This window comes from Mammaliicoccus vitulinus, from assembly GCF_029024305.1.
GTDB classification, from domain to species: Bacteria; Bacillota; Bacilli; order Staphylococcales; family Staphylococcaceae; genus Mammaliicoccus; species Mammaliicoccus vitulinus.
Genome location: NZ_CP118974.1, coordinates 980,412 through 1,038,082, shown reverse-complemented (window position 1 = coordinate 1,038,082; position 57,671 = coordinate 980,412). Strand labels below are relative to the sequence as shown.

54 protein-coding genes, 1 riboswitch and 1 other annotated feature (2 of these 56 cut by a window edge) are annotated in these 57,671 nt (G+C 32.2%); of the genes, 15 read left to right on the top strand and 39 right to left on the bottom strand.

The features are described 5' to 3' along the window. A protein-coding gene (locus PYW35_RS05270; protein WP_016912195.1) for a LemA family protein crosses the window boundary here: on the bottom strand, positions 1-507 show its 5' portion. It extends 72 nt beyond the left edge of the window; only the first 507 of its 579 coding nucleotides appear in the window; the start codon lies at positions 505-507; its stop codon lies beyond the left edge, outside the window. 128 nt (positions 508-635) lie between these two features. Then, positions 636-1,898, bottom strand: coding sequence for a tyrosine--tRNA ligase (tyrS, locus tag PYW35_RS05265; RefSeq protein ID WP_103322700.1), 1,263 nt, complete (start codon positions 1,896-1,898; stop codon positions 636-638). Positions 1,899-1,950: 52 nt separating this feature from the next. Further along, positions 1,951-2,138, bottom strand: a binding site (T-box leader). 100 nt (positions 2,139-2,238) lie between these two features. Here tyrS and PYW35_RS05260 point away from each other — a divergent pair. After that, positions 2,239-4,683, top strand: a complete 2,445-nt coding sequence (locus PYW35_RS05260; protein WP_103322701.1) for a transglycosylase domain-containing protein — start codon at positions 2,239-2,241, stop codon at positions 4,681-4,683. Between the two features lie 73 nt (positions 4,684-4,756). On the opposite strand, the gene PYW35_RS05255 is transcribed toward PYW35_RS05260, so the two are convergent. Beyond that, entirely contained in the window at positions 4,757-6,424 is a 1,668-nt protein-coding gene (locus PYW35_RS05255) for a formate--tetrahydrofolate ligase (RefSeq protein ID WP_103322702.1), read from the bottom strand. 175 nt (positions 6,425-6,599) lie between these two features. Beyond that, positions 6,600-8,312, bottom strand: coding sequence for an acetate--CoA ligase (gene acsA / locus PYW35_RS05250; protein ID WP_103322703.1), 1,713 nt, complete (start codon positions 8,310-8,312; stop codon positions 6,600-6,602). Between the two features lie 148 nt (positions 8,313-8,460). On the opposite strand from acsA, the gene PYW35_RS05245 reads away from it, so the two are divergent. From PYW35_RS05245 to PYW35_RS05235, 3 genes are read left to right on the top strand one after another with little or no spacing between them, the layout of a single operon-like run. Further along, on the top strand, positions 8,461-9,096 hold the full coding sequence (locus PYW35_RS05245; protein WP_016912534.1) for a GNAT family N-acetyltransferase: 636 nt from the start codon (positions 8,461-8,463) through the stop codon (positions 9,094-9,096). Positions 9,097-9,109: 13 nt separating this feature from the next. After that, positions 9,110-9,754, top strand: coding sequence for a CBS and ACT domain-containing protein (locus tag PYW35_RS05240; protein ID WP_103322704.1), 645 nt, complete (start codon positions 9,110-9,112; stop codon positions 9,752-9,754). After that, positions 9,747-10,895: an acetoin utilization protein AcuC gene (locus PYW35_RS05235; protein ID WP_103322705.1), complete on the top strand. Its 1,149-nt coding sequence runs from the start codon at positions 9,747-9,749 to the stop codon at positions 10,893-10,895. The genes PYW35_RS05240 and PYW35_RS05235 overlap by 8 nt, the downstream gene beginning before the upstream one ends. 282 nt (positions 10,896-11,177) lie before the next feature. On the opposite strand, the gene ccpA is transcribed toward PYW35_RS05235, so the two are convergent. The 14 genes from ccpA to PYW35_RS05165 form a co-directional block, all read right to left on the bottom strand. After that, the gene (gene ccpA / locus PYW35_RS05230) at positions 11,178-12,167 is read right to left on the bottom strand and encodes a catabolite control protein A (protein ID WP_103322706.1); all 990 of its coding nucleotides are present in this window, start codon (positions 12,165-12,167) and stop codon (positions 11,178-11,180) included. A gap of 328 nt (positions 12,168-12,495) precedes the next feature. After that, positions 12,496-13,575, bottom strand: a complete 1,080-nt coding sequence (locus PYW35_RS05225; RefSeq protein ID WP_016912080.1) for a bifunctional 3-deoxy-7-phosphoheptulonate synthase/chorismate mutase — start codon at positions 13,573-13,575, stop codon at positions 12,496-12,498. A gap of 289 nt (positions 13,576-13,864) precedes the next feature. Then, on the bottom strand, positions 13,865-14,440 hold the full coding sequence (locus PYW35_RS05220) for a YtxH domain-containing protein (protein WP_103322707.1): 576 nt from the start codon (positions 14,438-14,440) through the stop codon (positions 13,865-13,867). Between the two features lie 64 nt (positions 14,441-14,504). Beyond that, positions 14,505-15,056 (bottom strand): DUF948 domain-containing protein, encoded by a 552-nt coding sequence (locus tag PYW35_RS05215; protein ID WP_016912078.1) that lies wholly within the window; start codon positions 15,054-15,056, stop codon positions 14,505-14,507. A gap of 90 nt (positions 15,057-15,146) precedes the next feature. After that, positions 15,147-16,454, bottom strand: a complete 1,308-nt coding sequence (murC, locus tag PYW35_RS05210) for a UDP-N-acetylmuramate--L-alanine ligase (RefSeq protein ID WP_103322708.1) — start codon at positions 16,452-16,454, stop codon at positions 15,147-15,149. Between the two features lie 22 nt (positions 16,455-16,476). Beyond that, positions 16,477-19,788 (bottom strand): DNA translocase FtsK, encoded by a 3,312-nt coding sequence (locus PYW35_RS05205; protein ID WP_142381057.1) that lies wholly within the window; start codon positions 19,786-19,788, stop codon positions 16,477-16,479. A gap of 7 nt (positions 19,789-19,795) precedes the next feature. Further along, the gene (ytpR, locus tag PYW35_RS05200) at positions 19,796-20,401 is read right to left on the bottom strand and encodes a YtpR family tRNA-binding protein (protein WP_103322710.1); all 606 of its coding nucleotides are present in this window, start codon (positions 20,399-20,401) and stop codon (positions 19,796-19,798) included. 29 nt (positions 20,402-20,430) lie between these two features. Then, positions 20,431-21,303 carry a DUF1444 domain-containing protein gene (locus PYW35_RS05195; protein WP_103322711.1) on the bottom strand — a complete coding sequence of 291 codons (873 nt, stop codon included), beginning with the start codon at positions 21,301-21,303 and terminating at the stop codon, positions 20,431-20,433. Positions 21,304-21,459: 156 nt separating this feature from the next. Then, a complete protein-coding gene (locus PYW35_RS05190) occupies positions 21,460-21,774 on the bottom strand; it encodes a thioredoxin family protein (RefSeq protein ID WP_016912073.1) in 315 nt (104 codons plus the stop codon). After that, positions 21,771-22,787, bottom strand: a complete 1,017-nt coding sequence (locus tag PYW35_RS05185) for a PTS sugar transporter subunit IIC (RefSeq protein ID WP_016912072.1) — start codon at positions 22,785-22,787, stop codon at positions 21,771-21,773. Before PYW35_RS05185 ends, PYW35_RS05190 begins: the two co-directional genes overlap by 4 nt. Positions 22,788-22,877: 90 nt before the next feature. Continuing rightward, positions 22,878-23,606, bottom strand: a complete 729-nt coding sequence (locus PYW35_RS05180; protein WP_103322712.1) for an amino acid ABC transporter ATP-binding protein — start codon at positions 23,604-23,606, stop codon at positions 22,878-22,880. Further along, positions 23,603-24,322 (bottom strand): amino acid ABC transporter permease, encoded by a 720-nt coding sequence (locus tag PYW35_RS05175; RefSeq protein ID WP_016912070.1) that lies wholly within the window; start codon positions 24,320-24,322, stop codon positions 23,603-23,605. The genes PYW35_RS05180 and PYW35_RS05175 overlap by 4 nt, the downstream gene beginning before the upstream one ends. Next, entirely contained in the window at positions 24,303-25,085 is a 783-nt protein-coding gene (locus tag PYW35_RS05170; RefSeq protein ID WP_016912069.1) for an amino acid ABC transporter substrate-binding protein, read from the bottom strand. The genes PYW35_RS05175 and PYW35_RS05170 overlap by 20 nt, the downstream gene beginning before the upstream one ends. An 87-nt stretch (positions 25,086-25,172) precedes the next feature. Continuing rightward, complete coding sequence (locus PYW35_RS05165; RefSeq protein ID WP_016912068.1) at positions 25,173-26,249, bottom strand: M42 family metallopeptidase; 1,077 nt, start codon at positions 26,247-26,249, stop codon at positions 25,173-25,175. A 79-nt stretch (positions 26,250-26,328) separates the two neighbouring features. Between PYW35_RS05165 and PYW35_RS05160 the strand changes: the two genes are divergently transcribed. After that, entirely contained in the window at positions 26,329-26,643 is a 315-nt protein-coding gene (locus PYW35_RS05160) for a hypothetical protein (RefSeq protein ID WP_016912067.1), read from the top strand. Between the two features lie 45 nt (positions 26,644-26,688). Here PYW35_RS05160 and PYW35_RS05155 read toward each other — a convergent pair whose 3' ends face one another. The 9 genes from PYW35_RS05155 to PYW35_RS05115 all read right to left on the bottom strand — a co-directional run bounded on the left by PYW35_RS05155 (position 26,689) and on the right by PYW35_RS05115 (position 36,022). Beyond that, on the bottom strand, positions 26,689-27,885 hold the full coding sequence (locus PYW35_RS05155; protein ID WP_103322713.1) for a MalY/PatB family protein: 1,197 nt from the start codon (positions 27,883-27,885) through the stop codon (positions 26,689-26,691). Next, positions 27,875-28,717 carry a YtnP family quorum-quenching lactonase gene (locus PYW35_RS05150; protein WP_103322714.1) on the bottom strand — a complete coding sequence of 281 codons (843 nt, stop codon included), beginning with the start codon at positions 28,715-28,717 and terminating at the stop codon, positions 27,875-27,877. The genes PYW35_RS05155 and PYW35_RS05150 overlap by 11 nt, the downstream gene beginning before the upstream one ends. Before the next feature lie 175 nt (positions 28,718-28,892). Continuing rightward, positions 28,893-29,528: a tRNA (guanosine(46)-N7)-methyltransferase TrmB gene (trmB, locus tag PYW35_RS05145; RefSeq protein WP_016911985.1), complete on the bottom strand. Its 636-nt coding sequence runs from the start codon at positions 29,526-29,528 to the stop codon at positions 28,893-28,895. 13 nt (positions 29,529-29,541) lie between these two features. Beyond that, the gene (locus PYW35_RS05140; RefSeq protein ID WP_016911984.1) at positions 29,542-30,333 is read right to left on the bottom strand and encodes a phosphotransferase family protein; all 792 of its coding nucleotides are present in this window, start codon (positions 30,331-30,333) and stop codon (positions 29,542-29,544) included. A 256-nt stretch (positions 30,334-30,589) separates the two neighbouring features. Further along, complete coding sequence (gene dat, locus PYW35_RS05135) at positions 30,590-31,438, bottom strand: D-amino-acid transaminase (RefSeq protein ID WP_103322715.1); 849 nt, start codon at positions 31,436-31,438, stop codon at positions 30,590-30,592. Continuing rightward, positions 31,438-32,853 carry a dipeptidase PepV gene (gene pepV / locus PYW35_RS05130; protein ID WP_103322716.1) on the bottom strand — a complete coding sequence of 472 codons (1,416 nt, stop codon included), beginning with the start codon at positions 32,851-32,853 and terminating at the stop codon, positions 31,438-31,440. Before pepV ends, dat begins: the two co-directional genes overlap by 1 nt. A 334-nt stretch (positions 32,854-33,187) precedes the next feature. Beyond that, positions 33,188-33,613, bottom strand: coding sequence for a YtxH domain-containing protein (locus PYW35_RS05125; protein ID WP_016911981.1), 426 nt, complete (start codon positions 33,611-33,613; stop codon positions 33,188-33,190). Positions 33,614-33,682: 69 nt separating this feature from the next. Beyond that, on the bottom strand, positions 33,683-34,384 hold the full coding sequence (locus PYW35_RS05120; protein WP_169925684.1) for a pseudouridine synthase: 702 nt from the start codon (positions 34,382-34,384) through the stop codon (positions 33,683-33,685). A gap of 3 nt (positions 34,385-34,387) precedes the next feature. Continuing rightward, positions 34,388-36,022: a putative polysaccharide biosynthesis protein gene (locus tag PYW35_RS05115; RefSeq protein ID WP_103322718.1), complete on the bottom strand. Its 1,635-nt coding sequence runs from the start codon at positions 36,020-36,022 to the stop codon at positions 34,388-34,390. 122 nt (positions 36,023-36,144) lie between these two features. On the opposite strand from PYW35_RS05115, the gene PYW35_RS05110 reads away from it, so the two are divergent. After that, a complete protein-coding gene (locus tag PYW35_RS05110) occupies positions 36,145-37,401 on the top strand; it encodes a BaiN/RdsA family NAD(P)/FAD-dependent oxidoreductase (protein ID WP_103322719.1) in 1,257 nt (418 codons plus the stop codon). A 66-nt stretch (positions 37,402-37,467) separates the two neighbouring features. Here PYW35_RS05110 and PYW35_RS05105 read toward each other — a convergent pair whose 3' ends face one another. From PYW35_RS05105 to PYW35_RS05095, 3 genes are all read right to left on the bottom strand, one after another. After that, entirely contained in the window at positions 37,468-37,779 is a 312-nt protein-coding gene (locus PYW35_RS05105; RefSeq protein WP_103322720.1) for a rhodanese-like domain-containing protein, read from the bottom strand. A gap of 21 nt (positions 37,780-37,800) precedes the next feature. Beyond that, positions 37,801-40,185 carry a leucine--tRNA ligase gene (leuS, locus tag PYW35_RS05100; RefSeq protein ID WP_103322721.1) on the bottom strand — a complete coding sequence of 795 codons (2,385 nt, stop codon included), beginning with the start codon at positions 40,183-40,185 and terminating at the stop codon, positions 37,801-37,803. A 288-nt stretch (positions 40,186-40,473) separates the two neighbouring features. Further along, a complete protein-coding gene (locus tag PYW35_RS05095) occupies positions 40,474-41,652 on the bottom strand; it encodes an MDR family MFS transporter (RefSeq protein WP_103322722.1) in 1,179 nt (392 codons plus the stop codon). 120 nt (positions 41,653-41,772) lie between these two features. Between PYW35_RS05095 and mnmL the strand changes: the two genes are divergently transcribed. Next, positions 41,773-42,732 (top strand): tRNA modification radical SAM protein MnmL/YtqA, encoded by a 960-nt coding sequence (mnmL, locus tag PYW35_RS05090; protein WP_103322723.1) that lies wholly within the window; start codon positions 41,773-41,775, stop codon positions 42,730-42,732. Then, positions 42,729-43,286: a tRNA 5-(aminomethyl)-2-thiouridylate-methyltransferase MnmM gene (gene mnmM, locus PYW35_RS05085; RefSeq protein WP_103322724.1), complete on the top strand. Its 558-nt coding sequence runs from the start codon at positions 42,729-42,731 to the stop codon at positions 43,284-43,286. The genes mnmL and mnmM overlap by 4 nt, the downstream gene beginning before the upstream one ends. Positions 43,287-43,340: 54 nt before the next feature. On the opposite strand, the gene PYW35_RS05080 is transcribed toward mnmM, so the two are convergent. Both PYW35_RS05080 and PYW35_RS05075 read right to left on the bottom strand, forming a co-directional pair. Further along, positions 43,341-43,748 carry a transcriptional regulator, SarA/Rot family gene (locus PYW35_RS05080; protein ID WP_016911972.1) on the bottom strand — a complete coding sequence of 136 codons (408 nt, stop codon included), beginning with the start codon at positions 43,746-43,748 and terminating at the stop codon, positions 43,341-43,343. An 81-nt stretch (positions 43,749-43,829) separates the two neighbouring features. Beyond that, complete coding sequence (locus tag PYW35_RS05075) at positions 43,830-44,645, bottom strand: alpha/beta fold hydrolase (protein WP_016911971.1); 816 nt, start codon at positions 44,643-44,645, stop codon at positions 43,830-43,832. 84 nt (positions 44,646-44,729) lie between these two features. On the opposite strand from PYW35_RS05075, the gene PYW35_RS05070 reads away from it, so the two are divergent. Continuing rightward, positions 44,730-45,236, top strand: coding sequence for a gamma carbonic anhydrase (locus PYW35_RS05070; protein WP_103322725.1), 507 nt, complete (start codon positions 44,730-44,732; stop codon positions 45,234-45,236). A 58-nt stretch (positions 45,237-45,294) separates the two neighbouring features. On the opposite strand, the gene PYW35_RS05065 is transcribed toward PYW35_RS05070, so the two are convergent. Beyond that, positions 45,295-45,630, bottom strand: a complete 336-nt coding sequence (locus PYW35_RS05065) for a hypothetical protein (RefSeq protein ID WP_103322726.1) — start codon at positions 45,628-45,630, stop codon at positions 45,295-45,297. A 471-nt stretch (positions 45,631-46,101) separates the two neighbouring features. Between PYW35_RS05065 and PYW35_RS05060 the strand changes: the two genes are divergently transcribed. Next, positions 46,102-47,106 carry a proline dehydrogenase family protein gene (locus PYW35_RS05060; protein ID WP_016911967.1) on the top strand — a complete coding sequence of 335 codons (1,005 nt, stop codon included), beginning with the start codon at positions 46,102-46,104 and terminating at the stop codon, positions 47,104-47,106. 40 nt (positions 47,107-47,146) lie between these two features. On the opposite strand, the gene ribH is transcribed toward PYW35_RS05060, so the two are convergent. From ribH to PYW35_RS05035, 5 genes are all read right to left on the bottom strand, one after another. After that, entirely contained in the window at positions 47,147-47,617 is a 471-nt protein-coding gene (gene ribH, locus PYW35_RS05055; protein ID WP_103323315.1) for a 6,7-dimethyl-8-ribityllumazine synthase, read from the bottom strand. A 20-nt stretch (positions 47,618-47,637) separates the two neighbouring features. Next, on the bottom strand, positions 47,638-48,813 hold the full coding sequence (ribB, locus tag PYW35_RS05050; protein ID WP_275068759.1) for a 3,4-dihydroxy-2-butanone-4-phosphate synthase: 1,176 nt from the start codon (positions 48,811-48,813) through the stop codon (positions 47,638-47,640). 8 nt (positions 48,814-48,821) lie between these two features. Continuing rightward, positions 48,822-49,454, bottom strand: a complete 633-nt coding sequence (locus tag PYW35_RS05045) for a riboflavin synthase (protein WP_103323317.1) — start codon at positions 49,452-49,454, stop codon at positions 48,822-48,824. Positions 49,455-49,458: 4 nt separating this feature from the next. Next, positions 49,459-50,505, bottom strand: coding sequence for a bifunctional diaminohydroxyphosphoribosylaminopyrimidine deaminase/5-amino-6-(5-phosphoribosylamino)uracil reductase RibD (gene ribD / locus PYW35_RS05040; protein ID WP_103323318.1), 1,047 nt, complete (start codon positions 50,503-50,505; stop codon positions 49,459-49,461). 147 nt (positions 50,506-50,652) lie between these two features. Further along, a riboswitch (FMN riboswitch) is annotated at positions 50,653-50,785 on the bottom strand. Between the two features lie 86 nt (positions 50,786-50,871). Continuing rightward, positions 50,872-52,386 (bottom strand): FAD/NAD(P)-binding protein, encoded by a 1,515-nt coding sequence (locus PYW35_RS05035; RefSeq protein WP_204107808.1) that lies wholly within the window; start codon positions 52,384-52,386, stop codon positions 50,872-50,874. Positions 52,387-52,644: 258 nt separating this feature from the next. Between PYW35_RS05035 and PYW35_RS05030 the strand changes: the two genes are divergently transcribed. The 5 genes from PYW35_RS05030 to PYW35_RS05010 all read left to right on the top strand — a co-directional run bounded on the left by PYW35_RS05030 (position 52,645) and on the right by PYW35_RS05010 (position 57,088). Then, a complete protein-coding gene (locus tag PYW35_RS05030; RefSeq protein ID WP_103323203.1) occupies positions 52,645-53,793 on the top strand; it encodes a betaine/proline/choline family ABC transporter ATP-binding protein in 1,149 nt (382 codons plus the stop codon). 13 nt (positions 53,794-53,806) lie between these two features. Next, positions 53,807-54,442, top strand: a complete 636-nt coding sequence (locus PYW35_RS05025; RefSeq protein ID WP_103323202.1) for an ABC transporter permease — start codon at positions 53,807-53,809, stop codon at positions 54,440-54,442. 15 nt (positions 54,443-54,457) lie between these two features. Next, positions 54,458-55,411 (top strand): osmoprotectant ABC transporter substrate-binding protein, encoded by a 954-nt coding sequence (locus PYW35_RS05020; protein ID WP_103323201.1) that lies wholly within the window; start codon positions 54,458-54,460, stop codon positions 55,409-55,411. Continuing rightward, entirely contained in the window at positions 55,411-56,100 is a 690-nt protein-coding gene (locus PYW35_RS05015) for an ABC transporter permease (protein ID WP_016912409.1), read from the top strand. The genes PYW35_RS05020 and PYW35_RS05015 overlap by 1 nt, the downstream gene beginning before the upstream one ends. Before the next feature lie 169 nt (positions 56,101-56,269). Further along, positions 56,270-57,088, top strand: coding sequence for a DUF6612 family protein (locus PYW35_RS05010; protein ID WP_103323200.1), 819 nt, complete (start codon positions 56,270-56,272; stop codon positions 57,086-57,088). A gap of 67 nt (positions 57,089-57,155) precedes the next feature. Here PYW35_RS05010 and sagB read toward each other — a convergent pair whose 3' ends face one another. Beyond that, positions 57,156-57,671, bottom strand: the 3' portion of a protein-coding gene (gene sagB, locus PYW35_RS05005) for a peptidoglycan release complex glucosaminidase SagB (RefSeq protein ID WP_016912411.1). Its footprint extends 423 nt past the window's final position; 516 of the gene's 939 nt are visible here — the last part of the coding sequence; the start codon falls outside the window, past its right edge — the gene reads right to left on this strand; it ends in the stop codon at positions 57,156-57,158.

Sequence of the window (57,671 nt, the reverse complement as noted above, 5' to 3'; positions counted from 1 at the left end):
TTTATCAAAATTAAACAATCCTGCAACGATACTAGATGGGAATCTACGAGTAGCTTGATTATATTCATTGATTGATTCATTATAATCTTTTCTAGCTACTGCAATTCTATTTTCAGTTCCAGCTAGTTCGTCTCTTAAACCAGTAAATTGCTTATCTGCTTTTAAATCAGGGTAATTTTCACTAATCGCAATTAAACGACTTAACGCACTATTCACTTCATCATTAGCTTGTGCTTTATCTTCTGGTGAGTTCGCTCCAGCTAATTTACTACGTGCATCAGATACGTCTTTAAACACTTTCTCTTCGTGTTTAGTATAACCTTTAACAGTATCAACTAAATTAGGTATTAAATCGACACGTCTTTGCAATTGGTTATCAATATTAGACAAAGATTTATCTGCTTCTTCTTCTAAACCTACCAATCTATTATATGGTCCGATCATTATCAAACCTACAATTACGATTACTGCTACTACAGCAATAATGGGTCCTAAATATTTTTTCATTTAATTTTCTCCCTTTCTCTATAAATATATCTCTATTTAATTATACAATAAATGTCATACTAATACTGGTCAATGAATAAAAGAAAAAGCACAATAAATGATTTCTTTATTGTGCTTTTAATCTCAAATTAGCTAAATTTAACCATCGTATATTTCTTCTTACCTCTTCTTACAATTGTAAACTCATCTTCAATTTTATCTTCACTTGTTATTTCATGATTAACATCTTGTATACGTTCACCATTAATATAAATAGCACCATTATTAATATCTTCACGAGCTTGTCGTTTAGAAGGTGATATGCCAGCTTCAATGATGAAATCAACAAATTGTACTGTTTCTGGACTTACTTGAACTGTTGGTACATCTTTGAAACCTTCTTCTATTTCAGCTTTTGTTAATGATTTAATATCACCTTTAAATAGCGCATCAGTAATTCTTTTTGCCTCTTCTACTGCTTCACTACCGTGTATGAATCCAACCATTTCTTCTGCTAATACTTTTTGTGCTTCTCTTAAATGTGGTGCTTCTTCAACTGTTTTTTCTAATCTATCAATTTCTTCTCGATCTAAAAATGTAAAGTATTTTAAGTATTTCACAACATCTGCGTCTTGAGCGTTAATCCAGAATTGGTATAACTCATAAGCTGAAGTTTTACTTCTATCTAACCAAATTGTACCTGATTCAGACTTACCGAATTTTTTCCCATCTGCTTTTGTCACTAATGGAATTGTAAAACCGTATGCTTCAGTATCTCCATACATTCTTCTCATTAATTCTAATCCTGTTGTGATGTTACCCCATTGATCAGAGCCACCGATTTGCATTTTACAATTATAGTTTTGATTTAAGTAACCGAAATCAATCGCTTGTAAAATCATATACGTAAATTCAGTGTATGAAATACCCATTTCTAATCTTGTCTTTACTGAATCTTTAGCTAGCATGTAGTTTACGCCAACATGTTTAGCATAATCTCTTAAGAATGAAATTAAATCAATTTCTTTTAACCAATCTTTATTGTTTACTAATATCGCAGAATCTTCACCTTCAAAATCAAATATTTTATGCATTTGATTCATAATTCCACGTACATTCTCTTCAACTTGTTCATCAGTTTGTAATTGTCTCTCTTCTGATCGACCAGAAGGATCACCAATCATACCAGTACCGCCACCCACTAATACAATAGGTGTATGTCCATGATTTTGAAATCTTCTTAAAGTTAAATATGGTAGTAAATGCCCTATATGCAAACTATCTGCAGTTGGATCTGCTCCACAATATATTTTGACAGACTCTTTATTTAATAATTCTTCAATTCCGCTTTCATCTGTTTGTTGATAAATTAGACCTCTCCATTTTAAATCTTCTAAAAGTGCGTTTGCCATTATTAAGTCCTCCTCATAAAATATAATATAAAAAAGCACCCTTACAATAAAATGTAAGGGTGCTTGAGTACACGGTACCACCATACTTATAATGTATAATACATTATCGCTTATTAATGTTACGTACATTAAAACGTTGAACTTTTTTTGAAAGGTGTATTCACCGTTATCGCTTTATCAGTTCCCAGCACCACTGACTCTCTTTAAAAGAATATAACAATTACTTCTCCTTTAGTTCATTACCTTATGTAATTAATTACAAAGTATATACGTTACTTTTTTAAAAGTCAACACTATGTATATATGTTATAATAATAATGATTAGATTGGAGGTAAAAATTTGAGTTCAAATCAGTCTAAAAACAAATTCAAAGATCAATTTAATCGTTCAAGTAAGAAATATAAAGATACTTTTAAAGAAACAAAATGGTCTCCAAAGTTAATATTCCATACGACTTACAATGTTATAAGCAATTTATTTTTCATCATCGCATTTATAAGTTGTCTATTGTTAGCATTAGGATTGGGTATTGGTGGCGGATACTTTGCAGGACTTGTCAAAGATGAAAAAGTGATGTCAAAGAAAGAAATTAAGCAACAACTTTATTCAATGACCGAAAGTACATCTGTTTATTTTGGTTCTGGAGAGTCACTTGGTCGATTAAAAAGTGATGTCCAAAGGGATGTTATTAAAGGAAATGAAATAAGTGAAAACGTTAAAAACGCCCTTATTTCAACAGAAGACGAAGATTTTTATAACCATAACGGTATTGTACCTAAAGCTTTTTTAAGAGCTTCAGTTCAAGAAGTTTTGGGTAGTGCTAATTCTTCAGGTGGTAGTACGTTAACGCAACAACTTGTTAAGAATCAACTTTTAACGAATGAAACATCATTTGAACGTAAAGCTAAAGAAATGTTGCTTTCAATGAATGTTGAGAAGAATTTATCAAAAGATGAAATTATTGATAGTTATTTAAACGTTGTTTCATTTGGCCGTAATTCTAATGGTTCGAATATAGCAGGTATTGAATCTGCAGCTCAAGGTGTATTTGGTAAGTCAGCTAAAAATTTAAACATAGCGCAATCTGCATATCTAGCAGGATTACCACAGAATCCATATACTTACACACCTTTCTTACCAAATGGTGATTTAAAAGATGATGAATCTTTACAATACGGTATAAACCGACAACACTATGTACTTAAAAGAATGTATCAAGAAGAAAAAATCACTAAAAAAGAATACGATGAAGCTTTAAAATTCGACATCAAAAAATCTTTTGTTGATAAAGTTGAAGAACCGAATCAAAAATATCCGTTCTTAACTGAGGAAGTGGAAAGTCGTACAATTGATATACTTAAGTATCATTTAGCTAAAAAGGACAACATCTCTAAAAAAGAATTAGATCAAACACCTGTCCTTATGACAAAATATACCGAAAAAGCAAATACAGCTATGCGTAATGAAGGTTACCGTGTCGATACAACAATTGAAAAAGATATGTATGACAAACTTCAAGACGTTAAAAACAATTCGGGAAGATATTCTTGGGATAGAGAAGCAGATTACACTAATAGTGAAGGTAAAAAAGCTTCTAAAGAATTCCAACATGAAGTTGGTGCCCTTCTGAAAGAAAATCAATCTGGTAAAATATTAGCATTTGTTGGTGGTAGAGATTATGAAAAATCACAAATCAATCATGCTACTAGAGCTAAACGTTCACCAGGTTCAACGATGAAACCATTATTAACTTATGCACCTGCATTTGAAAATGGTTTAATCACACCAAATACTGCACTATTGGACAAAAAATTCGATTATCTAGGGTATTCACCTGATAACTACGATAGAAGAGAATTCGGTCCAGTAACAGTAGACTATGCATTAAGAAATTCATTGAACTTAAGTACATTGAGGTTATATAGTAACGTACAAGACTATAAACCTTGGGAAAACTTAAATAAAATGGGTATGACAGTACCTGAAGATGTGCAAGATGGATTAGCTCTTACACTTGGTACAGCTGATTTCACGCTAGAACAAGATGTAAATGGGTATAGCTCATTAGCTAATAAAGGTGAATATAATGACAGTTACATGATTGAATCTATTAAATCACGTGACGGTGAAGTCATTTATCAGCATAAGAAAGATCCTAAACGTATATTTAGTGAATCTACAACATATTTAACGACAAACATCTTAGAAGGTGTCCTTGACGACGGTTCTGGTTATCAAATTAAAGATACATTTGATGGTAATTGGGCTGGTAAAACAGGTACATCACAAGACGCTAAAGATAGTTTATTTGTAGGTTACACACCAAAAGTAACACTTGGTATATGGATGGGTTATGATCAACCTATTACATTTGATGAAGATAGTCACTATCAATTATTTATGTGGAGAGATATGGTTAACGCATTGTCTTCTACTGATAGAGAAAAACTAGGTTATGATAGTGAATTCACTAGACCAAGTACAGTTAAAGAAGATACAATTTGCCAATACACTAATTCAACAGACGGTTGTAGTAGTGGTGAACCTAAAGCTTCATCTACTTTAATATCAGATAAGGTTGATACATCTAAGAAAGATATTCAATCAGACTACGTATTAAAACGTCTAGGTCAATCTATTGATCCGAATACATCATCAAAAGTTAAACCTAAAGAAAAAGTTTCTAAGAATTCTAAAGAAGCGTGGTCATACAAATCAAGTAGTAATTCAAGTAATAGTAAACCATCCAGTGGTACAAGCACTGCACCACCAAGTAGCGACTAAATTAATAAAGTAGCTAAAAAAAAGAGTCTGAGACAATTAATTTGTCCAGACTCTTTTTTTGCTATTAAATCATTTAGAATAAACCAACTGCAGATCCATCTTCATTAACATCCATGTTCAATGCTGCTGGCTTTTTAGGTAAACCAGGCATCGTCATAATATCCCCTGTTAATGCAACGATAAATCCTGCGCCAGTTCTAGGAGATAATTCTCTTATTGTGATATCAAAATCTGAAGGTGCTCCCATTTTTTTAGGATCATCAGTAAATGAATATTGTGTTTTGGCCATGCATACTGGATAGTTACCCCATCCGTTTTCTTTAATCGTTTTAAGCTGTTTTAACGCTTTGTCACTAAAGTGCACAGAATTTCCACCATATACTTTTTGAACAATTGTTTCAATTTTTTCCTCAATAGACATATTCAAATCATAAATCGGCGCAAACTGCTGTGGCTCTTCTAATACTTGCAACACGGCTTTAGCAAGTTCAATGCCACCTTCTCCACCTTTTTCCCATACTTCTGTAAGCGCAACTTTAACGCCGTTTTCTCGACACCAATCTAACACAATTTGAACTTCTTCACTTGTATCATGTATAAAAGCGTTAATAGCAACTACAGGTTCAACACCAAATTGCTTAATATTTTGGACATGTCTTTCTAGATTGACTAGACCTTTTTTAACTGCCTCAACATTTTCATTTTTAAGTTCATTTTTTTCAACGCCACCGTGCATCTTTAACGCTCTAATTGTCGCGACAATAACAACAGCACTAGGATCAAACTCTGCTTTACGTGTTTTAATATTCATGAATTTTTCTGCACCTAAGTCTGAGCCAAATCCACTTTCTGTAACAACGATATCCGCTAATTTCCTAGCCGTATTTGTCGCAATAATGGAGTTGCAACCGTGAGCAATATTCGCAAATGGTCCACCATGTACAAATGCTGGGGTACCTTCTATAGTTTGTACAATATTAGGTTTAATTGCATCTTTCAAGATTAAAGTTAATGCACCTTCTACTTTTAAATCTCTTACTGTAACAGGCTTTTGATCAACAGAATAACCTATTGTAATGTTCGCTAAATTCTCTTTTAAATCTTTAATGCTTTTTGATAAACAGAAAATCGCCATTATTTCAGAAGCAACTGTAATATCAAATCCATCTTCTCTCGGTACACCACGTGTCGGGCCACCTAGTCCAACAATTACTTGACGTAATTCTCTATCATTCATATCAAGTACACGTTTCCATTCTATGCGCCTTGAATCAATATTCAATTCATTGCCATGATATATGTGATTATCAATAAATGCTGAAAGGGCATTATTTGCAGTTGTAATAGCATGTAAGTCACCATTGAAATGTAAATTAATTTCTTCCATAGGTAATACTTGAGCATAACCGCCTCCAGTAGCCCCACCTTTCATTCCAAAGACTGGACCTAATGAAGGTTCTCTTAATGCAACCATTACATTTTCATTTAATTGATTGAAAGCATCTGCTAAACCAACCGTAACTGTAGATTTTCCTTCTCCAGCTGGTGTTGGGCTTAAAGCTGTAACTAATACAACTTTCCCTTTTTCTTTTAAATCTTTTAACTTTGTAATATCAACTTTTCCTTTATAGTGACCATAAGGTTCTAATGCTTCATATGGTATACCTACCTTTTCAGCTATTTCACTAATTGGTCTTAAAGTACTTTGTTTTGCAATTTCTAAATCTGTTAAATGACTCAATACGTTCACTCCTTAAATTTATATTACAAATTATATGTATCATGACTTAGTCTAACAACTTTAGAATAAACAACTCATAGCAAAAAGTCGATATATAATCACATATTATTTAACTTTTAATTCATTTAAACTCAAAAAAGAACACGCCATTTAAATGACGTGAACTTTATTAATATTAATCTTCTAATGTAGATAAATCTCCAGCAGGTAAATCTAATTCCCAAGCTTTTAATACACGTCTCATAATTTTACCTGAACGTGTTTTAGGTAATTTATCTTTAAATTCAATTTCACGAGGTGCTGCATGACCAGCTAATCCTTCTTTAACAAAAATTCTAATTTCTTCTTTAAGTTCGTCAGATTCTTCATAGCCATCTCTTAAAGCGATAAAGGCTTTAATGATTTCACCTCTCACTGGGTCTGGTTTCCCGATAACGCCAGCTTCTGCTACTGCAGGATGCTCTACGAGTTTAGATTCCACTTCAAATGGTCCTACTCGTTCACCAGCAGTCATAATCACATCATCAACTCTACCTTGGAACCAATAATAACCATCTTCATCTTTGTAAGCTGAGTCACCTGAAACGTACCATTCATCATTAATGAAATACGAATCATATTTAGGTTGGTTGTTCCATACCGTTCTCATCATTGATGGCCAACCTTTTTTCAATGCTAAATTACCCATTCTATTCGGTGGTAATTCATTGCCTTGATCATCAACGATTGCTGCTTCAATACCAGGTAACGGTTTACCCATTGAACCCGCTCTAATATCCATAGATGGATAATTGACAATCATATGTCCACCTGTTTCAGTCATCCACCAAGTATCGTGTACTCTATGGTTGAACACATGATGTGCCCATTTAATAACTTCAGGGTTTAAAGGTTCACCAACAGATAACACATGTCTCAATGATGATAAATCATACTTGTTCACGATATCATCACCAGCACCCATTAACATTCTTAAAGCTGTCGGAGCCGTGTACCATATTGTTACACCATATGTTTGAATAAAATCATACCAGCCTTCAGGAGAGAATCTACCACCTACGATACAATTCGTTACACCATTTAACCATGGACTAAAAATACCATATGATGTTCCAGTTACCCAACCTGGGTCAGCCGTACACCAATAAACATCGTCTTCTTTAAGGTCTAATACATATTTACCAGAGATATAATGTACTACCATCGCTTCTTGAACATGAAGAACACCTTTAGGCTGTCCTGTTGATCCTGATGTGTAGTGCAATATTAAGCCATCTTCTTTATCTAACCATTCAATATCAAAGCTTTCGTCAGCTTGTTCAAACTCTTTATTAAAATCAATATATTCATCACTTACTTCATCATCTACAACAACAATATGTTCAAGGTTAGGTAATTCATCTTTCGGAATTCTTCCAACTAAATCATTTGTAGTGATAATAACTTTTGCTTCACTGTTTTCAAGTCTATCTTTAACTGCTTTCTCCATAAATGCTTCAAATAACGGTCCAACAATTGCACCAATTTTTAAAGTACCTAATAATGAAAAATATAATTCAGGTGTTCTAGGCATGAAAACAAATACTCTATCACCTTTTTTAACATTTGCTTTATTTTTCAAAACGTTTGCAGCTTTATTACTAGCGATTTGTAAATCTTTAAAAGTGTAACTCTCTTGTCTATTTTGATCTTTATAATGAAGTGCAGTCTTGTCCCCTTTACCATTATCGACGTGACGGTCGATGCACTCATAGGCCATATTTATTTTTCCAGTTTCACTCCAACTGAAATTCTTTTCAATATCTTTCCAATTATGATTTTTAACTGCTTCATCATAATCAGCAAGGTTATAATTATCTTTTAATGCTTCGTATACTTCGACTTTCATTTAAATCTCCCCTTTTATAAATGTAATCGTTTCCAATAAAGCCTATTTCTATTATAATATAAATAGATGATACTTTTCAAAAAAATTTGATTATTCAAAATAAACTTTACAAATATAGGATATCATATTTAAAGAGAGGAGGTACAACATGAAACATAAAAAGACTTTTATATCTGATACGGTTACATACAATAAAGACGTTAACATCATTATAGAAGGTCCGGTAAATTCAGAAAGTTTAAAGAACATGACTTTTGACGAAGGTTTGAATAGTTTCAGAGTTCCTAAAGAACAATTTGAAGCCATCATTGAAATTTCAGACCTTCCAGAAGGCAGAATCATCATTGCACGCGTTGATCAACACATTATTGGTTATACAACTTACCTTTATCCCGACCCTCTAGAGAGATGGTCAGATGGTAATTTACCCTATATTATAGAACTTGGTGCAATTGAGCTTTCTTTAAAATATAGAAAGTATGGCTTAGGTAAAAAAATGTTAAAATTAGCAATGAAAGCGCCAGAAATGGAAGATTTCATTGTTATCACAACAGAATATTATTGGCATTGGGATTTAAAAAATAGTGGTTTAGATGTATATCAATATCAAAAAATCATGCATAAAATGATGGCTGAAGGTGGATTAGAAGTATTTGCTACTGATGACCCTGAAATTATCAGTCATCCTGCCAACAGTTTAATGGCTAGAATTGGTAAAAATATTAAACAAGAGCAAATGGAAGCTTTTGATAAATTAAGATTTATGAATAGATTTTTCTTTTAGAGGAGGTAAATTTATGTTAGTTGAAAAAATTATGACATCGCCTTGCACTACTATTCAAGGTGATCAATCTATCGAAGATGCTTTAGTACTTATGACGCAAAAAGAAATCAGACACTTACCGATTGTTGATGAAGAAAACCAACTGATTGGGATAATTTCAGATAGAGATATTAAAATGGCATTACCTAGTATATTATCGGACGATGAACCTAATAAAAGTTTATCGTTATCCGTTTCAAAAATTATGAGACGCAATGTCATACGCTGTCACCCATTAGATTTTGTAGAAGATATCGCACTCGATTTTTATGAAATGTCTATAGGTTCTATTCCAGTTATTAGAGATAATAAAGTGATAGGTATTGTCACTCAAAAAGACATGCTTAATACATTTTTAGAACTTACTGGCGTTACAATGCCAGGGTCCATTATCGAAGTTCACATTGACGATAAAGTTGGTGCACTTCATGATATTACACATATTTTCAAAGAACAAAATATCGATATTTTGAATGTCCTTGCCTATGCTGATCAAAATGATGTTAATAAAAGGTATCTCATGTTACGAGTTAAATCAATGAATCCCGAAAAAATATATCAACTATTAGAAGAGAAAAATTACCATGTCATCTATCCATTTGGTATAAAAAATGACTAATGTTAAATATGTTTATTCGGAAGATTTGTTGAAATATCGTTTTTCTGATAGTCACCCTTTTAATCAAATGCGTTTAAAGTTAACAACAGATCTTCTATTCGATTTAGATGTTTTAACTTCAGAACATATCATTGCACCAAGAGTGGCGACTGATGAAGAACTCCAACTCGTACATGAACCTAACTATATAGAAGCAATTAAAAAAGCTGGCAATGGCGAATTACCTTTAGATGAATATGAAAAATATGGATTGAATAGCGAAGATACACCTCAATTCGTAAACATGCATGAAAATAGCGCAAGAGTTGTTGGTGGTACATTAACTGCTGTAGATGCTGTAATGACTGGAGAGGCAATAAGAGCTTGTCATTTAGGTGGTGGGCTCCATCATGGTTTTAAAGGTAAAGCAAGTGGATTTTGTATATACAATGATAGTGCAGTTGCAATACAGTATATGCAATCAAAATATAATCAACGCGTATTGTATATAGACACAGATGCGCATCATGGAGATGGCGTTCAATGGTCATTTTATACAAACGAAGATGTAATGAATTACTCTATACATGAAACTGGAAGATACTTGTTCCCAGGTACTGGTGCTCTGACAGAACGTGGAGATGGTAAAGGATTTGGAACAACTGTTAATGTGCCATTAGACGCATATACAGAAGACGACTCATACATTGATGTTTTTAAAGAAACAATCGAAGCAGTATGCGAAGCCTACAAACCTGATATTATAATCAGTGTAAACGGTGTAGACATCCATTATTTAGACCCTCTCACACATTTAAGCTGTACTTTAGATACATTATATAAAATACCTTATATCGTCAAAGACTTAGCAGATAAATATTGTGATGGGAAAATAATTATGATTGGTGGCGGTGGGTATAACATTTGGCGAGTTGTACCTAGAGCATGGTCTCATGTTTGGTTTGCTTTAAATGATTTAGAAACACCCAATAAGCCAATTCCTCAAACATGGTTACAAAAATATCAGAAGCTTGCCCCCGTGCCACTTCCAACAACTTGGGTAGATGAAAAAGAAGATTATATGGATATACCAAGAAGAACTGAAATATCCGAGAAGAACAATAACACTAAGATCAGAATATTAGATTGGTTTAAAAAATAATAGAGCCATTGAATTTATCAAGTCAGGGCTCACATGATAAATAGCAAACAATCTTTATAATATTCTCCACGATTTTGCAAAGTGCTGACGCCCGGGGGAATAGTATGAGTGAGAGACTACAGGCTCGAGCCATACCCCTAGGCAAGCATGCACTTTCAAAATCGTAAGATTTTAAAACAGATCACGCTACTTACTAAAAAAGACATCTTCACTAGACTTTAGCCTAGTGAAGATGTCTTTTATTTTGAACATGGGTACTTATGTCCCAAGCTATATTATAATTTATTTAGTAGTACCTCTGTATTCAACTCTATACGGTAAAATAACATTAGGTTCATCAATTTGTTCGTCATTCATATATTTAGTTAACAATCTCATACCAACTGCACCAATATCATATAATGGTTGCGTAACGCTTGATAATTGCGGTCTAACCATATGAACTAATCTCGTATTGTTAAAGCTGACAACTTGTAATTCTTCTGGAATTTTAACTCCTGCATCTTGTGCAGCATGTACAATACCAATTGCTTGCTCATCACTAATACATAAAATGACATCAGGCTTATCTTTAGAAATTGCTTCATAAGCACGGCTACCATCTTTATAAGTTTCATTACCTACAAATTTAGCGTTATCTTCAATAGCAAGACCAGCATTTTGAAGTGCAAATTCTAAACCTTTAATTGCATCATCTTGCGCTTTTTCAGAATAACCGCCACCAACAAATGCGAATTTCTTAGCACCATTACTGATAAGTGTTTCAGCAATTTGTTTACTAGCTTCTGTATAATTAATATTAACTGAAGCAAGCTTTGAATCTTTATCATTTGTACCTGATACTACAACAGGAACAGATGATTTATCAATAAGTTCAACTGTTTCATCAGTTAACGTACCACCAAGGAAAATAATGCCATCAACTTGTTTACTTAATAAGTTATTAAAAATCTCTTGTTCCTTATCACTATCATTATCAGAATTAGAGATAATCGTATGATATTTGTACATAGTAGCAATATCTTCTAAGCCTCGAGCTAACTCAGAATAATAAACATTTGAAATGTCAGGAATTATAACCCCTACAGTAGTCGTTTTTTTACTAGCTAATCCTCGAGCGACCGCATTTGGTCGATAATTTAATCTTTTAATTACTTCATTTACTTTATCGCGTGTCGTCGGTTTAACATTTTGGTTACCATTTACAACACGAGAAACTGTTGCCATAGATACTTTAGCTTCTCTTGCAACATCATATATTGTTATAGTCATAATATCCTCCTATCTTTGAAAACGTTTTCCAGTTCATTCTAGCACGTTTTCATGTTGTTTTCAAAACATATGAAAGCGAACTCACAATTACCCATTATAAGAGATTACAGCAGTGTTGTCGACATAATTGCTCCAAGAAATTTAGGAAATGTGTAAATTGTATATTCTTTTTCAGAAAACAAATGAACATATGACATAATTGTTATGATCGCTAGAAATTCTAGTTAATTTATTTGTAGTTGAAACTAAAAAAACTGCCGAAAAGTTTGAATCACTTTTCGACAGTCTCAACCTACTCATTAATCATTTTACAGAAAGGTTTAGTATTTTATTTTTCGTATAATTTAGCTGCTTGAACAATTTCTTTATGGAATGAATCAAATTCATTTAAGTCCATTTGTTGTCCTGCATCACTCAATGCTACTGATGGGTCTGGATGTACTTCAGCCATAACACCATCTGCACCTACTGCTAATGCTGCTTTAGCACATGGTAACATAATGTCTTTGCGTCCAGTACTATGTGTTACATCAACCATTACTGGTAAGTGTGTACCTTGTTTTAAAATTGGAACAGCAGAAATATCTAATGTATTTCTTGTTGCTGTTTCATAAGTTCTAATTCCACGTTCACAAAGTATAATATTATTATTACCTTTAGAATGAATATACTCTGCTGCATATATAAACTCTTCGATTGTTGCTGAAAGTCCACGTTTTAATAAGATCGGTTTATTTGTTTTACCTGCTTCTTTTAATAATTCAAAGTTTTGCATGTTTCTTGCGCCAATTTGGAATACATCTAAGTATTCATCAGCCATTTCAAAGTGTGCTGGGTTAACAATTTCACTTACTACGTTTAAACCATATTTATCTTTTGAATTTTTAAGAATTTTTAATCCTTCTTCGCCTAAACCTTGGAAATCATATGGTGAAGTACGAGGTTTAAATGCGCCACCTCTAATGAATTTCTCGCCTCTATCCGCAAGGTCTTTCGCTACTGTATCAACTTGTTCTTGTGATTCTACTGAACAAGGTCCAAATACGAATGTTTTTTTATTGTTACCGATAATTGCGCCATTATCAAATTGAACAATTGTATCTTCTGGCTTCAATTTACGAGAAACATATAAATGTTTTTCATTCTCTGATTTTTGTAAGTCTGTAGATGCTTTGAAGATTTCTTTAAATAGTTGCTTAATAGTATTATCGTTATATGGTCCTTTATTATTATCAATTAAATGATTCAACATTTCTTTTTCACGTTGTGGATCATATACTTGAGTACCTTGTTTACGTTTTTCTTCACCTATTTTTTTAGCTAAACTACCACGCTCTTGCAATAAAGCTAATATTTCATCATTAATGACTTCAATTCTTTCTCTTAAACTTTCTAATTCATTTGACATCCTATTCACCTCATGTAAACAATTTAACTCACATACTTTAAAGCGATAAAATATATAAGTAATTAGATGTTAGTATAACAATATAAATGTGTTGATTCAACCCTAACATCTAAATTTTTTAAATATTTCTTATTATTCAAATTATTATACTATATTTTAAGTTATAAATGGCATCTTTACAATATAAAAACAACGACTTGACTCATTAAATACTAATACTGACAATAATTTTTACAAAAAACTACCAAAAAGTCATAAAATGACTTTTTGGTAGTTTCATTATTACTATTTATTTTTTGTCAAAAGTTTTTTTCTCAACAACTGTTTTAGGACCTTTTAAATCTTCGTCTTTTACTTCTGATTTAATTGCGCCTTTTTGAGCTTTAAGTTCTTCGTTTTCAACATCATCTGCTGTTACGACACCTTTATTAGCTTTTTTCTCAGCTTGTTTTGATTGAACTTCTTCTGCTTTTTTCTTTGTTTCTGTTTTCTTTTCATCAGCTTTCGCTTTTACTTCTTCAGCTTTTTCGTTAGCTTGTACTTTCTTTTCTTCAACTTTTGTTTGTACTTCTGCTTTTTTATCTTCTGCTTGTGTACGAATTTCTTCTGCTTTTGATTGTGCTTGCACTTTCTTTTCTTCAGTTTTAGCTTTTACATCATCTAATATTTTATTTGATTTCTCGCTTAAGTCATCTTGTAATTCTTTACCTGCTTTAGGTGCAAGTAACAAACCAACAATTCCACCTATAACTGTACCTAAAACTACGCCAAATACAAAGTCTCTACCGTTTGTATTCTTGTTATATTCTGCTTCGTACGTTTCTAAACCATGTGTATATAAATCTCTATTATATTTGTTTTCCATCTTTATTTCCCCCTAATTAAATTAAACAAATGCACTTATAACCTAGATTATAAGTGCATTTAGTTTATTTTTTCAATCCTGCACCAATTTTATCTTCATCCAAGTTATCACCTGATGTTGTTTTTTCATTGTAGTCTTTTGGCACTTGTGTTTCGAATTCTTCAGAAGATTTTACATCACTTTTGTATGATACATTACTTCTACGATCTCTTCTTAATTGCCATTTGTCTGCAACTTCCATTGCAACATTTGACCATTGTACTACTTGAGAGATTTTATCTTCATTTTGTGAGATATTGTGAGTAATTGAATTAGTCACTCTATCTACTGAATTATTAAGTGTTTGAACAGAATCTCCAACACCTTTAACAGCATCTACAACAGAGTTTAAACGTAATGATTTATCTTGGATATCTTCAGTTAAGCGATTTGCTTTATGAAGTAAATCCGTAGATTCACGTGTAATACCTTGTATTTGGCCTTGAATGCCATCTAATGTTTCATTAATTCCTTTAACTGTTTTTAATAGTTGCATTAAGAATAGTGCTAAAACGACACATATTACTAAAAATGCAACAGCAGCAATAATTCCTGCTATTGGTAATATCCAATCCATACTGAACGCCTCCTAATAATTATAAAACTAATCTTTATTTGATTTACTAATATTTAATACCCTCACTCACTAAATATAAACATATCAATATTAAACTGACAGGGTAGAAACATAGGCTTTTTGAATTTTTTGAATATCTCCAGCACCCATAAATAGTATAACACCATTGGTATGTTTTTGTAGTTGTGAAACTGTATCTTCACTAATTAAATCTGAATTTGGACTTAAAGCTTTTAAATCTTGAATCGTTAATTCACCTTGCTGTTCTCTGATCGATCCAAATATATCACATAAATATACTTTATCTGCAAGGTTCAAGCTATCAGCAAATTCATTCAAGAATGTTTCAGTTCTTGAAAATGTATGTGGCTGAAATACTGCTACGACTTCATTTTCTGGGTATTTTTTTCTAGCTGATTCAATTGTAGCATTAATTTCTCTAGGGTGATGTGCATAGTCATCAATTAAAATTTGGTTATCGTAAAAACTTTCACTAAATCTTCTTTTTACGCCACCAAATGTTAACAATGCTTCTTTTATATTATCAATATCTAAGTTTTCTAAATGGCATATAGCAATTACTGCTAACGCATTAAGCACATGATGATCTCCATACATAGGTGTCGTAAATGTACCAATTAGCTCGTTTTTAGATTTAAAGTACACATCAAACGTTGTACCTTTAGATGAAGTATGTATATTTTTAGCATATACATCGTTATCGTCCTCAAATCCATAGAAATAGATAGGAACATCTGCTTGAATTTTTTTAAGTTCGCTATCATGTCCCCATGCCACAATAGCTTTTTTAACATTTTTAGCCATTTCTTGGAAAGCGTTCGTTACATCTTGTAAATCTTTAAAATAATCTGGATGATCAAAATCAATATTAGTCATGATTGCATAATCTGGATAGTAACTTAAAAAGTGTCTTCTATATTCACACGCTTCAAATGCAAAGTAAGAACTATCAGGGATACCCATACCAGTACCATCACCAATTAAAAATGAAGTCTTTTGGTCTCCATTCATAACGTGTGATAATAAACCAGTCGTTGATGTCTTACCATGTGCACCAGTAACTGCAACAGATGTGTATTGAGACATAAAATCACCGAGAAAGATGTGGTATCGTTTAACTTCTAAACCTAACTCATATGCTTTAGCGATTTCAGGGTGTGAATCTGGAAAAGCGTTACCTGCAATGATTGTCATACCTTCTTGAATATTCTCAACATCAAAAGGTAATATTTTTATGCCTTTATTTTTTAATGCTATTTCTGTAAAAACGGTATTTTCTATATCAGAACCTTGGACTTTATGTCCCATGTCATGCATGATTTGTGCAAGTGAACTCATACCCGCTCCTTTAATTCCAACAAAATGAAATAATGTCATTTCATGTCACTCCTTCTATTTCTTAAATGTTAGTTTCTGTTTCTTCCATCATATCTTTAGTAATTAAAACATCTCTTGGTTTAGAGCCATTAGGTCCCGAAATAAAACCTCTTTCTTCAAGGTTGTCTATCATTCGAGCGGCTCTATTGTATCCAATTTGAAAATGTCTTTGTATCAGCGAAGTAGAAATGTGACCTTCATTAACCATAAATTCACACACATCATCAAAGAGCGCATCTGCCGGTTGTTCGTTAACTTTTTTCAGCAATGTTTCTTCTTTGAATAAATAGTTAGGTTTCATCTGATTGCTTACATTTGAGACCGTTTCATCAATTTCATCATCTGATACAAATGCACCTTGAACTCTTATTGGTTTATTCATACCATTACCAAGATACAACATATCACCGTTACCAAGTAACTTTTCTGCTCCACCAACATCAAGAATAGTTCTAGAGTCAATCGAAGATGATACCATAAAGGAAATTCTAGTCGGTACATTGGCTTTTATTAAGCCTGTAATTACATTAACTGAAGGTCGTTGCGTCGCAAGAATCATATGAATACCACTGGCTCTAGCCTTTTGCGCAATTCTAGCAATAGATTGTTCCACTTCTTGTGGAGACATCATCATTAAATCTGCTAATTCATCTATAACTATAATGATTTTTGCCATTCTTTGCTCGTAATTTGCTTTCTTATTAAACGCCGTTATATTTCTGACGTGTAATTCTGCAAAACGCTTATATCTTCTTTCCATTTCTTCAACAGCCCATTTTAGACTAGCTGTTGCAGCTTTCACGTCTGTTATAACTGGCGCTACTAAATGCGGCAAATTATTATATGGTGCAAGTTCCACCATCTTAGGATCAATAAGTAATAATTTTAGTTCATCTGGATGATTTTTATATAATAGACTCGTTAAAATTGCATTTATGCACACAGATTTACCAGAACCTGTCGCGCCAGCTATAAGCGCATGTGGTGTCTTAGATATATCCATTAATAATGGTTCATTATTAATCTTAAAGCCCATTGCAACAGTTAACTTGCTTTCAGATTGTTGAAAAGCTTTAGAAGTAATCATTTGTCCTAAAGGTATTTTTTTGGGACTTTGATTTGGAACTTCTATACCAACTAAACTTGTACCAGGAATGGGTGCTTCAATTCTAATGTCTTTAGCAGCTAAAGCCATTTTGATATCATCTTGAAGTGCTGTAATTTTCGACACTTTTACGCCTTTTTCAACTGATAATTCAAATCTTGTTACAGTCGGACCTTGTATCATATTTACAACGTGAGCTGGTACATTAAAATGATAAAAAGCTTCGTCTAATTCTTTTTTCTTTTCTTCGAGCCATTCACTATTATCTTCTTGTTCCACAATATCATCTAATATTGATACTGGTGGAAGAACAAATAATGGTCCTTTACGCTTAGTTGCTTGTTCAACTTCATTGTTCGAATCGTTATCTTTGTCATCATGAGATTTTGTATCATTTGTATCTCTCGTCATTACATCTTTTTTAAATGTTTGATGTTTTCGTTTATCTGAAGGTGTCATCACAACATTAAATGGTGAAGTTTTTCTTGTTGATTTAGGTTTGAGTACAGGTTCATACGAAGCTTTTTCTTCAGGTTTCTCAACTTCTTCTTGTTGGTCTACTACTTCAGCTTCCTCAACTACCTCTGGTTGTTCACGCTCTTCTATATCTTCTGGATGTTCAAATTCTTCTTGTTGTTCATACTCTTCTATATCTTGAGCATCTACCAGTAAGCTTTCATCTAATAATTCCAACGTTTCATCATCAGAAGTTGCTTGTTCAGGTTCATCTTCTTCAAAATCTTCAAAACTTATATCATCTTCTACAAATTGATTATGTTCATCTATTGAATTTAATGTATCGTCTTCATTTCGAAGTTCAGCATCATTCAATGTTTCATTATCATTTGTTTCTACTGTTTCGATTACATCTTGTTCTTCGTCTGGTAGCTCATACATCTCTGCATCAGAACTTGGTTCAATTGTTTCTTGATAAAGACTGTCATTTTTATTGCTCTGTTGTTTATCTATTTGCTCAACTGATTCAACTTCTTCGAATGTAGAATCTTCTACCTTTTCTTCATCAAAATCATTAACAATTTTTTCTGCTTCTATTTCTAATTCTGGTTCTATCTCAGTCTTATCCTGGTATCTCTCTTCTTCTAGTTCTGGTTCAGCCTTATCTTGATCATTCTCTGTTTGTTGTTCACTATTTGTTTCTTCATCAAAATCCAAATCAATTTCTTTAAATTCATATGTAGTTAGGTCATTTACATCAGGTTGTAATGACATCTTGATTTCATCGTTAGTAGAATCCATTTCATTTTGATTGTGTTCATTTTCACTGTTAATTTCACTTTCTGATTCCATTTCATCATTTTCATTAACAGGATATTCAGTCGGCTTATTTTTAATGAATGAAGCTTGTTGTTTAAAGAAATAATCTTGATTTTTAATTTGTGACTTTTCTTCATCTGATTCAAGTGATTCAAGATTTTTGAGTTCTTGTTCTCTTTTTTCTTTTAATGCTTTTTCAAACTGTTTTTTCTTTTGAAGTTTCTTTTCACGTTCTTTTCTAATTTCAGAAACAATTTGTGACGCATATATATTTTCTATGTTAATTGTGTTGTCCATCTTTGAATAAGTAGGGACATCTTGGATGATTTCACTACTTTGCTTTTTATGACTATTGTCATGATTTTCTTTGTTAGGTTCATCAGAATGACTTGATGAGCTATGATCTTTCAGTCCACTATTTGGCACTTCTTTTTGTTTGCGCATGCCGAAAATAGCTGAAGGCACTTCAGTGGCTCTAAATTTAGGTTGATGTAAAGAATTCAGTCTTTCTTCAAACAATTTATCTTCATTGTTCTTGTTAGCTTTTTTATTATTATGAGTAGATGTATTTTTATTTTTGTTATAATCCTTACTTACATCTTCATAATGATTTTTCGATGTGTTTTTCGAAGGTTTTTGTTCAACATTTTGATTTCTTCTACGTCTTCTTCTATTAGAAGAAAATGAAGCTTCATTTTCATCATAAAATCTGTGATCATGATATTTATGTTCTGTTTCATTTTCTGAATGATACTGTTGTTCTTCATTTTCATCAGTAGATTCTTCATATTCCATTTGAATTGGGAATCTAAATTTGCCTTTAGGTCTTTTATATATTTCTTCGTTTTGAGACTCGTCTTCTGGATTATGATCTAAAGACTCTTGATCATTTTTTGGTTTTTCGTTTTTTTGATTACTTTTGGATTGTCCGAATATATCATCAAACCAACTCATAGGCTCACTACCTTTCGTCTTCAAAAAATGGTGTTCCTACAGTATAACTATCCTCTAATACCATTATACCTTTTTCATTTGGAGCACCTTCCAAATCAAGTTCTTTCATCGAACATATCATACCACTAGAAGGAACACCGCGTAATTCTGCATCTTTAATAATCATACCACTAGGCATAACAGCTCCTACTTTAGCTACTACTACTTTTTGGTCTTGGTCAATATTTGGTGCACCACAAACAATTTGTAATGTTTCATCTCCAACGTCAACTTGGCAGACAGATAATTTATCAGCATCTGGATGTTTTGATTTTTCTGTTACATACCCTACTACAAATTTAGATGATAAATCAGCTTCTAGCTTATAGTCGATATGATTCTTTTCTAATAAATCTTGTATACTATTGATATGTTTTTCTTGAACTTTAATGTTTCCATTACCTTCTAACTGAACATATTTAGAAGCATTAAATATGTTGAAACCTACAACATTGCTTTCACTTTTAATAATCGTGATATCATTTTCGTATTCATACACTAATCCCTCTGTTACAGGGTCTATCGTAACCATTAGAACATCGCCAACGCCATTTTTGTTATAAAATAAATTCATTTTTGTAAACTCCTTACAGTTTGTATTGTTTATTTTTTATTATTTTTCATATTTTTAAATATTTCTCTATTCTTTTCAAGACGATCAATCACTTCTTGATTTCTCTTACGCGAATGATTTTTACCTAATATAAAGATTGGTTCTAAAGGCTTTTCAGGTGTATAAGAGAAAGATAATGAAGTGATTGGAACAAGTCCATTTTGGAAAAATGACATCGTCATTTGAGCAACGATATCATAGCCAATTTCATTCTTTATATCACAAATAACTAATACATCTTGATGTGGCGTAGCTAATAACATTTCCCCTTCAATGTTTTTATAAACATCTTGTAAGAATGTCTGGTTTAAGATTCTAGAAGCATCATAACCATCATTTGTATTTACAAAATAAAATGTATTACCTTGGACTTCATCAGATTTATATGTTGTTTTTCTTTTTTTAATGTTAAATAGCGCTTGTTCTTTAATTTGTTCTTTAGTTAATTTAAGTTCTACTAGCATGGATTCATCAATTAAGCGATAAGTGTTCCCTAAATCTAATGCATAATAAACGTTCGTCTCAGCTGTGTGTTCATCAATTAAAAAAGGTTTACCTTCTTTAGTTTCTTTATGGAAACTTGTAGACCTTATAACTGGTAAAATTTCAATTTTATTAATTTCTTTAGTAGATTCATCTTGCATTGCGTTTATTGTCTCTGTTACGTAATAAACAATTTCTTCTATTGTTTTATCACCTTTATCCTTATATTTAGCAATAATCGGAGCTAGTTTTACAGAGAGTCCTTTTTGATTATCTATTCTTTCTATTCTTAAGCTTTCATTTTCTCTATCAAACTTGAAATTTGCATCTAATGATTTCAAGCGATCTTTTAATAAATCTCTCATTTGAAAGACGTTCATACTTAACACTCCTATTTTTATACCTCTATATAGTTTACAACAAAACACAGTTATGTAACAGTGATAAACATATATAAATCAACTTAAATAAAATAAAAAAGCAGGTAAATCGAAAATAAAAGAAACTTTTTTTCGACCTGCTTTTTTTCTATTATTTTATTCGCTTAATCCATCAATAAATGAACTGATTTGAGGAATTGTTTTACGTTCTTTGCCTACATATCTTCCTAATTCTTGTTCTTTATCATAAGCGATGAAACTCGGAATACCCATAACATCCACTTCTTGACATAAGTCAATAAACTCATCTCTATCTACAGATACGAATTGATATTGTTTATACTTTTCTTCAAGTGCTGGTAAATCCGGATCAATAAAGTGACAATCTGGACACCAAGATGCTGTAAACATAAATATAGTTGGTTCATTAATTAAAGTTTTAAATTCTTCAATTGAAGTCAATTGCTTCATTTTTTGACACTTCCTATCATTAGAGATTGTTGACCATCTTTTATTATATGATACTTTCTTAATAATTGATAAACAAATAAACAGATTACTGCCGGTAATAAAAAGTGGAAAAATGCGATTTGTAACAAGACTTCAGTTGAGCTACCCATTGTCTTGATCGTCATAATTTGACCTACAAGCCCACTTGACCCCATACCTGCGCCTGCTGCATTATTTTCCATCGGCCAAAAGACCGTCATAATCGGTGCCACTACTAAACTTGCAACTACAGGGGGAATTAATATAAATGGTTGTTTTAAATAATTAGGAATTTGTAATTTACTTGTTCCTATACCGTGAGCAATTACCCCTGAAATGCCGTTGTCTCTATAACTCGTTACTGCAAAGCCAATCATATGACAACATCCGCCAATTGTCGCCGCCGCTGCTGCAGTGCCACTTAAGCCGAGCATTAAAGCTAACGCAGCGCTGGAAATCGGACTACTCAAAGTGATACCTACTAAAAAGCTTACGAACATCCCCATTAACAAAGGCTGCTGTTCAGTACTTAATTGAATCCAACTACCCAATTCTTTCATAAATATATCTATAAAAGGTGCTACAAATTTCGCAATACATGTACCAATAAATAGCGTTAAAATTGGTGACAAAATAATATCAATTTTAGTTTTACCAGAATAAAATCTACCTAATTCACTTGCAACTACTGAAGCTAAATAACTACCTACAGCGCCACCTTGCTCGTAACCATACATTCCTGTAACAGCTGTTGTAAATATAATCAATGGTGAGGCGCCTAATCCATAACTAACAGCTACCCCTACCCCAGCTCCAGTTAATGTTTGAGCTAATTTTCCTATCTCTATCATAATCGATGTATCGAAGTATGTATTTAAAGTCTGACCTAGCGTTTCTATAATGAGTCCAACAATTAAAGTACTAAATAAACCTAAAGCCATAAAACTAAGACCATCGATTATTGTTCTATTGAAAAATGATTTTACTTTCTCCATTTATTCACACTCCTTAAAAAAGATTATACTATAAAAAAGTACATGTAATTATTTAATTTCAAATAATTACATGTACTTTTATAGAATTCACTATACTTCTATAACATTAAGGAATTTTTTTAATGCATCTGTTTTAGGCTGAGTGAACAATGTTTCTGGTTCACCTTCTTCACCTATCAATCCATCATTTATGAATATCATTCTATCTGAAACTTCTCTTGCAAATCGCATCTCATGCGTAACAATGACCATTGTCATACCTTCGTTTGCTAGATCTTTAATAACTTTAAGAACATCATTAACAAGTTCAGGATCTAATGCTGATGTCGGTTCATCAAAAAGCATAACTTTAGGGTTCATAGCTAATGCTCGTGCAATTGCAACACGTTGTTGTTGTCCTCCAGATAAAGCATGTGGTCTTTGATCTTTAACACTTTCTAACCCAACTTTTATTAAAAGTTGGAGTGCTTCATCATAAGCTTTTTGCTTGTTCATTTTTTTAACAGTGATTAAGCCTTCCATTACATTTTCAATCGCTGTTTTATGTGGAAACAAGTTGTAATTTTGGAAAACCATACCAGACTGTTTTCTAACTTTAATTTGAGCTTTTTTATTATTGGATGTATATGTTTCGCCATTTACAAACACTGTACCTTCAGTTGGAATCTCTAAAGCATTTATCATTCTTAACAATGTCGTTTTACCAGAACCAGATCTACCTATTAAAGTGATCACTTCACCTTTATCTACTAAAAGATTAATCCCTTTGATTACTTCTACATCATTAAAAGATTTTTTTATATTTTGAAGTTCAATCATGAGCGATACCCTCTTTCAATATAAGATTCATAGTAAGATTGGATGACTGATATAATGAAACATACGATCCAATATAAAATCGCAACTAATACATAAATTGTTAAAAATTCATACGTAGTAGATGCCACTTCTTGCGCTTTTCTAAACATTTCAGCTACTAAAATGAAACCTAATAATGAAGTGTCTTTTATTAAGCTTAAGAAAGTATTACCTAAAGCTGGTATGGACACTCTAATTGCTTGAGGTAGTATAATTCGTTGCACTGTTTGTTTATAGTTCATACCAATTGAATACGCTGCTTCTGTCTGTCCTTTAGGTATCGACATAATGCCACCTCTTAATATTTCAGATGCATATGCACCTACATTAAGTGACAGACCTATAATTGCAGCTATAACCGGTGACAAGGTGAGTTGATTCTCTGCATTACCTGTTACCAATCTACCTAATTCGGGGATACCATAAAAGATAATGAATAATTGAACAATCATAGGTGTACCCCTAATGATTGAAACATAAAAACGGGCAATCCCTTTAAGTACTTTGCTACTAGAAATACGCATCAAAGCAGTAAGTAAAGCTAAAATTAAACCAATAACAAAAGTAACTAACGTTATAGGTATAGAATATTTAACTAAACCTTCTAGCATAGGTAAAAATGCTTGTTTTGCAGCATTTAATGCATGAAGTTGTTCATCATTTAGGCTCTGAAACATTATCGCCAAACCATTTCTTACTTATTTTTTCTAATTCGCCATTATCTTTTAATGTTTTCAAGCCTTTATTGAAGTCTTTAATAACTTTGTCATCTTCTTTTTTACTAAAAGTAAATGCTGATTGACTTTGTTCTGCATCGCCTTCAATAGCTTTGATTTTAGCATTTGGTTTTTGCTTTTTATAATCTAAATATGAAACATTATCATTAAATGTACCTTCAACACGTTTAGATTGTAATAAATCCATAGCTTGGTTGAAACCATCTACTTTCGTAATATCTGCACCTTTAGATTTAGCAAGTTGACCATAATTAGATGTTAAAGTTTGAGCAAGCTTTTTACCTTTTACATCATCAAATGACTTAATATCTGTATTATTCTCATTAACTACTAATACACCTTTTGAATAAGTATATGGATCCGAGAATTTGTATTTAGCTTTTCTCTCATCATTAATACCTACTTGGTTCGCAACCATATCAAAGCGTCCTGCATCTAAACCTGCAAACATTGAATCCCATTGTGTTTCTTTAAACTTAACTTTATAACCCATTTCTTTTGCTACTGCTTTAGTAACTTCTACATCATAACCCGTTAACTTGTCATTTTTATCATGATAGCTAAACGGTGAGTAAGTACCTTCTGTACCAACTACTAATGTTTTATCATCTTTCTTACTGCTACTTTCTTTAGAGTCATTGCCGTTCCCACAAGCAGCTAACACTATTATTAATGCAATAATTAAAAATATACCTTTTTTCATTTATACATCCCTCTATTCTTAGTATCCTAATCGGAATAAACATAGTTTAGACCGAAATCCAACTACTGTCAATTACTATAATCTGGATTAATTAAATTTCAAATATTCAATCTTTTCTGAACTTAAATCTAATACTAATTCTTCGAGCAATGTTTTTGCACTTAAGTAATCTCTTACATCATAAATAGCTTTACTCGTATGAATATACCTTGCACATACACCTATTACTGCTGTTGGAATACCTGTTAAAGATTTATGAATTTCTCCTCCATCTGTACCACCTGGTGATTGGAAATATTGATGTTCAATCTCTTTTTCTTCTACAGTATCAATTAAATAATCTCTCATTCTTTCTGAAAGAATCATCGTACGATCTAGTATTCTAATTAACACACCTTTACCTAAAGCTCCAGATAAACCGATATGACCTTTCATATCATTTGCAGGTGAACAATCTACTACTAAAGCTAAATCAGGTTGAATAAGGTTAACACTTGCTGAAGCGCCTCTTAAACCAACTTCTTCTTGAACGTTTGCGCCAACATATAAATCGACATCTAGTTCTTTATCCTTCAATTGTTCTAACAACTCTAAGCCGACGAGACATCCATATCTATTATCCCAAGCTTTAGCTAACACCCTATTTTCAGTTAATCTTTCAAAATCTGTACGGGGAACTATCGTATCGCCAATTTTAATGCCCATTTCTTTTAATTGGTCTAAACTCTCAGCTCCAACATCTAATAACATGTCAGCAATAGAAACGCCTGTTTCTTTACCCGTTCTAAAATGTTTAGGTATACTTCCAACTACTCCGTTATAGTAACGACCTTCTCGGGTTTTTAACTGTAAAGTTTGAGATAACCACACATCTGATGAAACGCCACCAAGTGCTGTAAATTTTAACATACCCTCTTTTGTCATTTCAGTAACCATAAACCCGATTTCATCCATATGTGCTGCTACTAATACTTTAGGTGCATTTTCTTTTTTAGATTTTTTAACACCATAAATACTCCCCATATTATCTCCAATGATTTCATCAACATATGGTGCCATTTTTTCTTTTAAATATTCACGTACTTCATTTTCAAATCCAGGAACTGCGTGTAATTCAGTGAGTTCTTTCATTCTAGTGAGTGTTTCTTGTCTAATTTGTGTCATTATGAATCTCCTCATTTAAATATTTATCTATCATACTAGCTTTGTGTTAAACTAAATTTAAGAAAAAGGAGGCATGGTCATGCAAAATAATAAGTTACGCTTCGTCATATTAATCTTTTCTGTTTTTACAGGAATAAGTGTTCTTGCTAGTATCATCTACTTCAAACAATTTAAACTTTATAATTGTGAAGAAATACTTAAACAAGTAAAAAAAGAATTTAACAATGTTGAAGCATCTTATATCTTACATATCCCAAAGACCTACCAAAAATTCGGCATTGAAACAAAAGTAGTACATGGTGGCATTTCTGTAAATAAAGATGACAAACTTGTACACTACGAATTCATTGCTGATGCTTTTAATGGCCAAGTCATTGATATTTACGAAATTTAATATCATTTAATGAAACATGATGTACTTATTTGTACATCATGTTTTTTATATTTCATCATTTTCTAAAGCATCAAACGATTTTTTAATAGCTTCTAATCCACTAATCAATTTATCTTCACTACAAGCTAAATTCATTCTAAAGTGATGACTCTCACCAAGTTCATATGAATTTCCAATACCGGTTGCTAATTTCCCTACCGATTGTAACGCTTTTTGAACGTCACTTTCGTTAAATCCACTTTTAGCAAAATCAATCCAAGCTAAATATGTAGATTCTGGTTTAATGAAACTTAATTGGTCGGACATCTCATTCTTTATAAATTCCTCTAATAGCGTCATGTTTTTATCAATATGTTGATTTAATTGGTCTACCCAATCACTTGCTTGTGTATACGCTACTTTTACAGCCTCAACTGCAAGTGTATTAGCAGCAGCTAAACCATAGTAAGTTGCAAGCTTTCTATTGAATTGTAATGTGAAGTATCTATGCTTTGTCATCATAAAACTACTTGCTAAACTAGCTAAATTAAATGTTTTTCCTAACCCCGTTACAACTACTATCGGTGAATCTAATTTCATCTCATTTGCCATTGAGTAAAATCCTTTATCACTTCTTACAAAGTCCATATGGATTTCATCAGATACAATAAAGACATCGTGCTTTTCACAAACTTCTTTCATAAAGGCGCATTCTTCTTTCGTCCATACTTTACCAGTAGGATTATGTGGATTACAGAGAACAAGTACTTTAACATCTTCTCGTGCTGCCACCTTTTCAAATTGTTCATGGTCCAATTCATATCCATTGTCTGTTGTTATTAATGGTGATTCGACTGCTACTCTTTTATTACCTTCAATCAAATTTAAAAATGCATTATATGCAGGTGTATGAATTAATACGCCTTCACCTTCTTTTGTAAATTCACGAATGACTTCAGTTACCGTAAACAAAATGCTTGGTACATAATAAATATCATTTTTCTGGACGTTCACAGAAAATCTCGTTTTGTACCAATGCTTAATTGCATTTAAGTATTCTTCTTGTTTCCATACTAAATAACCAAAATGCGCTTGATCTAATTTGTTTTTTAAATGATCGATAATAAAGTCAGGCGTTTTAATATCCATATCAGCAATCCAGAATGGCTCTAAATTTTCGTAGTCATATACTTTCCGTTGACCTTCATACGCTATAGTTGCAGTACCCCTTCTATCTATTACTTCATCAAAATTATATTTCAATTAAATCATCCCTTCTAATGTCTTCTTTAATTCCCCTTGTTTGTTCATCAATACGGACAGCAAAATGATTTGCATCATGATAAAATACAAACCAATAATCTTCTTTAATATATTTTTGTAGAAGTCTTTCTTTAGCATCAATGGAATCCATTGGATAATCATCATAAGCTGTAACCCACAACGGATTTAAATGGGCTAATGTTGGTAAAATATCTGCCATATGAACAGCCTTCATACCGTTACTTTCCAATTCAATAACACTATGACCAGCACTATGTCCACCCGTATGACGCATAGTTATACCAGGAATAATTTCCATACTATCAACAAATGTCATAACTTGATGTTCAATGCCTTTATAATTTTCTTCCCAATATGTAGCTTTACTTCTAATGTTTGGTGACCTTAGTTCATTCCATTCAATTTGAGACGTATAAATTGTCGCATTTTTAAATACAGATTGACCATCAGGAGTAGTCAGACCACACGCATGATCAAAATGCATATGTGACATAATTACAATATCTATATCGTCTATGCCAATATCAAATTGTTTTAATGAATGTTCGATATCACTTTCATAAGTCGTACCATAGTTCCTTTTTTGCTTATCAGTTAACTTACCATTACCCATACCAGCATCAATAATAATATTGTGTCCTTCAGTTTGAACAAATATCGGATGTGTAACGAGAGGTATTTGATTAAGATCATTAGGTGGATACTTTTTCGACCACAAAGCTCTAGGTACAACACCAAACATCGCACCACCATCCATTTGAGTAATACCACCTTGTAATGGATACAATTTAAAATCACCTATATTCAACATAATTTTCCCCTCCAATCATTTAATTTTATTTTATCATTAATTGGTTTATCGAACATCTTTCAAGATTAGTAGCCTGGATATTTAATAAAGTTGTGAGGAGAAATATAATATGTGGGGCAAAAGAATAAATAAAAATAAGAGGTTGGAACAAATTAATTGTCCCAACCTCTTATTTTTATTTAAAACTTGCTTCCATTCGATTAATTCTAAATCCTTTGTTTGAGAATTTATCTTCATACTCTGTACGAATATTATCTTCTGGTTCTTCTTCATGTAAATTCAAGTTTATATAATCAAATGACATACCATACTGCGACATACTTTCTAAACTGTATTCAAATAATTTTTGATTATCAGTTTTAAAGTGTATTTGACCGTCTTTTTTCAAAATATGCTGATATATTTCTAAAAAGGACGAGTGTGTTAATCTACGTTTTGCATGACGTGTTTTAGGCCATGGGTCAGAAAAGTTAAGATATATTCTTGAAACTTCATTTTCGACAAAATACTCAGTTAACAATTTTGCATCTTGATTGATTAATTTGAGATTGTCTAATTCCATTTCTTTAACTTTTTCTAAAACTCTGACCATAACATTTTTATCTTTTTCAATTGCTACATAATTAATATTAGGATTTTGCTTGGCTGTTTCAGTGATAAACCTTCCCATACCAGTTCCAACTTCAATATGAATTGGCTGATCTTTATCAAACCATTCAGCCATTTTATATTGATGATTTTGATCTACATCTACTAAATTGGGATGATCTTTCAAAAAATCATCAGCCCAAGGTTTATTTCTCATTCTCATTCAAAGTAGCTCCTTATATAAATACATTTCTTGTCATCACTTCATTTAAGAAGTTTAACCAATCATTCATATCATTATATCGCTTTTTCTCTTCGTACCATTCTACCATCGCGATAGCTTGAATTAACGTGTACCATTTCATACGTTTTTTCAAATCATGAGTGTCGTTAATTCCATATTTACATAACCAATCTGCCCAGTCATTTTCATCGACATAAGTATACAATATCATGCCGATATCAATAGCTGGATCTGCAATCATTGCACCTTCCCAATCGACTAGGAACAGTTCATCTTGGTCTGATAATAACCAATTGTTATGATTAACATCGCCATGTATAACAGTATAAAATCTGCTATCAAGTGTAGGCATATTATCTTCTAAATATAGCAATGCCTTTCTTACAGTTCTATTTGTTAAGACATGTCTAGATAAAGAACTATTGATTTTCTTAAATAATAGCTCTGGATGCATAGGTTTCATTTCCATGCGTTTAAGCATATTTAATAATTGTTTAGAAGAATGTATTTTTTTAAGAAGTTTGGCAACACGGTTAGAATTCATTTCATCTTGGACTAACTCTCTACCATTTTTCCAATGTTGTGCAGTTACAACTTCTCCTGTTTCGATCCTTTTAGTCCAGACTAATTTAGGTACGATACCTTCAGCAGATAACGCTGTTAAAAAAGGACTTGAATTACGTTTTAGGAAGAGCTTGCGGCCATCTTGTTCTGCCATATATGCTTCACCAGATGCTCCACCTGCTGAGTCTAACGTCCATCCTAATTGATAAAAATGTTCCAACCTATCCACCTCACTTTCAGAAAAAGAAAAAGACTCAAGAATATTACTTTTCAAGAGTCATATTTTAATCTTAAAAATTTCGTTTAATTTTTGTTATTTTAGTGCGCTTGTATTAAATTTTATTATCTTTTGGTTAAGATTTCAACCTCATAAATGAAAACTTTCGAGTATTTTGAACCTATTCATATATAATATGTCTAATAAATTCAGTATTCATATGGTTTGGTTGAGATTTTAAATTTACACTAAAATATTTTTATGCTTCCGACTCTATATAATTATCAAATGATTTTTGTAATTGTTTCGTAATTTGACCTACTTTACCGTCACCGATTTTGTTATCGTTTACTTGAATAACTGGCATAACTTCAATAGATGTACTTGAAATAATTACTTCATCAGCATCATTTAGGAAATCTAATGTAAATGCTTCTTCAATAAATGGAATATTTAATGCTTCTGCTGATTTTTTAATAATACGTCTCGTAATACCATTTAATATTAAGTTGTTTGCAGGATGTGTATATATTTTGCCGTCTTTAACAGCATATACGTTGCTTGAGCTACCTTCTGTAACAGTTTGATCTCTATGCATGATTGCTTCGAAAGCACCATTTTGTGCCGCTTTTTCTTTAGCTAACACGTTACCTAGTAAATTCAAACTCTTTATATCGCATCTTAACCATCTAATATCATCTACAGTAATCGCTTTTACACCATTTTTTAATTCTTCATATGGTCTATCATAGCTTTTTGAAAAAGCAGAAAATACTGGTTTAGTGCTTGCATCAGGAAATGGATGATTACGAGGTGCAACACCACGTGTAACTTGGATGTATACCCCACCATTTACGACGTTATTCTTTGCCGCTAACGTTTTTGTTACTTCTGTTAATCCTTCAACAGAATAACCTTCTAAGTTTAAACCGATTTCTTTCGCACTTCTAAACAATCTTTCATAATGTTCTTTAGATGTGAATACTTTGCCGTCATAAATACGTATATATTCATAAATACCATCACCAAAGTTATATCCTCTGTCAGAATAATTGATTTTTCCTTCTGATTCGTCAACAAATTCATCGTTTATAAAAATATATGTCATTACTCTTCACCCTTTACACAGACATTGTATATTGCTTCTAAATAAATTGCAGTTGCATTAAATAATTGTTTTTTTGTAATATATTCATTTTTTTGATGCATTAAATCTTCTGATTCTTTAAACATCGCACCAAAAGCGACGCCTTTATCTAAATTTCGAGCGTATGTTCCGCCACCAATTGTGAATGGTTCGGATTGATCCCCAGTTTGCTCTCTATAAGCTGATAATAACTTCTCTATAAATGGATCGTTTTTATCAACATAATGAGGTAATTGGTGTTTGTCCATTTCTATTTCAAAGCCTTTTTCAGTGACTTCTTCAGAGAAACGAGATAAAGACTGATCAAAGTTAAAGCCCTCTGGATATCTTAAATTAACGCCAAATTGACCACCGTCTACATCTGTATAACTCATTATACCTGTATTAGTTGTTACTTCTCCCATTTCTTCAGTAGCAAATTTCATACCCATTTTTTCGCCTTTTGGAGAATCAACTAAATAGTCATTAGCAAATTTAACGTATGAACTCGCATATTTATCTAAATTTAATTCATTTAAGAATTGAATCAGTAATAAACCTGCATTGATTCCTAGCGTAGGATCCATACCGTGAGCTGATTTACCGTGTACAATTAATGTTAAGAACCCTTCATCAATTGAAGTTTCTCCTTCAATTTCATGCTCATTTAAAAATGATTCGAATTTTTGTACGACATTCGTCATTTGTTCTTTAATGAGTAATTTAGCTTGAGCAGTATCAGGAACCATATTAAATCTTTCTCCTGAGAAAAATGCTTTTAATTCTACTTCTGGTTCATCATTATCTTCAACATATCCTGATTGCAGTATATTAAATGTTACGATACCTTTTTCTCCATGAATTAATGGGAATTCAGCATCCGGTGCAAAACCAACAGAAGGCATTTCTTCTGTTTCAAAATATCTGTCTGTACATTTCCAATCAGATTCTTCATCTGTACCTACAATGATATGTATCCTTTTCTTCCAATCAACTTTCATATCTTCCAGTATTTTAACTGCATAATACGCTGCTATTGTTGGCCCTTTATCGTCTAAAGTACCACGAGCTATTATTGTATTTTCTGTTTCAACTGGTTCAAATGGATCAGTATCCCAACCTGCTCCAGCAGGTACAACATCAACATGGCAAAGTATACCTAATAATTCGTCACCTTTACCTGCTTCAATTCTTCCGACAATATTTTCGATATCTACATAAGAAAATCCATCTCTTTCACCTAGTTGATACATATAATTCAATGCTTCTTTTGGACCAGGTCCAACTGGCGCGTCGTATGTACTTGCTGCATCATCTCTAACGCTTTCGATGCTTAAGAGCCCCTTTAAATCATTAATAATATCTTCTTCATATTCTTTAACTTTATTTCTCCACATCGAAAATCATCTCTTTCTTAAGTTGAATAGTTATCTATATAATACATGATATTTTTGTAAATATGAAATAGAAATACTGATAATTTTCTATTTTTTTAACTCAAAAGTTATTTCCTTTTACGTACGGCTATGGTCATATATAATGAAATAATTTTAATAAAATTATTTCCCACAAGAAATTCGGCAACAAATCTACCAACACAACCTCTGTTGACTAAAATACGAGATAAAAATATGATTGTTCAAAGCTTATAGATAAAAAAACTGCCAACAAAGTCGGTGACTTTGTTGACAGTCTATAACCGGAAAAACTATCGGTCTTTTCGTTATTCTATTATTTTTTTAAGTCTTCTTCTGTAACAACTCTTAAATTGTTATTAGCTGTTCCGCCTTCATCATCAAATTTAGCTTCTCTTTGATCGATTGGCTCTTGATCTTCTTTTTTAAGACGAGATTTAGCATTAGAAGCATATCCTTTAGGATTTTCTTTTGCTTTTTGTAATTCACTTTTAGCTTTTACTTTAGCTGATTCTTTGTAAGAAGTTGGGTCTTCTTTATATTTAGAATATTCGTCTTGTGCTTTCCCTTTTAAATCATTTGCTTTTTGTTTAGCATTTTCTTTGTAATTCTCTGGGTCTTCTTTGTACTTACCGTATTCATCTTTTAATTTATCTCTATTATCTTTTTTAGATAATACGACTGCTGCTGCAGTTCCTCCTAATACAACTAATGTTCTAAATAATCCTGCTTTTTTAGCCATTTGTATCCACCTCTATTTAGTTAATATTAATTAATATACCCTTACAATATAGTTATAAACATTTTAACCTTATAAATTTAAAAGTTTGAAATCTTCTTCCATCAAATGTCTATATTCCCCTAATTCTAATTGCTCATCGAGTTCTAAACTTGCAATTTGTAGTCGTTTTAAATATGTGACTTCACAGTCTATTGAATGGAACATTCTTTTAACTTGATGGAACTTACCTTCATAAATTGTCACAATCGCTTTGAAACTTTCCCCACTCTCGATTATTTCCAATTCACTAGGTGAAGATGTGAAATCGCCTAAATCAATTCCTTTTTCAAATTTCTTTATTGCATCTTCGTTAATATGTCCATCAACTTCTGCATAGTATCTTTTAGGAACTCTATGCTTTGGACTCATAAGCTGATGAGAGAACTTGCCATCATTCGTTAACAACAGTAATCCCTCAGTATCTTTATCTAATCGACCTACAGGGAACAAATCTAAGTGCATATATTCAGGAACAATATCGATCACTGTTTCATGTTCGTCATCTTCTGTAGCTGATACATACCCTGCTGGTTTATTCATCATTAAGTAAACAACTGGCTCATATTCAATAGGAATATCATCAAATGTTATAATATCTTCTTCAGGATTAATATGCATTTCAGGTTTTTTAGCGATTACATCATTTACTTTTACTAAGTTTTTCTTAAGGAATTTTTTCACTTCTTTACGTGTACCAATTCCTGAATTTGCTAAAAATTTATCTAATCTCATCATTTACACCCACTTAATTTTACGTCTAATTTTAGAAGTGACTTCGCCTAAAAATTCATCTGCTAGTCGAGCGCGCATTGTTAAAAATCCATATACAACTACACCGACACAACCTCCGACAATAAGTACAATTAACGCACCTAATTTAGATGTTGGGTCAATAAATAGTGATACGATAAAATAACTTAATTCTACTAATAGAACCATTATAATCGTGTAGAAAGTAATTCTTAACGTGTGATAAATTGTAATGTTAAATTTAAAGTCTGCATATTTCCAAAGTACTAAACAGTTTAAAATCACTGCAATGAGTAATGCAATTGCAGTACCTAACACCGCACCTAAAGTATGGAACATCATAATTAACGGTAAATTAATTACAGCTTTTACAATTAAAGATACGATTACAATCCATACTGTTAAAGCTTGTTTATCGATTCCTTGTAACATTGAAGCTGTTACAGATAATAAGGCGATTAAAATACTGACTGGTGCATACCAAAATAGAATTTCAGTTCCCATTGGGCTATAACTATAAAACACGTTATATAAAGGTTGTGCAAGTACCATAATGCCCAATGAAGCAGGTACAGTTAAATAAAGTAATACGCCTAAAGATTTTCTTATTTGATGATGCATAGCATCGATTCTACCCGAGTTGTAAGTGTTTGTTATAAAAGGAACTAAACTAACCGCAAAACCAGCTGCTAATGAAGTTGGAATCATAACAATTTTATTTGTAGTCATACTCAACATCGTGAAGTATATATCGTGCAATTCACTATTTACACCTGCCATAGCTAATCCAGTATTATGCGTAAACTGATCAATTAAGTTAATAATTGGGAAACATAAACTGACAATAACAAACGGTATACTATATTTAATAATTTCTTTATAAATTTTGAAATACGAAACATCAATATCACTCGTATCTTGTTCAACTTCAGCTTTAATGAAATGCCTTCTTTTAACCCAAAAATATAGTAATGTTAATAGAGCTATTATGGCACCTATTCCTGCTGCGAATGTCGCAACTTGGTTAGCCATTAGGACTGAACCGTCCATCACGTATAATACGATGTAACTACCGCCCAAAATAAAAGCAATACGTGCAACTTGTTCAGTAACTTCTGAAACTGCTGTTGGACCCATTGAATTGAAACCTTGGAAAATACCTCTCCATGTTGCTAACAAAGGAATGAATAATACTACGAAACTGATTGTTCTAATAACAGTCGTAATATCATCTATTTGCCAACCGCCTTCTATTCCACCTTTATTTGCTAATGTTAATTGAGCAATTGTAGGTGATAAGAAGTATAGAAGTAGAAATCCGATAATACCTGAAATGGACATAACAATAAAACTTGATTGATACAGTTTCCTACTTACTTTATATGCACCGAGCGCATTATATTTAGATACATATTTTGCTGCTGCTAACGGTACACCAGCAGTTGCGATTGTTATCATGATTGTGTATGGTTGATAAGCATATGTAAATGGTGCAAGATTTTTTTCGTCGCCAATAATCGCGTAGAAAGGTATTAAATAAAGTATACCTATGACTTTCGTTATTAAAATACTAGCTGTAAGAAGGAAGGTTCCTCTTACGAGCGCTTTACTTTCTGACATAATTTCATCCCTATCTAATTTACTTTTAAATTTAATAATAACAGGTTTATTTCTATTCTACTACTTTTTTAAAGACACAATATTCGTTAAAATATTATTACATCGACTTATGGAGGTAACTTATGTATCATACAATAATAATTGGCGCTGGACCTAGTGGTTTAATGGCTGCTTATAGTGCAAGTGCTCAAGGGAACAGCGTTTTATTAATCGAAAAGAAAAAAGGACTAGGTCGTAAACTTCGTATTTCAGGTGGCGGTAGATGTAATGTTACAAACCGTTTACCTTATGAAGAAATTATAAAAAACATTCCCGGAAATGGAAAGTTTCTATATAGCCCTTTCTCAACTTTTGACAATGAATCTATCATACAATTTTTTGAGTCTCGTGAAGTAAAGTTAAAAGAAGAGGATCATGGTCGTATGTTTCCCGTATCTAACCGTGCACAAGACGTTGTCGAAGCGCTTGTGAATGCCATTAAAGAAAATGGTGTAGAAATACGTCAAGAGACTACCGTATCATCAATAGAAAGTGAAAATCAACAAATTACAGGTGTGACATTACAAGATGGAACGTTTATCCCCTCACGCACTGTCATTATTGCATCAGGTGGATGTAGCGTACCACATACAGGTTCTACAGGTGATGGTTATAAATTCGCAGAACATATTGGACATTCAATAACTGATCTTTTCCCAACAGAAGTCCCTATAAAATCTAGTGAACCCTTCATCAAAAACAAAACATTACAAGGACTAAGCCTGCAAAATATAGGACTTTCTGTTTTAAAGAAAAATGGCAAACCTAGAATCACACATCACATGGATATGTTGTTTACACACTTTGGTGTTTCAGGGCCAGCAGCTTTGAGATGTAGTCAATTTATTTACAAAGAACAACAATCACAAAAGAAAAATGAAATACAGATGTCTATCGATGCTTTTCCAGAAATAAGTGCACACGAGTTAGAGCAACAAATCGTAAAAAAATTAAAAGATGAGCCTAATAAAGCAATAAAGAATGCTTTAAAAGGTCTCGTTCAAGAAAGATATTTACACTTTATATTAGAACAGTCTGAAGTAGACATAGATGTGACATATCATCATTTATCACAGCAAGCCATCAAAACGTTTGTACAAAATCTTAAAGCATTTACATTTACTGTTAACGGAACTTTACCTATTGATAAAGCATTTGTAACAGGTGGTGGCGTAAATATTAAAGAAATAGAACCTCATACGATGCAATCTAAAATATGTTCTGGGTTGTTTTTCTCTGGAGAAGTTTTAGATATTCATGGGTATACAGGTGGATATAATATAACGAGCGCATTAGTCACGGGTTATGTAGCAGGATATAATGCTTCAATATATGAATAACAAAATCAGAAATATAAAATCACCCAATCCGAAAATGATTCCAACGGATTGGGTGATTTATTTTATTTAAACTCTTTTATTTTCTAAACCGTCATCGCCCCACTCATTCATGCCGCCTTCTATATTAACAGCATCAATATCATGGTCGTTTAAATAATCAACAACATTAGCGCTTCTAACACCACCTGCACATACAACGTAGTATGTTTCGTTCTTATCAAAATGGTTTAATTCATTTGGTATTTCGCCCATCGGTATATGTTTCGCACCTGGAATCATACCTAATGCTACTTCATAATCTTCTCGCACATCAACAATGTTTATTGGATTATTAGATGTTATTTTGCTCGCTAATTCTGTTACTGTAATTTCTTTCATAGCTAGAACACTCCTAATTGATTAATTTGCAACGATGTTAACTAATTTTTGAGGTACGGCAATCACTTTACGTATTGTCTTACCTTCAATAGCTTCTTTTATTTTATCATTATCTAAAGCTACTGCTTCCATTTCATCTTTAGTTAAATCTTTAGAAATTTTTACTTTATCTTTCAATTTACCGTTAACTTGAATAACTATTTCTACTTCGTTATCTACTAATAGCGCTTCGTCAAATACTGGCCATTCTTCATATGTTACTGTGTCAGCGTGACCTAATTTTTGCCATAATTCTTCAGAAATATGTGGCGCAATTGGTGATAACATTTTCAAGAATCCTTCAACATATGATTTGTTTATATGATCTTGTTTGTAACAGTCATTTATAAATACCATCATTTGACTGATTGCTGTATTAAAGTTCAATGTATCAAAGTCTTCTGTAACTTTTTTAACAGTTTGGTTATAAACTTTATCTAACTCTGGTGTCGCTTCTTCTACGACCTTACTTGTAATGTTCCCGTCTTCAGAAACAAGTAAACGCCAAATTCGGTCTAAGAAACGACGTGAACCATCTAATCCATTTTCACTCCAAGCAATTGCTGCATCAAGTGGTCCCATAAACATTTCGTATAAACGTAATGTATCTGCACCATGTGAACGAACAATATCATCTGGATTTACAACATTGCCTTTAGATTTACTCATTTTTTCATTACCTTCACCAAGAATCATTCCTTGATTGTATAATTTTTGGAATGGTTCTTTTGTTGGTACAACGCCGATATCGTAAAGCACTTTATGCCAGAATCTTGAGTATAATAAATGAAGAACTGCATGTTCAACTCCACCGATATATAAATCTACTGGCAACCAATGTTTTAGTTTTTCTGGATCTGCTAATTGTTCATCGTTATGTGGATCAATATATCTTAAATAATACCAACAACTACCTGCCCACTGTGGCATCGTATTTGTTTCTCTGCGACCTTTCATTCCTGTTTTAGGGTCGACTACATTAATAAACTCATCAATATTAGCAAGTGGTGACTCTCCAGTACCTGATGGTTTTACTTGATCTGTTTCTGGAAGTAACAGTGGTAATTCTTCTTCTGGAACAGTTGTCATCGTACCATCTTCCCAATGTATTACAGGAATTGGTTCTCCCCAATAACGCTGTCTACTAAATAACCAATCTCTTAATTTATAACTTACTTTTTTCTTACCGATACCTTTTTCTTCTAACAATTCAATTGCTTTTGGCACCGCTTCTTCTTTAGTTAAGCCATTAAGCACGTCTGAATCAATCATTTTACCGTCTTCATTATAAACAGTTATGATGTCTAAATTGAATTTCTCAGCGAACTCAGCATCCCTCTCATCGTGAGCAGGAACAGCCATTACAGCACCTGTACCATAACTAATTAATACATAATCTGCAATCCAAATAGGCATTTTCTTGCCAGTGAATGGATTAGTAGTAAATGCACCTGTAAACACACCACTTTTATCTTTTGCTAAATCTGTTCTTTCTAAATCAGATTTACGAGATGCAGAAAGTTTATATGCTTCTACTACTTCTTTTTCATCTTCACTTGTAATTTGATCTACTAAAGGATGCTCTGGAGAAAGAACGGCAAATGTAGCGCCATATATTGTATCAGGTCTTGTAGTAAATACATCAAATGAAAGATCAGTATCATCAATATTAAATGTTAATTCTGCACCTTCTGATCTACCAATCCAATTTCTTTGCATATCTTTAATAGATTCTGGCCAATCAACATCTTCTAAGTCTTCTAATAGACGATCAGCGTATTCTGTAATTTTTAATACCCACTGTCTCATAGGTTTACGCACGACTGGATGTCCACCACGTTCAGAAACACCGTCAACAATTTCTTCATTAGATAGTACAGTTCCTAATGCTGGGCACCAGTTAACTGCTACTTCATCTACATAAGCTAATCCTTTATTATATAATTGAATGAAAATCCATTGTGTCCATTTATAATATTCTGGATCTGTAGTGTTTACTTCACGGTCCCAATCATAAGAGAAACCTAATTCTTGAATTTGGCGTTTAAATGTAGCAATATTTTTAGCTGTAAACTCTTTAGGATCATTCCCTGTATCTATAGCATATTGTTCTGCTGGCAAACCGAATGCGTCCCAGCCCATAGGGTGAAGTACGTTATAGCCTTGCATTCTTTTATATCTTGAAACAATGTCAGTAGCTGTATAACCCTCTGGATGACCTACGTGTAAGCCAGATCCAGATGGATAAGGAAACATATCTAATGCATAGAATTTTTTCTGTCCAACATTATCGTCAGCTTTAAATGTTTTATTTTCTTCCCAAAATCCTTGCCATTTTTTTTCAATTTCTTGATGATTATAATTCATTTATTTGTTCCTCCTATAAAATAAAAAAAGCCATCCCAACCATAATAACAGTAGGGACGACTTTAATGATTATGCCGCGGTACCACCCAGAATTCACTAAAAAGTGCACTTCATTTATATGGTTTAAGATTGCTTTTAAGAAATAATTAATTGTTCATAAGTTCACTTAATGGATATCATCAGTTCTCAGCACCACTGACTCTCTTAAGATTCACATTAAAGCGACTACGCCTTATATACATCCTAATATTATGCAATTTCTATATATTTTGCAAGTTTTATTTAACTTTATGGCAAATCTTGTTTCGAAATTCCTCTATCATAAATGTATAAGAAATAATATCCAATTAGAATAAGTAATATCATACTATAGAACATCGCTTTCATATCGAATACATCGACAAGTACACCACCGACAACTGGACCAAACGCTTTACCTATTGTTGAAAAAGCATTGACGATTCCTTGATAAGCGCCCATTCTTCCTTTCGGTGCTAATTGATTTGCGATAGCTGGTACTGCCGGCCATACAAACATTTCACCCAAAGTTAAAATTACCATTCCTACTACAAACATCGTAAATTGTTCTGCAATACTTGTAACTAAGTAACTGACAATAAAAATCGTAAGTCCTATAAACATTTGTAATTTCAATTTTTCTTTAAGTCTGTTTATGATTGGTGCAATTAAAGGTTGACCAGCTAAAATAAGCACACCATTAATCGTCCATAATAAACTGTATTGTTTTAAAGAGATACCTACAGATTGAGTATATGTAGCGATAGTCGTTTGCCATTGAACATAACCGATCCAACATAAACTAAACATCGTACATAATAATATAAGTGCAGTGAATTTCCTTTTGTCTCTTACATGAACGGCACTTGTTATGCCTTCATCATGTTTTACATGGATGTCTAAATCAATATTGTAATATTTAAGCGCTATGATGATAAAGACAACATATAATAATAAATTAGCCATAAAAATATAACTAAAGCTGAAATCAGCAACAAACCCTCCAGCTGCTGCACCGATAGATACACCTAAATTTTGAGCTAAATAAATTGCATTAAATGTTGCACGACCTCCATTAGGCCAACTTGTAGCTGCCATCGCATAAATAGCTGGCACAATAACACCGCCGCCGAACCCTAATATGACTAACCAAAATGGATACCATGGCCAATCGTTTAAGAAGTTCAAACCAACTAAGCTCAAAATATTTAATATAGAGGCGAAAATAATAGATCGAAACCCTCCGATTTTATCAAATAAAGTTCCACCTAATAAATTTCCAATAACACTACCGAATGCGTTAATCATCAAAACGACACCAGCAGTACTTAAACTCTTCCCTAATTCTTCATTCATATATATAGTATTAAGCGGCCACAAAAAACTTGATCCCGTAATATTGATAGCCATACCTATAATTAACATTTTAACGATTTTAGGCATTTTCAAGGGTTTCAACCCTCCTCTCAGATTTTGTCAATTCGAATAGTCTAAACCTTTTTCTGCAAAAGTTCAATATTATATGTTAAAATGCTTTAGATAAGTTTGTAGAACAGGATGTGAAATAAAATGACAGAACGATTCCGTTTTGCGTTTGATAACAAAAGATATCATACATGGAATTATCATTTAAGAAATAGATTTGGTGAAAAAATATTTAAAATTGCTATAGATGGTGGATTTGATTGTCCTAACCGTGATGGCACAGTTGCACACGGCGGATGTACTTTCTGTTCAGCAGCCGGCAGTGGTGATTTTGCAGGTAATAGAGCAGAACCAATACATGTGCAATTCAAACAAATAAAAGATAAAATGCATGAAAAATGGTCTGAAGGAAAATATATCGCTTATTTCCAAGCTTTCACGAATACACATGCACCAGTAGAAGTTTTAAGAGAGAAATATGAAGCAGCTTTAGCCGAAGAAAATGTAGTTGGTTTGTCAATTGCTACAAGACCCGATTGTTTACCAGATGATGTAGTAGAATATTTAGCTGAATTAAATGAAAGAACTTATTTATGGGTTGAATTAGGTTTACAAACTGTACATCAAGAAACATCCGATTTGATTAACCGTGCACACGATATGGAATGTTACTACGAAGGTATAGCTAAACTTAGAAAACATAATATCAATATTTGTACACATATCATCAACGGTTTACCAGGTGAAGATTACGATATGATGATGGAAACAGCTAAAGAAGTTGCTCAAATGGATGTTCAAGGAATTAAAATTCATTTACTCCATTTATTAAAAGGAACGCCTATGGTTAAACAGTATGAAAAAGGTATGCTTGAATTTATGACGCAAGATAACTATACACAATTAGTCTGCGATCAACTCGAAATATTACCTGAAGAAATGATTATTCATCGTATAACTGGAGATGGACCAATCGACTTGATGGTTGGACCTATGTGGAGTGTTAATAAATGGGAAGTATTAAATGCTATTGATAATGAACTAAAAGAACGTGGCACAATGCAAGGATCTAAATTTATAAAGGCAGAACACATTAAATCATGATCGTTGATGGTATTCTTCCATACGCGAGAAAACTAATAGCTTCTCATATTACTACTAAAAGCATTGTCGTAGATGCAACATGTGGTAATGGTAACGACACTTTATTCCTTGCAAACCAAGTTACAGATGGTGAAGTCTATGCATTCGATATACAAGAAAATGCTATAAATAATGCTAAAGAAAAAACAAAGACTTTTAATCACATTCATTATTATCAAACAGGACATGAAAACGCTGCTTCTATTATAAGTAAAGATCATAATTATATAGATGCAACAATTTTCAACTTAGGATACTTGCCTAAAGGCGATAAAAAAATTACAACAAATTCATCAACTACTATTAAAGCGATAGAATCACTCTTTGAAATCACTCAAAAAAATGGCATTATTGTGTTGGTTGTATATCCTGGACATCCCGAAGGTCAAGTAGAGTCTAATGAAGTAATGGAATTTGTAAAATCAATCGATCAACAAACAGCCCATGTACTGCATTATCAATTCATTAATCAAAAGAATAACCCACCTTATATTATTGCTATCGAAAAAAGATAAAATACAAAAATATCTCTTCACTAGGCGATAACCTAATGAAGAGATATTTTCTTTTTATACGTTACAATTATTCACAATTGATTCAAATTGTTTTTCAAAATGACCTTTTCTCTTCTTAATTTCTTCACATGCGAAGTCAATAATCGCTTCTTTTTTCTCAGCAAATTCTTCATTTACTTCAACAATTACAGTTCTTTCATCATTTTCAGGACGGACTTTTTTAATCCAACCCTTTTTAACTAAATTATTATATAGTCTTGTTCTCTTATATGTCTTGATATCGATATAGCTATCTAATTCTTTAAGACTCATCGATCCATTATTCCACAACATGATTAATGTTAGAAATTCTTCTTTTTCAATTCCAAACTTTTCTTCAATTTCGTAAAATATATTATTAATATTTTTTTGAATATCATCTAATAGAATTAAGTCACTCACATTATTTACTTTTTCAGTCATAAACTCGCCTCCAACGTTCTCTATATCTACAATATACCCGTATTAGAGTCGTTTAAGCTCAATCACAATATTTTATAACCATTACGCTTCATCATCTATTAATAAACCAACATAATGTATACGATTATTCATAAATGAAATGATATATTTCATGACATTATCACGCTCTGGTTCGTTATGTACTTCATGATTCAAGCCATGCCATGCTTTAAAATAAAGTTCATTCGTATTGATTGTTTTTCCAATTGTTCTTATAGATTCTGTATCTACTATTTTATCATCAGTACCTAACATAAGTAATGTAGGTATTGGAGAGATATGATGAATGTTTTCCATCGTACTCTTCATCGTTTCTAAAATCGTCTTATACCAATGATAGCTTACTTTATTTAACATTAAAGCATCTTTATTTGTATCATCAATTACTTCTTTATTACGTGTTAAACTTTCTACTTTAATTCCTGTATCAAACTTTGCATCTTTAGCAACTGTTCCGAAACTTGAAGCTAAAAAGTTTCTTCTTGTAGATATATTTTGTTGGAAAGCAACTAGTGGAGATATTAATAGTACACCTTCAACTTTAATGTCTACTTTTTCTAACAAGTTAAGTAAAATCAGTCCTCCTAAACCTACACCAAGTGTAAATACAGGCAAATGATATTCTTCTGCAATTGCTAGCCATTCCAAAACTTGTTCATGATATTCTTCAAAATTATCAACATGTCCTCTATGTACACGTGAAGTTTGGCCTTGTCCTCTTAGGTCTCCCATTATTACATGGTAGCCTTCTCTTCGTAGCTTAGTAATGACATATGCATATCTTCCTGTATGTTCAAGCATATTATGTACAATTACAACAATACCTTTAGCTTCTTTCTCAGTTTCCCATTTCCACATAATATTTTACTCCTTTTACTTATATCGCTACATTTTTGTTAAACTTAGTATAACAAATTTTTTCAAAAGAATGGAGAATCTTACATGATTAAATCTTTCAAAGGCAAAAGCCCTATTATAGACCCTAGTTGTTACATAGCTGAAAATGCTACATTAATTGGTGATATAAACATTGGCGAAAATAGTTCAGTATGGTTTAATGCTGTTATTAGAGGAGATGTTGCGCCAACGATTATCGGTAAAGGTGTCAATGTCCAAGATTTATGTTGTTTTCATCAAAGTCCTGACCAACCTCTCATATTAGAAGATTACGTAACTATTGGACATAAAGTTACTTTACACTCTAGCATTATCCGTAAACATGCACTAATAGGTATGGATTCCACAATTCTAGATGGAGCTGAAATTGGAGAATATGCATTTATCGGCGCTGGTTCACTAGTACCTCCTGGTAAAAAAATTCCGCCACACACTTTAGCTTTTGGCCGTCCCGCTAAAGTAGTTAGATCATTAACTGAGGAAGATTATAACGAATTAAAAAGAATCAATGATTCATATATAGAAAAAGCTAGACTCTATAAAGAAGATTGATATTACAAAATTAAAAACGCGCCCTTTAAATCTTTCACTTTAAAGGGTGCGTTTTAATTTAAGCTATTTTAAATTTGCTATGCATAATTGGTAATTTCACGATAATATATGCAATGATAATCTCATAAAACATAGAGAAAAATTTCTCAAAGAAGAATACAATATTTTGTGTAAAAATTGTTCCAAATCCTTGCCCACTAAATTGATAATTAACGAGTAAGAAATTATCAATGATATTTAATGCAATGATTGTAACAAATACTGTCCATGACCTTTTTGTAATCATAGCAATCAAAATTGCAAGAATGCCAATTACAATAGGTTCAAAAATAAATAATTGTACGAAGCTGTCTAACGGTTTCCCGAACATATAAAATGCCATATCCCTAAACATTATAATAACTCCTTTATAGTCATTTCTAATAATACAATTATATCATGATAAAACCCTTATAATTATTAAGAAACTTTAAAGATTTATCGCTTTTCTTAACATTAAATTAATATTAATGCATATTGAAACTTTACATTGAATTAGCAATCACTTCATATAATGATGTTATATTGAAACTGTAATCAACGACACTATTTAAAGGAGCATGATCAAATGCATTTCTTTAAAAAACTACTTATATCAATGTTAATACTTACACTTCTTCCACATGCAATGAGTATCGCTGCCGAACCAATTTCACCTACATATGAACAGGTAAATAAGTAAACTCCTTTTAAAGGGGTTATTTTTTGTGTTAGAATTCATTAAATGAATATTTTTACATTATATTCAAAATGTAAACGCTTAACTAATTCATTGTTTCCATGATAAAATATAAGAAATTACATATATCATTAAGGAGGACTTGCTATGCCTGTCGTAAAAGATATTTTTATTGCATTATCTAACAATAAATTCATGAATGAATCAGCTAAGAGAATGGGTCCTGCACTCGGTGCAAACAAGGTAGTAGCGGGAGTTGATATTGATTCAACAATCGAGACAGTTGAAAAATTAAATATGAAGGGAATATCATGTACGTTAGATAATTTAGGAGAATTCGTTACATCTCGTCAAGAAGCATTAGAAGCACAACAAAACATCGTCGAAATTATGCGAAGAAATTATAATGCAAATATTGATGCGCATGTTTCAATCAAACTAACGCAATTAGGCCTCAATATTGATAGAGAATTTGCCTATCAAAATACAAGAGAAATTTTATTAAAAGCACATGAATACGGGAATACATTCGTTAACATAGATGCTGAAAAGTTTGAAGATTTAGTAGGTATTACTGAAATAATTGATAGACTTAAAGGTGAATTTAAAAATGTCGGTACTGTTATCCAAGCTTATTTATACGATTCAATGAATATCATGGAAAAATATTCAGACGTCAGATTACGTTTAGTAAAAGGTGCATATAAAGAAGCTTCACATATTGCATACCAAACTAAAGAAGAAATCGACCAAAATTATATTAAATTAATTGAAAGACGACTGCTAACTGCTAAAGCTTTCACATCCATTGCAACACACGATCATAATATCATTAATCATGTTAAACAATTTGTAAAAGATAATAATATAGATAGAAATTCCTTTGAATTTCAAATGTTATTTGGATTCAGAACAGATTATGCGTATCAAATAGCTAGTGAAGGTTATAACTTCTGTATGTATGTTCCATTCGGGCAAGATTGGTTCGGATATTTCATGAGACGTTTAGCAGAAAGACCACAAAATATTAACTTAATGCTATTAGATATCTTTAATAAGAAAAACAAAGGCAAAATTGCATTTGGAGCAACACTACTAGCTGGTGTTTCTATTTTAATCGTAGGTGGCATCTCATTGTTAAAGAAAAAATAATGCATAAAAGCGACAAACATATGTTTGTCGCTTTTATAATTTATACTTGGCTTTCAATATTTTTAAGCAAGTTAGCCATTTCAATTGTAGCTAATGCAGCATCTCCGCCTTTATTACCTGCTTTAGTACCCGCTCTTTCAATAGCTTGTTCGATTGTTTCAGTAGTAACAACGCCAAAGATAACCGGCACTTCTGTTTCATCGTTTACTTTAGATATGCCTTTAGCCACTTCATTACATACGTAATCATAATGTGTTGTAGCACCACGAATAACACAGCCTAATGTAACAACAGCATCATATTTACCTGACTTAGCTAATTTTTTAGCAACTAATGGAATTTCAAATGCACCTGGAACGTATGCAACATGAATGTTATCTTCTTCTACATTGTGTCGTACTAATGTATCTTTAGCACCATCTAATAAGCGTCCTGTAATAAAATCGTTAAATCTACTCACTACTATTGCTACTTTTAATTCTGATCCGTTCATTTTACCTTCAAAGTTCATTTTAATTTGCCCCATTCTTTTTATAATAAGTGACCCATTTGGTCTTTTTTTGTATTCATATAAGATTCATTTGTTTCATTTGGTTTCATAACGACCGGCACCCTATTTGTAATGCTAATACCGAGCTCTTCAATTTGATTAAATTTATCAGGATTATTGCTGATAAGTTGTATTTCTTCTATATTAAAGTATTTCAATATTTGACTAGCTTCAGTATAATCTCTTAAATCCGCTTCAAACCCTAAAGCTTTATTAGCAGATATCGTATCGTAACCTTGTTCAATTAATTCATACGCTTTAAGCTTGTTAATCAATCCTATACCGCGACCTTCTTGAGGTAGATATAAAATCATACCACCGTGTTCTTGTATATATTTCATAGAATATTCTAATTGTTCACCACAATCACATCTCGCACTATGGAAAATATCTCCTGTTACACATTCAGAATGTATGCGAACATTCATACCATTTTCTATTTTGCCAGCACTTATCGCTAAATATTCCTTTTGATCTAATTCAGATGTAAAACCATACATATCAAATTCACCGAAAGCTGTTGGTAATTGAACTTTTGATTCGAATTTTATAATTTGATCATTTCTTTTTCTGAATTGTACGAGTGCTTCTATCGTAATCATTTTTAATTGATGTTTAAGTTTAAATTGATATAAATCTTCTCTTTTAGCCATTGTGCCATCATCATTCATAATTTCACAAATAGCGCCAGCAGGTTTAGCACCTGATAATTTTGCTAAATCAACACATGCTTCAGTATGCCCTACTCTTTCAAGCACACCATTATCTTGAGCGATTAATGGAAAAACATGTCCAGGTTTCACAAATGCACTTGGTGACGTTTCTTCAATAAGACCTTTTATAGTGTCGGTTCTTTCAAAAGCACTTATACCTGTTGTAGAAGACACATGGTCAACACTTACAGTAAATGCTGTCTTAAACTTATCTCCTGTTTCAGTCATTAAGTTTAAATTTAATTGTTCAGCTATGCCTCGGCTGACAGGCGCACATATTAACCCTCTAGCATGAGTAGCCATAAAATTAATTGTATCTGCTGTTAAATATTCAGATATTGCTATAAGGTCACCTTCATTTTCTCTATCTTCATCATCTACTACAATGATTGGTTTACCGTGCTTTAATTCTTCTATAGCATCTTCAACATTATCAAACATTATAAAGCCTCCTAAAATCCTAGATTTAATAATTTCTCTTGTGATAAATTCGAGTTATTTTGATGCGTTATTTTTTGGACATATTTAAACAATAAATCTGTTTCGATATGGACTTCATCACCTTGTTTTTTATGAACAAAAACGGTACGCTCTCTTGTCTCAGGTATTAAATGAATTTCAAATTTGTGCTGATACAATTTAAATATCGTTAAACTAACGCCATCAACTGTTATAGAACCTTTATCAATCATTTGTCCTAACAATTGTGCGTCAGTTGCTATTTCAATTATCCATTCATCTTTTCTTTTAGAGATATGTTTTATGACACCTTTACCATCTACATGACCACTTACAAAATGACCACCAAATCTACCATTAGCTAACATCGCTCTTTCAAGGTTTACTTTATCATTTGTTTTTAAGTGCTCTAAATATGTGACAGAGATTGTACCTGTAATAACTTCTACTTTAAATATTGATGCTTGTCTTTCAGTAACTGTTAAGCAAACGCCGTTTATTGCTACTGAATCACCAAGAGATAAATCATCAGTTATTTCAGGAGCTTCAATTATTAAAGTCTTAACACCACTTTGTGTCGTTGCGTTTTTTATTACACCAACTGTTTCGATTATTCCTGTGAACATCTTGTCACTTCTTTCTTAAAATTATTTTAAGATCTCCACCAATGATTTCTGTTGATATAATTTTAAATAACTTGCTATTGGATAATGGGTAAACATCATCTGTTCGATAATATTGATATTTCCCTTGACCACCAATCATTTTCGGGGCTTGATAAATAATCAATTGGTCTACTAAATCTTGTTCGATAAATTCACTTACAAGTTTTGGCCCTGCTTCTACCATAACTTGTGCATATCCAGCATCATATAAATGTTTTAGAACATTTTTTAGATTCGATAAATCTTTATGAACAACTTCGATGTTTTGGTTTTCTTTCACTTCAAAATCGGAACCTTCTGTTATCACAACTACAGGATTATCATGATCTTTAAAGATATCCAAGTTGTCATCAAATTCTGATTGACGTGTTAAGACGAAACGTTTTGGTTCTTTTAACCCTTTACTTCTAGTAGTTAATAAAGGATTATCTATTCGAACCGTCATACCACCAGTCATGATGGCATCATGTTGACTTCTTAGTTTCAAAACATCTTGTTTCACTTCTTTAGAAGTAATCCATTTACTTTCGTTGTTATCAGTTGCTACTTTCCCATCTAAACTTGTAGAAACTTTTACTGTTATATGAGGTAATTTCGTTTCTTGCTGATGAAAAAAGTCATTGTATAAAGCTTGTGCTCTTTCCGTTGGTTCGTAAGTTACTTCAATGCCGGCTTCTTGTAACATATCGTGTCCACTGTATTTAAGAGAACCATCTTTTACTGCATATACTACTGAAGTAATACCACTATCTATAATTGCTTTAGAACATGGTGGTGTTAAGCCATAATGCGAACAAGGTTCTAACGACACATATATTGTTGCATCAGTTGCTTCAGCACCTGCCATTTTTAAAGCTTGTATTTCTGCGTGAGCTTCACCCTTTTTTAAATGTGCACCGAATCCAATAATTCTATTATTTTTAACGATTACAGCTCCTACTGAAGGGTTCGTTGCGGTCTGACCTTGCAAACGTTCTGCTAAGTCTATAGCAAAATCTAAATATTGATTCATTTAACTTCCTCCTAAAATTAAAAAAAACCACCAAAAAATTAATTTTTTCGGTGGTTGGGAGTAAAAAATGTATCAAGAAATAAGCCTTTATGATTAAAGACATTAACATTTTAATATAACGAAATAAACGTATAAATACGCTGTCGTTTATTCTTTCTCCCATCCAGACTATACTGTCGGCTTCAGAATTACACTGAATCAGCCATAAACAAAATTTCATTTATGGGTCGCGGGCTTTAATACCGCCGGTTGGGAATTTCACCCTGCCCCGAAAGAATATCTTATTTAATTATATGCATCAGTAATCACTGATGTAGTCATTCTATACCATTTAACTAAGAATTACAAATGAAGATTCTTATATATTTATTTCTTTTTAGATTGAATCTTTTGAGTATTTTTTCTTTCTTTTAATTCAATATATAAATCATTTACTGCTCTAACCGATTGATCTACTAATAATGAAACACCATTCGCATCAAAGTTTACCCCACTCGTTAATTGACCTATTACTTTTAAATTAGGCATTGTGCCAAACTTCGGACTGATAACTTCATTTGAATATGGTAATACAAGAATGCCTCCAAATGGATGCGCAGCAATTATTTGTTTGTTTTCTAAACCTTTTATAAAATGTTCATCTTCACTTAACTCTGATAAATTCTTTTTCGGTCCTGTCGCATTGATCACATAATGGTAACGATCTTCTTTTTCTATACCTTTATATTTCAATCTAAATTTACCATAGTATTTTCGCACATTTTCCAAACCTTCTTTGACGACAATATCACCATTTTCAATCCATTCAATTAATTGTTTAGCTGAAGATTGAGGCATAGGATTAGTATTGCGCTTGAAATGTTGGCCATATTTTTCTAAAAATATCGTTTTATCATCAATGGTCATGGCATTCCAAATTGGAATCATATGATGTTTTACTTCTTCAACGAAAGATTGAAAATGCCCTACTTCATCTTCGTGTTTCAAATCATATTTCAGATTATAAACATTATCTTTCTTAAATCGGTACAGCATCTTATGCAAGTTAATATTTTGATAATTGCATTCTTTTTCAAATAATTTTTCTACTTCTTTTAAAGGCGCCATACCTTTATGCGTTTTTTGCAATTTCTCAATAGATTTGTCGTTAATATATTTCAGATTAATTTCATGTTTAATACCACGTACAGTAGGAAATTGTGCACTTCTAGATGTCACCACAATAGGTAATCGTTTATGATTCTCCATAACATATCTAATGACATCTATAGAACTTAGTCCTGTACCTAAAATTGCGATATCATCTTTTTCTTTCACATTACGTAAAGCTTGAGTAGTTGGATAAGGTGATTCAATATACCCTTCTATCCCTGATAAACCGTATGGATCTTTGTAAGGTAACATGCCCATTGTTAAAAATACATAATCATATTTTTGACAAACCGCTTCATCATCTTCTATATAACAAACATCTATTTTATATTGTCCACGTTCATCTTTAATTTCTTCTACATAACAACTATCTACTTTATGTTTATGAACAAAAATATTATCATGCTTATCCAATAAATCATTTAAGATAGATTTCATATAATGACCAAATACTAATCTAGGTAAATATTTAGCTTTACCATAATCAAATTCATCATTTTTCTTATACCATTTCTTAAAATCTTTTTCATTATTTGGATTTAAAGACATTTGATTTGCAGGTAAATTAATCAATAATCTATCACTGTCATTTTGAAATGGCTTCCCCATTCCCATATCTTCAGCACTATCAAAAATATCTACAGTTATATTTTTAAATTTTTTATGCTTGGATAATTGATTGAGCGTACTAACGCCTGCTGTTCCCATACCAATAATTGCAACTTTCAAATTAATCGCCTCCATAATTTAAAACGTATGATATGCAAAATTAAGCATATACAAAAAATGAACTCACAAACAAAAATCTCTCTTTATATAAATTTATCATAATTTTGATTCGCATAATCGCGCATTTACGTAAATATTCCTTTTTTCAAATAACGATAAACATAATGATCGTGTTGGGAGTAGCTTTTATAATTATGCAACAAATATGTTATAATTGTAAGCGTTAATATTTTGAATTTTTGAAAAAGGAGAAGTGTTATGTTATCTATACAAGATTTGACTAAAGTTTATCGTGGCGGTAAAAAAGCTGTAAACAGTATCAACATGGAAGTTGAAACTGGGGAATTTATAGCATTTATCGGCACTAGTGGTAGCGGGAAAACTACTGCATTAAGAATGATCAACCGTATGATAGAACCTACGAGTGGTACTATCACGTTAAACGGAAAAGATTTAAGTAAAATGAACTCAGTGAATTTAAGAAGAAATATAGGTTATGTTATCCAACAAATCGGATTAATGCCTCATATGACCATTCGTGAAAATATCGTTTTAGTTCCGAAACTACTTAAATGGCGTAAGGAAGATAAAGAGAAAAAAGCAAAAGAACTTATTAAACTCGTTGACTTGCCTGAGTCTTATTTAGATTTATATCCTACTCAATTATCTGGGGGTCAACAACAACGTATTGGTGTTGTAAGAGCTTTGGCTGCTGACCAAGATATCATTTTAATGGATGAACCATTTGGGGCTTTAGACCCTATTACAAGAGACACGTTGCAAGACCTTGTTAAAACATTGCAACAAAAATTAGGCAAAACGATTATATTTGTAACACATGATATGGATGAAGCGATTAAATTAGCTGACAGGATTTGCATTATGTCTGAAGGTGAAATCATTCAATTTGATACACCTAATAATATTTTAAAAAACCCTGCAAACGATTTTGTTCGTGAATTTATTGGACAAAACAGATTAATCCAAGACAGACCTAACTTAAGAGTTGTTGACGATGCTATGAAGAGTCCTATCACAATTACTTCTGAGAAAACAATCGATGAAGCTGTAACAGTTATGAGAGATAGACGTGTCGATACGCTATTTGTTACAAACGATAAAGGTAAACTGGTTGGTTATCTTGATGTTGAAGATTTAAATGAAGGTTATCGTAAAGGTTCTGACATCATAGATATTATGCATCGTGATATATACACTGTAAAAACTGGTACGATGCTTCAAGATTCTGTACGTACAATACTAAAACGAAATGTTAGGTTAATTCCTGTCGTGGACAATCATTATTACATAAAAGGCGTTATTACAAGATCTAGTTTAGTAGATATCGTTTACGATTCAATTTGGGGATTATCAGAAGAAGAAGCACAAAAGAATGAAATACAATAAGGAGTGAATATTAGTGATTGAATTTTTACAAGTTAATGGGAATGAACTTATACAAAAAACACTAGAACACTTCTATATTTCATTATTCGCTTTACTATTAGCTATTCTTGTAGCGATACCTTTAGGCATATTGTTAACGAGAACTAAAACGCTTGCCAAAGTGGTATTATCTATAGCTAGTGTTCTACAAACAGTCCCTTCATTAGCAGTATTAGCTTTAATGATACCTTTCTTAGGTGTAGGTAAACTACCTGCAATACTCGCACTATTCATTTATATATTATTACCTATTTTAAACAACACTTTTATAGGCATAAATAATGTAGATGAAAATGTAAAAGCAGCAGGATTAAGTATGGGTATGACTAAGTTTCAAGAGATGTACATGATTGAATTACCATTAGCTATATCAGTTATTATGAGTGGTGTTCGCTTATCGAGTGTTTATGCAATTAGCTGGGCAACATTAGCGAGTTTCATCGGCGCCGGTGGTTTAGGTGACTTTATTTTTAATGGTTTAAATTTATACCAACCTGATCTAATCATTGGTGGTGCTATAAGCGTTACATTAATTGCACTTATTATGGACTTTGTACTATCTAAAATAGAATATTGGGTAACACCTAAAGGATTAAAGGTTTCAAGATAAGGAGGAAGTAGAAACATGAAAAGATATTTTAAATTGTTATTGCCAATCATGGCTTTATCAGTCATTTTATCTGGATGTTCCTTACCTTTCCTTGGAGCTTCAGGTGATAAAAATTCAATAAAGATTGGCATGCAAAATACGAGTGAATCACAAATAGTAGGACATATAGATAAACTGATGATTGAACATGAAGCAAAAAAAGATAATGTTACTGAAAAAAATATTCAACTTATAAATAATTTAGGTTCATCAACAGTGACATTTAATGCACAGAACAGTGGCGACGTTAACATTTCAAGTGCTAGATATACTGGAACAGATTTAACGGGCGCATTAGGTAAAGATCCTATAACTGATCGTGAAAAAGCATTAAATGTAGTTAGAAATGCTTTTGATAAAGATTATGATCAAAAATGGTATGGATCATACGGCTTCGAAAACACTTATGCCATGATAGTTACTAAAGAAACTGCAAAAAAGTACAATCTTAAAAAAGTTTCAGATATGAAAAAAGTTGCGAATAAGTTAGAAGCAGGCGTCGATTCATCTTGGATGAAACGTCCAGGTGACGGATATCCAGCGTTTAAAGAAAAATATGGCTTTGACTTTAAACGTACAAGACCGATGCAAATAGGTTTAGTATATGATGCACTCAACACAGGTAAAATGGACGTCGTGTTAGGTTATACAACAGATGGTAGAATTGCAAGTTATGATTTAGTTGTACTAGAAGATGATTTAAAATTCTTCCCACCTTATGACGCAAGTCCATTAGTTTCAAAATCTTTAATTAAAGAAAAACCATATGTAGATCGTGCTATGAACAAATTAAAAGGAAAAATTTCGACTGAACAAATGCAAAAATTAAACTATGAAGCAGACAATAACCTTAAAGAACCTGCTGTAGTTGCGGAAGAATTTTTAGAGAAGAACAATTATTTTGATGATGAAAAGGATGGTGAGTCATAATGGTTGATGGTAATGTATGGTCACAATTAGTAAGTTATTATTCAACAAATGGCGGATATATATTTCAACTGTTTCTAAATCATTTACTCATTTCAGTTTATGGTGTACTATTTGCGGTTATAATAGGTATACCTATTGGAATTTTTATTGCTAGATATTCCAAGTTGTCAGGTTTTGTTATTTCTATAGCGAACATCATTCAAACCGTACCAGCCCTTGCACTTCTCGCAATTTTAATGCTCGTAATGGGTCTTGGCGCTAACACTGTTGTTATGACAGTATTTTTATACGCATTGCTTCCAATCATTAAAAATACTTATACAGGTATTAATAATGTAGATGCAAGTATAAAAGATGCCGGTAAAGGAATGGGTATGACGTCTAAACAAATTTTGACAATGGTCGAACTCCCCCTTTCATTATCAGTCATGATTGGTGGCATAAGAATTGCATTTGTTATTGCAATTGGTGTTACAGCAATTGGTTCATTTATAGGATCATCAACACTTGGTGATATTATCATTAGAGGTACAAATGCTACGGACGGTACATCACTTATTTTAGCAGGTGCAATACCTACTGCTTTATTAGCAGTATTAAGTGATTTACTATTAGGATATATAGAGAAAAAGCTTGATCCAACTAAGAGAAAACAAAAAGGACCACAACCTCAAACACTTTCGGAGTGATTAAAATGAAATTTTTATTTAAAGTTATTGTAGCAATAATTGCTATTTTATTACTTTCACCTAAGAAAAAAATTAAATAACTTTTATTAATAGCAAAGGTCATTATACAAAACTTTGCTATTAATAAATGCTTAATGTTAACATTGTTTAAATAAAAGGAGGAAGTAAAATGAAATTTAGAATATTAGGTAGTTTATTTTTATCTTCATCATTAATATTAGCAGCTTGTGGAAATGGATCTGATTCAGATAATAAATCTGAGAAGAAAGAAGAAACAAAGAGTTCTAGTCAAGTTGTAAAAGACTTACAAAGCAATGCTAAAGATGTAAAAAGTTATCATACTGATAACAACATTAAAGTTTCTGCTAAAGATCAAGAAGGTCAAGCTGTTAAAGTTGGCATGGATGTCGATGAAAAAAACACAGCAAAATTAAATATGGATCAAGCAGGTCAAAAAATGACGATTTATGTTCAAGGTAAAAAAATGTTAGCAAAAGTTGATGATCAATGGGTAGACCTTTCATCACAAATTGAAAACATGAACATAGATAGCTCATTAGATCAGTTAAATTATGAAAAATACGCTAAAACTTTAAGTGCATTTAAAGACGCTAAAGCTAAAAAAGTTGATGATGGATATGAACTTACATACAACATCAAAAACAAAGAAGATTTCACTAAATTAGCGAATGCTTCAGGAAACAAAGACCAACTTAAACAATTTGAATCTGAAGTTGATAAAGTCTCAGGTAAAGCAATATTAAAAGTAAATAAAGATAGTGAAATTGATTCATATAAGCTTAATGCAAAATTAACTAAAGATGATGAAACAGCGAATATGAAAACAAATGTCACTTATGACAAACTAAATGATATCGATGAAATTAAAATTCCAGACGAAGCGAAAGATGCTAAGAAAATTGAAGACTTACAAGGCGGTTCTTCAAACTCACCTTCATCAGGTAGCAGTTCAGACAAAGCTTCATAATTTTAAACAATATAAAAGAGCGTAAATTCTTATCTTTTTAAGAATTTACGCTCTTTTTACTTGGTCTTTATTTTTGTTTTTGTTTTTCTATTTTATCAAGCTTTGCATCTAAAGCTTTTACCGAAAGGTTCTTGTCTGTATCTTTATATTTATAAACGATATAGTACTTCCCTTCTGTCTTCAGCTCGTTATAGAAGTCTGCAATGATACGCGCGTTACTTTGAGCCCACTTAATATCTGTAGCATATTGATGGACGCCTGGTTTCTCTGGATTCCATCTCATACTATATAGTGTATTTTGTTCTGGATTAGATAGATAATGATCGTGTATAAATTTAGCACCACCAGAAATGGCTTTCTGTGGCGAATCCCAGCCACGTTTTTTAGCATATCTAGCACCAGTTCCAATTGGATCATTATCCAATGCACCTACACCATAAAAATTATAGTACTTTTTACCATCAGATTTCTCTTTGGACTTCGTTACTTTACCTTTATCCGTAAGTAATACTCCGTTCGCTAACTCACTGTTGTTATTACCAGTTTCTAAAATAGCGTGAGAAATTAAATACACTTCGTTCAC

Excerpts from the sequence above, each read along its gene's own strand:
- tyrS (WP_103322700.1), bottom strand. The coding sequence starts at position 1,898 with ATGGCAAACGCACTTTTAGAAGATTTAAAATGGAGAGGTCTAATTTAT.
- acsA (WP_103322703.1), bottom strand. The coding sequence starts at position 8,312 with ATGAAAGTCGAAGTATACGAAGCATTAAAAGATAATTATAACCTTGCT.
- PYW35_RS05245 (WP_016912534.1), top strand. The coding sequence starts at position 8,461 with ATGAAACATAAAAAGACTTTTATATCTGATACGGTTACATACAATAAA.
- PYW35_RS05240 (WP_103322704.1), top strand. The coding sequence starts at position 9,110 with ATGTTAGTTGAAAAAATTATGACATCGCCTTGCACTACTATTCAAGGT.
- PYW35_RS05235 (WP_103322705.1), top strand. The coding sequence starts at position 9,747 with ATGACTAATGTTAAATATGTTTATTCGGAAGATTTGTTGAAATATCGT.
- ccpA (WP_103322706.1), bottom strand. The coding sequence starts at position 12,167 with ATGACTATAACAATATATGATGTTGCAAGAGAAGCTAAAGTATCTATG.
- PYW35_RS05225 (WP_016912080.1), bottom strand. The coding sequence starts at position 13,575 with ATGTCAAATGAATTAGAAAGTTTAAGAGAAAGAATTGAAGTCATTAAT.
- PYW35_RS05220 (WP_103322707.1), bottom strand. The coding sequence starts at position 14,440 with ATGGAAAACAAATATAATAGAGATTTATATACACATGGTTTAGAAACG.
- PYW35_RS05215 (WP_016912078.1), bottom strand. The coding sequence starts at position 15,056 with ATGGATTGGATATTACCAATAGCAGGAATTATTGCTGCTGTTGCATTT.
- murC (WP_103322708.1), bottom strand. The coding sequence starts at position 16,454 with ATGACATTATTTCATTTTGTTGGAATTAAAGGAGCGGGTATGAGTTCA.
- PYW35_RS05205 (WP_142381057.1), bottom strand. The coding sequence starts at position 19,788 with ATGAGTTGGTTTGATGATATATTCGGACAATCCAAAAGTAATCAAAAA.
- ytpR (WP_103322710.1), bottom strand. The coding sequence starts at position 20,401 with ATGAATTTATTTTATAACAAAAATGGCGTTGGCGATGTTCTAATGGTT.
- PYW35_RS05195 (WP_103322711.1), bottom strand. The coding sequence starts at position 21,303 with ATGAACGTCTTTCAAATGAGAGATTTATTAAAAGATCGCTTGAAATCA.
- PYW35_RS05190 (WP_016912073.1), bottom strand. The coding sequence starts at position 21,774 with ATGAAGCAATTGACTTCAATTGAAGAATTTAAAACTTTAATTAATGAA.
- PYW35_RS05185 (WP_016912072.1), bottom strand. The coding sequence starts at position 22,787 with ATGGAGAAAGTAAAATCATTTTTCAATAGAACAATAATCGATGGTCTT.
- PYW35_RS05180 (WP_103322712.1), bottom strand. The coding sequence starts at position 23,606 with ATGATTGAACTTCAAAATATAAAAAAATCTTTTAATGATGTAGAAGTA.
- PYW35_RS05175 (WP_016912070.1), bottom strand. The coding sequence starts at position 24,322 with ATGTTTCAGAGCCTAAATGATGAACAACTTCATGCATTAAATGCTGCA.
- PYW35_RS05170 (WP_016912069.1), bottom strand. The coding sequence starts at position 25,085 with ATGAAAAAAGGTATATTTTTAATTATTGCATTAATAATAGTGTTAGCT.
- PYW35_RS05165 (WP_016912068.1), bottom strand. The coding sequence starts at position 26,249 with ATGACACAAATTAGACAAGAAACACTCACTAGAATGAAAGAACTCACT.
- PYW35_RS05160 (WP_016912067.1), top strand. The coding sequence starts at position 26,329 with ATGCAAAATAATAAGTTACGCTTCGTCATATTAATCTTTTCTGTTTTT.
- PYW35_RS05150 (WP_103322714.1), bottom strand. The coding sequence starts at position 28,717 with ATGTTGAATATAGGTGATTTTAAATTGTATCCATTACAAGGTGGTATT.
- trmB (WP_016911985.1), bottom strand. The coding sequence starts at position 29,528 with ATGAGAATGAGAAATAAACCTTGGGCTGATGATTTTTTGAAAGATCAT.
- dat (WP_103322715.1), bottom strand. The coding sequence starts at position 31,438 with ATGACATATATTTTTATAAACGATGAATTTGTTGACGAATCAGAAGGA.
- pepV (WP_103322716.1), bottom strand. The coding sequence starts at position 32,853 with ATGTGGAGAAATAAAGTTAAAGAATATGAAGAAGATATTATTAATGAT.
- PYW35_RS05125 (WP_016911981.1), bottom strand. The coding sequence starts at position 33,613 with ATGGCTAAAAAAGCAGGATTATTTAGAACATTAGTTGTATTAGGAGGA.
- PYW35_RS05120 (WP_169925684.1), bottom strand. The coding sequence starts at position 34,384 with ATGAGATTAGATAAATTTTTAGCAAATTCAGGAATTGGTACACGTAAA.
- PYW35_RS05115 (WP_103322718.1), bottom strand. The coding sequence starts at position 36,022 with ATGTCAGAAAGTAAAGCGCTCGTAAGAGGAACCTTCCTTCTTACAGCT.
- PYW35_RS05110 (WP_103322719.1), top strand. The coding sequence starts at position 36,145 with ATGTATCATACAATAATAATTGGCGCTGGACCTAGTGGTTTAATGGCT.
- PYW35_RS05105 (WP_103322720.1), bottom strand. The coding sequence starts at position 37,779 with ATGAAAGAAATTACAGTAACAGAATTAGCGAGCAAAATAACATCTAAT.
- leuS (WP_103322721.1), bottom strand. The coding sequence starts at position 40,185 with ATGAATTATAATCATCAAGAAATTGAAAAAAAATGGCAAGGATTTTGG.
- mnmL (WP_103322723.1), top strand. The coding sequence starts at position 41,773 with ATGACAGAACGATTCCGTTTTGCGTTTGATAACAAAAGATATCATACA.
- mnmM (WP_103322724.1), top strand. The coding sequence starts at position 42,729 with ATGATCGTTGATGGTATTCTTCCATACGCGAGAAAACTAATAGCTTCT.
- PYW35_RS05080 (WP_016911972.1), bottom strand. The coding sequence starts at position 43,748 with ATGACTGAAAAAGTAAATAATGTGAGTGACTTAATTCTATTAGATGAT.
- PYW35_RS05075 (WP_016911971.1), bottom strand. The coding sequence starts at position 44,645 with ATGTGGAAATGGGAAACTGAGAAAGAAGCTAAAGGTATTGTTGTAATT.
- PYW35_RS05070 (WP_103322725.1), top strand. The coding sequence starts at position 44,730 with ATGATTAAATCTTTCAAAGGCAAAAGCCCTATTATAGACCCTAGTTGT.
- PYW35_RS05065 (WP_103322726.1), bottom strand. The coding sequence starts at position 45,630 with ATGTTTAGGGATATGGCATTTTATATGTTCGGGAAACCGTTAGACAGC.
- PYW35_RS05060 (WP_016911967.1), top strand. The coding sequence starts at position 46,102 with ATGCCTGTCGTAAAAGATATTTTTATTGCATTATCTAACAATAAATTC.
- ribH (WP_103323315.1), bottom strand. The coding sequence starts at position 47,617 with ATGAACTTTGAAGGTAAAATGAACGGATCAGAATTAAAAGTAGCAATA.
- PYW35_RS05045 (WP_103323317.1), bottom strand. The coding sequence starts at position 49,454 with ATGTTCACAGGAATAATCGAAACAGTTGGTGTAATAAAAAACGCAACG.
- ribD (WP_103323318.1), bottom strand. The coding sequence starts at position 50,505 with ATGAATCAATATTTAGATTTTGCTATAGACTTAGCAGAACGTTTGCAA.
- PYW35_RS05030 (WP_103323203.1), top strand. The coding sequence starts at position 52,645 with ATGTTATCTATACAAGATTTGACTAAAGTTTATCGTGGCGGTAAAAAA.
- PYW35_RS05020 (WP_103323201.1), top strand. The coding sequence starts at position 54,458 with ATGAAAAGATATTTTAAATTGTTATTGCCAATCATGGCTTTATCAGTC.
- PYW35_RS05015 (WP_016912409.1), top strand. The coding sequence starts at position 55,411 with ATGGTTGATGGTAATGTATGGTCACAATTAGTAAGTTATTATTCAACA.
- PYW35_RS05010 (WP_103323200.1), top strand. The coding sequence starts at position 56,270 with ATGAAATTTAGAATATTAGGTAGTTTATTTTTATCTTCATCATTAATA.